The sequence below is a fragment of the Corynebacterium glucuronolyticum DSM 44120 genome, from assembly GCF_030440595.1.
Lineage (GTDB): Bacteria > Actinomycetota > Actinomycetes > Mycobacteriales > Mycobacteriaceae > Corynebacterium > Corynebacterium glucuronolyticum.
In genome coordinates this window covers 2,588,084-2,644,694 of the sequence record NZ_CP047452.1, presented here as the reverse complement: position 1 = coordinate 2,644,694, position 56,611 = coordinate 2,588,084, and the positions used below count along the sequence as shown (strand labels likewise).

53 protein-coding genes and 2 pseudogenes (2 of these 55 cut by a window edge) are annotated in these 56,611 nt (G+C 58.4%); 25 read left to right on the top strand and 30 right to left on the bottom strand.

All coding sequences use genetic code 11. From position 1 onward, the window contains the following. A protein-coding gene (locus tag CGLUCO_RS12050) for a hypothetical protein (RefSeq protein WP_084036455.1) crosses the window boundary here: on the bottom strand, positions 1–104 show its 5' end (the start). Its footprint begins 109 nt before the window's first position; only the first 104 of its 213 coding nucleotides appear in the window; the start codon lies at positions 102–104; its stop codon lies beyond the left edge, outside the window. Between the two features lie 319 nt (positions 105–423). Continuing rightward, positions 424–999 carry a TetR/AcrR family transcriptional regulator gene (locus CGLUCO_RS12045; RefSeq protein WP_084036454.1) on the bottom strand — a complete coding sequence of 192 codons (576 nt, stop codon included), beginning with the start codon at positions 997–999 and terminating at the stop codon, positions 424–426. A 71-nt stretch (positions 1,000–1,070) separates the two neighbouring features. Between CGLUCO_RS12045 and CGLUCO_RS12040 the strand changes: the two genes are divergently transcribed. Beyond that, complete coding sequence (locus tag CGLUCO_RS12040; RefSeq protein WP_084036453.1) at positions 1,071–2,543, top strand: MFS transporter; 1,473 nt, start codon at positions 1,071–1,073, stop codon at positions 2,541–2,543. A gap of 494 nt (positions 2,544–3,037) precedes the next feature. Continuing rightward, positions 3,038–3,265: a hypothetical protein gene (locus tag CGLUCO_RS12035; protein ID WP_084036452.1), complete on the top strand. Its 228-nt coding sequence runs from the start codon at positions 3,038–3,040 to the stop codon at positions 3,263–3,265. Positions 3,266–3,651: 386 nt separating this feature from the next. Here the strand turns inward: CGLUCO_RS12035 and CGLUCO_RS12030 are convergent, their stop codons facing one another. Further along, positions 3,652–3,846 carry a hypothetical protein gene (locus CGLUCO_RS12030; RefSeq protein ID WP_232621952.1) on the bottom strand — a complete coding sequence of 65 codons (195 nt, stop codon included), beginning with the start codon at positions 3,844–3,846 and terminating at the stop codon, positions 3,652–3,654. Positions 3,847–3,941: 95 nt separating this feature from the next. On the opposite strand from CGLUCO_RS12030, the gene CGLUCO_RS12025 reads away from it, so the two are divergent. Then, on the top strand, positions 3,942–4,361 hold the full coding sequence (locus tag CGLUCO_RS12025; RefSeq protein WP_232621953.1) for a hypothetical protein: 420 nt from the start codon (positions 3,942–3,944) through the stop codon (positions 4,359–4,361). Between the two features lie 14 nt (positions 4,362–4,375). Here CGLUCO_RS12025 and CGLUCO_RS12020 read toward each other — a convergent pair whose 3' ends face one another. Beyond that, on the bottom strand, positions 4,376–4,660 hold the full coding sequence (locus CGLUCO_RS12020; protein WP_005388321.1) for a type II toxin-antitoxin system RelB/DinJ family antitoxin: 285 nt from the start codon (positions 4,658–4,660) through the stop codon (positions 4,376–4,378). Positions 4,661–4,696: 36 nt separating this feature from the next. Between CGLUCO_RS12020 and CGLUCO_RS13135 the strand changes: the two genes are divergently transcribed. From CGLUCO_RS13135 to CGLUCO_RS11995, 5 genes and pseudogenes are all read left to right on the top strand, one after another. Continuing rightward, complete coding sequence (locus CGLUCO_RS13135) at positions 4,697–4,885, top strand: hypothetical protein (protein WP_168167232.1); 189 nt, start codon at positions 4,697–4,699, stop codon at positions 4,883–4,885. Between the two features lie 200 nt (positions 4,886–5,085). Further along, positions 5,086–5,754, top strand: coding sequence for a helix-turn-helix domain-containing protein (locus CGLUCO_RS12010; protein ID WP_084036450.1), 669 nt, complete (start codon positions 5,086–5,088; stop codon positions 5,752–5,754). Positions 5,755–5,794: 40 nt separating this feature from the next. Then, a pseudogene (locus CGLUCO_RS12005) lies at positions 5,795–6,986 on the top strand (IS3 family transposase). 42 nt (positions 6,987–7,028) lie between these two features. Then, entirely contained in the window at positions 7,029–7,895 is an 867-nt protein-coding gene (locus CGLUCO_RS12000; protein WP_084037172.1) for an integrase core domain-containing protein, read from the top strand. A gap of 292 nt (positions 7,896–8,187) precedes the next feature. Beyond that, a complete protein-coding gene (locus CGLUCO_RS11995) occupies positions 8,188–8,772 on the top strand; it encodes a hypothetical protein (RefSeq protein WP_232621954.1) in 585 nt (194 codons plus the stop codon). 405 nt (positions 8,773–9,177) lie between these two features. On the opposite strand, the gene CGLUCO_RS11990 is transcribed toward CGLUCO_RS11995, so the two are convergent. Beyond that, positions 9,178–9,900, bottom strand: coding sequence for a class I SAM-dependent methyltransferase (locus CGLUCO_RS11990; protein ID WP_198481464.1), 723 nt, complete (start codon positions 9,898–9,900; stop codon positions 9,178–9,180). Between the two features lie 375 nt (positions 9,901–10,275). Here CGLUCO_RS11990 and CGLUCO_RS11985 point away from each other — a divergent pair, with 375 nt between their 5' ends. Beyond that, on the top strand, positions 10,276–11,994 hold the full coding sequence (locus tag CGLUCO_RS11985; protein ID WP_084037168.1) for an ATP-binding protein: 1,719 nt from the start codon (positions 10,276–10,278) through the stop codon (positions 11,992–11,994). Between the two features lie 128 nt (positions 11,995–12,122). Here CGLUCO_RS11985 and CGLUCO_RS11980 read toward each other — a convergent pair whose 3' ends face one another. The 3 genes from CGLUCO_RS11980 to CGLUCO_RS11970 all read right to left on the bottom strand — a co-directional run bounded on the left by CGLUCO_RS11980 (position 12,123) and on the right by CGLUCO_RS11970 (position 14,793). After that, complete coding sequence (locus CGLUCO_RS11980; RefSeq protein ID WP_232621955.1) at positions 12,123–12,428, bottom strand: hypothetical protein; 306 nt, start codon at positions 12,426–12,428, stop codon at positions 12,123–12,125. A 119-nt stretch (positions 12,429–12,547) separates the two neighbouring features. Next, a complete protein-coding gene (locus CGLUCO_RS11975) occupies positions 12,548–13,303 on the bottom strand; it encodes a hypothetical protein (RefSeq protein WP_232621956.1) in 756 nt (251 codons plus the stop codon). Positions 13,304–13,491: 188 nt separating this feature from the next. Continuing rightward, positions 13,492–14,793 (bottom strand): ATP-binding protein, encoded by a 1,302-nt coding sequence (locus CGLUCO_RS11970; RefSeq protein ID WP_084037162.1) that lies wholly within the window; start codon positions 14,791–14,793, stop codon positions 13,492–13,494. Between the two features lie 254 nt (positions 14,794–15,047). On the opposite strand from CGLUCO_RS11970, the gene CGLUCO_RS11965 reads away from it, so the two are divergent. Continuing rightward, a complete protein-coding gene (locus CGLUCO_RS11965) occupies positions 15,048–16,121 on the top strand; it encodes a glycosyltransferase family 4 protein (protein ID WP_084037160.1) in 1,074 nt (357 codons plus the stop codon). Here CGLUCO_RS11965 and CGLUCO_RS11960 read toward each other — a convergent pair. From CGLUCO_RS11960 to CGLUCO_RS11950, 3 genes are read right to left on the bottom strand one after another with little or no spacing between them, the layout of a single operon-like run. Continuing rightward, on the bottom strand, positions 16,092–17,330 hold the full coding sequence (locus CGLUCO_RS11960; protein WP_084037158.1) for a hypothetical protein: 1,239 nt from the start codon (positions 17,328–17,330) through the stop codon (positions 16,092–16,094). The two genes, CGLUCO_RS11965 and CGLUCO_RS11960, sit on opposite strands and share 30 nt — an antisense overlap. A 27-nt stretch (positions 17,331–17,357) precedes the next feature. Continuing rightward, positions 17,358–18,290, bottom strand: coding sequence for a putative glycosyltransferase family protein (locus tag CGLUCO_RS11955; protein ID WP_232621957.1), 933 nt, complete (start codon positions 18,288–18,290; stop codon positions 17,358–17,360). A 44-nt stretch (positions 18,291–18,334) separates the two neighbouring features. Then, the gene (locus CGLUCO_RS11950) at positions 18,335–18,568 is read right to left on the bottom strand and encodes a hypothetical protein (RefSeq protein ID WP_232621958.1); all 234 of its coding nucleotides are present in this window, start codon (positions 18,566–18,568) and stop codon (positions 18,335–18,337) included. Positions 18,569–18,850: 282 nt separating this feature from the next. Here CGLUCO_RS11950 and CGLUCO_RS11945 point away from each other — a divergent pair. The 7 genes and pseudogenes from CGLUCO_RS11945 to CGLUCO_RS11915 form a co-directional block, all read left to right on the top strand. Continuing rightward, a pseudogene (locus CGLUCO_RS11945) lies at positions 18,851–19,525 on the top strand (ISL3 family transposase); the annotation flags it as partial. Positions 19,526–19,557: 32 nt separating this feature from the next. Then, positions 19,558–19,893 carry a glycosyltransferase family 4 protein gene (locus tag CGLUCO_RS11940; RefSeq protein WP_232621959.1) on the top strand — a complete coding sequence of 112 codons (336 nt, stop codon included), beginning with the start codon at positions 19,558–19,560 and terminating at the stop codon, positions 19,891–19,893. A gap of 323 nt (positions 19,894–20,216) precedes the next feature. Continuing rightward, entirely contained in the window at positions 20,217–21,260 is a 1,044-nt protein-coding gene (locus CGLUCO_RS11935; protein WP_084037154.1) for a ThiF family adenylyltransferase, read from the top strand. A gap of 1 nt (position 21,261) precedes the next feature. Further along, positions 21,262–22,503: an MFS transporter gene (locus CGLUCO_RS11930; protein WP_084037152.1), complete on the top strand. Its 1,242-nt coding sequence runs from the start codon at positions 21,262–21,264 to the stop codon at positions 22,501–22,503. Positions 22,504–22,554: 51 nt separating this feature from the next. Further along, positions 22,555–23,103 (top strand): glycosyltransferase family 4 protein, encoded by a 549-nt coding sequence (locus tag CGLUCO_RS11925; RefSeq protein ID WP_232621960.1) that lies wholly within the window; start codon positions 22,555–22,557, stop codon positions 23,101–23,103. Positions 23,104–23,384: 281 nt separating this feature from the next. After that, positions 23,385–24,152 (top strand): NYN domain-containing protein, encoded by a 768-nt coding sequence (locus CGLUCO_RS11920; RefSeq protein ID WP_084037150.1) that lies wholly within the window; start codon positions 23,385–23,387, stop codon positions 24,150–24,152. Positions 24,153–24,249: 97 nt separating this feature from the next. Continuing rightward, positions 24,250–24,522, top strand: coding sequence for a glycosyltransferase (locus tag CGLUCO_RS11915; protein ID WP_070740576.1), 273 nt, complete (start codon positions 24,250–24,252; stop codon positions 24,520–24,522). Between the two features lie 159 nt (positions 24,523–24,681). Here the strand turns inward: CGLUCO_RS11915 and CGLUCO_RS11910 are convergent, their stop codons facing one another. Both CGLUCO_RS11910 and CGLUCO_RS11905 read right to left on the bottom strand, forming a co-directional pair. Continuing rightward, complete coding sequence (locus CGLUCO_RS11910) at positions 24,682–25,947, bottom strand: MmpA family trehalose lipid delivery protein (RefSeq protein ID WP_084037148.1); 1,266 nt, start codon at positions 25,945–25,947, stop codon at positions 24,682–24,684. Further along, positions 25,926–26,567 carry a porin PorA family protein gene (locus CGLUCO_RS11905; RefSeq protein WP_084037146.1) on the bottom strand — a complete coding sequence of 214 codons (642 nt, stop codon included), beginning with the start codon at positions 26,565–26,567 and terminating at the stop codon, positions 25,926–25,928. The genes CGLUCO_RS11910 and CGLUCO_RS11905 overlap by 22 nt, the downstream gene beginning before the upstream one ends. 29 nt (positions 26,568–26,596) lie before the next feature. On the opposite strand from CGLUCO_RS11905, the gene CGLUCO_RS11900 reads away from it, so the two are divergent. After that, a complete protein-coding gene (locus tag CGLUCO_RS11900; RefSeq protein WP_084037144.1) occupies positions 26,597–27,622 on the top strand; it encodes an acyltransferase family protein in 1,026 nt (341 codons plus the stop codon). Positions 27,623–28,128: 506 nt separating this feature from the next. Here the strand turns inward: CGLUCO_RS11900 and CGLUCO_RS11895 are convergent. The 3 genes from CGLUCO_RS11895 to CGLUCO_RS11885 all read right to left on the bottom strand — a co-directional run bounded on the left by CGLUCO_RS11895 (position 28,129) and on the right by CGLUCO_RS11885 (position 32,950). After that, entirely contained in the window at positions 28,129–29,829 is a 1,701-nt protein-coding gene (locus tag CGLUCO_RS11895) for a DUF5635 domain-containing protein (RefSeq protein ID WP_084037142.1), read from the bottom strand. A gap of 225 nt (positions 29,830–30,054) precedes the next feature. After that, positions 30,055–32,784 carry an alpha-(1->3)-arabinofuranosyltransferase domain-containing protein gene (locus tag CGLUCO_RS11890; protein ID WP_084037140.1) on the bottom strand — a complete coding sequence of 910 codons (2,730 nt, stop codon included), beginning with the start codon at positions 32,782–32,784 and terminating at the stop codon, positions 30,055–30,057. Then, positions 32,753–32,950 carry a DUF2613 domain-containing protein gene (locus CGLUCO_RS11885; RefSeq protein ID WP_084037138.1) on the bottom strand — a complete coding sequence of 66 codons (198 nt, stop codon included), beginning with the start codon at positions 32,948–32,950 and terminating at the stop codon, positions 32,753–32,755. The genes CGLUCO_RS11890 and CGLUCO_RS11885 overlap by 32 nt, the downstream gene beginning before the upstream one ends. Positions 32,951–33,067: 117 nt before the next feature. On the opposite strand from CGLUCO_RS11885, the gene CGLUCO_RS11880 reads away from it, so the two are divergent. After that, positions 33,068–34,219: a glycoside hydrolase family 3 N-terminal domain-containing protein gene (locus CGLUCO_RS11880; protein WP_232621961.1), complete on the top strand. Its 1,152-nt coding sequence runs from the start codon at positions 33,068–33,070 to the stop codon at positions 34,217–34,219. Then, complete coding sequence (locus tag CGLUCO_RS11875; RefSeq protein ID WP_143336976.1) at positions 34,220–35,857, top strand: VanW family protein; 1,638 nt, start codon at positions 34,220–34,222, stop codon at positions 35,855–35,857. It abuts the gene before it with no gap. Here the strand turns inward: CGLUCO_RS11875 and CGLUCO_RS11870 are convergent. From CGLUCO_RS11870 to CGLUCO_RS11845, 6 genes are all read right to left on the bottom strand, one after another. Beyond that, positions 35,854–36,480 (bottom strand): helix-turn-helix transcriptional regulator, encoded by a 627-nt coding sequence (locus CGLUCO_RS11870; RefSeq protein ID WP_084037136.1) that lies wholly within the window; start codon positions 36,478–36,480, stop codon positions 35,854–35,856. The two genes, CGLUCO_RS11875 and CGLUCO_RS11870, sit on opposite strands and share 4 nt — an antisense overlap. Before the next feature lie 71 nt (positions 36,481–36,551). Beyond that, positions 36,552–37,337, bottom strand: coding sequence for a respiratory nitrate reductase subunit gamma (narI, locus tag CGLUCO_RS11865; RefSeq protein WP_084037134.1), 786 nt, complete (start codon positions 37,335–37,337; stop codon positions 36,552–36,554). Continuing rightward, positions 37,334–38,029 (bottom strand): nitrate reductase molybdenum cofactor assembly chaperone, encoded by a 696-nt coding sequence (gene narJ, locus CGLUCO_RS11860; protein WP_084037132.1) that lies wholly within the window; start codon positions 38,027–38,029, stop codon positions 37,334–37,336. Before narJ ends, narI begins: the two co-directional genes overlap by 4 nt. Then, on the bottom strand, positions 38,029–39,654 hold the full coding sequence (narH, locus tag CGLUCO_RS11855) for a nitrate reductase subunit beta (RefSeq protein WP_084037130.1): 1,626 nt from the start codon (positions 39,652–39,654) through the stop codon (positions 38,029–38,031). The genes narJ and narH overlap by 1 nt, the downstream gene beginning before the upstream one ends. Further along, complete coding sequence (locus CGLUCO_RS11850; protein ID WP_084037128.1) at positions 39,654–43,334, bottom strand: nitrate reductase subunit alpha; 3,681 nt, start codon at positions 43,332–43,334, stop codon at positions 39,654–39,656. The genes narH and CGLUCO_RS11850 overlap by 1 nt, the downstream gene beginning before the upstream one ends. A gap of 33 nt (positions 43,335–43,367) precedes the next feature. Next, positions 43,368–44,711 (bottom strand): nitrate/nitrite transporter, encoded by a 1,344-nt coding sequence (locus CGLUCO_RS11845; protein WP_084037126.1) that lies wholly within the window; start codon positions 44,709–44,711, stop codon positions 43,368–43,370. Between the two features lie 296 nt (positions 44,712–45,007). On the opposite strand from CGLUCO_RS11845, the gene CGLUCO_RS11840 reads away from it, so the two are divergent. Continuing rightward, complete coding sequence (locus tag CGLUCO_RS11840) at positions 45,008–45,499, top strand: MogA/MoaB family molybdenum cofactor biosynthesis protein (protein WP_084037184.1); 492 nt, start codon at positions 45,008–45,010, stop codon at positions 45,497–45,499. An 85-nt stretch (positions 45,500–45,584) separates the two neighbouring features. On the opposite strand, the gene CGLUCO_RS11835 is transcribed toward CGLUCO_RS11840, so the two are convergent. Further along, on the bottom strand, positions 45,585–45,785 hold the full coding sequence (locus tag CGLUCO_RS11835) for a hypothetical protein (RefSeq protein ID WP_084037124.1): 201 nt from the start codon (positions 45,783–45,785) through the stop codon (positions 45,585–45,587). Between the two features lie 115 nt (positions 45,786–45,900). On the opposite strand from CGLUCO_RS11835, the gene CGLUCO_RS11830 reads away from it, so the two are divergent. Then, on the top strand, positions 45,901–46,215 hold the full coding sequence (locus CGLUCO_RS11830; RefSeq protein WP_070740553.1) for a PadR family transcriptional regulator: 315 nt from the start codon (positions 45,901–45,903) through the stop codon (positions 46,213–46,215). A gap of 2 nt (positions 46,216–46,217) precedes the next feature. Then, positions 46,218–46,799 (top strand): DUF5808 domain-containing protein, encoded by a 582-nt coding sequence (locus CGLUCO_RS11825; protein ID WP_198481465.1) that lies wholly within the window; start codon positions 46,218–46,220, stop codon positions 46,797–46,799. A gap of 87 nt (positions 46,800–46,886) precedes the next feature. On the opposite strand, the gene CGLUCO_RS11820 is transcribed toward CGLUCO_RS11825, so the two are convergent. Beyond that, entirely contained in the window at positions 46,887–47,954 is a 1,068-nt protein-coding gene (locus CGLUCO_RS11820) for an ArsB/NhaD family transporter (RefSeq protein WP_005388382.1), read from the bottom strand. Next, a complete protein-coding gene (locus tag CGLUCO_RS11815; protein WP_232621962.1) occupies positions 47,954–49,804 on the bottom strand; it encodes a potassium transporter Kup in 1,851 nt (616 codons plus the stop codon). Before CGLUCO_RS11815 ends, CGLUCO_RS11820 begins: the two co-directional genes overlap by 1 nt. A gap of 170 nt (positions 49,805–49,974) precedes the next feature. Here CGLUCO_RS11815 and CGLUCO_RS11810 point away from each other — a divergent pair, with 170 nt between their 5' ends. Next, positions 49,975–51,225 (top strand): alpha/beta fold hydrolase, encoded by a 1,251-nt coding sequence (locus tag CGLUCO_RS11810; protein WP_005388386.1) that lies wholly within the window; start codon positions 49,975–49,977, stop codon positions 51,223–51,225. Then, the gene (locus CGLUCO_RS11805) at positions 51,226–52,317 is read left to right on the top strand and encodes a pyridoxal phosphate-dependent aminotransferase (RefSeq protein WP_084037120.1); all 1,092 of its coding nucleotides are present in this window, start codon (positions 51,226–51,228) and stop codon (positions 52,315–52,317) included. It abuts the gene before it with no gap. On the opposite strand, the gene CGLUCO_RS11800 is transcribed toward CGLUCO_RS11805, so the two are convergent. From CGLUCO_RS11800 to CGLUCO_RS11780, 5 genes are all read right to left on the bottom strand, one after another. After that, entirely contained in the window at positions 52,301–53,329 is a 1,029-nt protein-coding gene (locus CGLUCO_RS11800) for a hypothetical protein (protein ID WP_084037118.1), read from the bottom strand. The two genes, CGLUCO_RS11805 and CGLUCO_RS11800, sit on opposite strands and share 17 nt — an antisense overlap. Positions 53,330–53,933: 604 nt before the next feature. Then, positions 53,934–54,512: a hypothetical protein gene (locus tag CGLUCO_RS11795; RefSeq protein ID WP_084037116.1), complete on the bottom strand. Its 579-nt coding sequence runs from the start codon at positions 54,510–54,512 to the stop codon at positions 53,934–53,936. Beyond that, positions 54,513–55,076: a hypothetical protein gene (locus CGLUCO_RS11790; RefSeq protein WP_084037114.1), complete on the bottom strand. Its 564-nt coding sequence runs from the start codon at positions 55,074–55,076 to the stop codon at positions 54,513–54,515. It lies immediately after the preceding gene. A gap of 15 nt (positions 55,077–55,091) precedes the next feature. Continuing rightward, positions 55,092–56,342: a hypothetical protein gene (locus CGLUCO_RS11785; protein ID WP_084037112.1), complete on the bottom strand. Its 1,251-nt coding sequence runs from the start codon at positions 56,340–56,342 to the stop codon at positions 55,092–55,094. A 203-nt stretch (positions 56,343–56,545) separates the two neighbouring features. After that, positions 56,546–56,611 carry the 3' portion of a hypothetical protein gene (locus CGLUCO_RS11780; RefSeq protein ID WP_040428702.1) on the bottom strand. It continues 126 nt past the right edge of the window, so 66 of the gene's 192 nt are visible here — the last part of the coding sequence; its start codon lies off the right edge, out of view; its stop codon occupies positions 56,546–56,548.

The window sequence follows — 56,611 nt, the reverse complement described above, 5'->3', positions numbered from 1 at the left end:
TACACAGCGATTGCAGGTTGGGTATCGGTTACGCTCATGAATCCGGAACATACGACTCCGATGATACAAATGATCGCCAGGAGGATTGGAACGGTCTGTCTCATTTCGTCTCCTTAAAGCAAAATGCGCGCTGCACACGAACTAAAGCTCGGGTAGCGATTATTCGCGGGACCCACCCGGGCGTGGCCTAGCGCAATGGACAAATAGTTTTCCTTCGTAATTCCACGATAAGAAGACGCCGATGTTTTTTCCCATTAAATATCTAGATTGCTATGAAACTGTTAACGGTTTTGTTTATCGTAGAAAAAATGACCTTGCCTTATGGCAACAAAATGGGAACTACCTGGAAAGAGAAATTAGCCGACTGGGTAAGTGTGGAAAACGTATACGTACTTCTGCGTGCGCTTCGGCGACCGTGGAGTACTACGCGCCGAACGCCTCCACCATGGCCTCCACGCTGCCCCGGATGACGGCCTCCACCTCGGTAGCGGGGACGCCGCGCTCCAGCTGCGTGAATCCGTTGCTCACCAGGGCGATCGTCGCAGACGTCAACCCGTCAGCGTGCGAAGGGCACAGCGCCTCCCACTCTGTGCGCACCGTCCCCATGAGTTCCCCGTGCGCCTGGTCCACAGCATCGCTGGTGTGGGGAGTTACCGGCAAGTTCATAAGCCACCCGTGCCCGGTCGTTGCGGCCTGCTCGAGCGATGCGCTCACCCAGGCGAGCAGCCTCTCGCGGGGCGAGGAGTGTTCAGCCACCGCCGTCGTGATCGCCTCGTTCCACTGCGGCAGGTAGCGCCCGATGACCAGGCCGGGCAGTTCGTCCACGGAGGAGACGTACCGGTACAGCCCGTTGCGCGCGATCCCTGCGCGTTCGCACACCACCTTGGCGGTCAGTCCGGCAATTCCATCAGTGCGCAGCGTTTCCTCGGCGGCGGTGATGAGTTTGTCCAGAACGCCCGCCCGGTGTTCGGCGACGGTAGGTGCGTTGATCTTCGGCATACAGAACACTGTACCCCGCCCCCTTACGTGACAACTTGTCACGCATCGATAAACGCGCTATTTTGTAAGACATGATGTTACGTAAAAATGTGCGCGGGCAGAAGTGGATCGCCCTCGGCGTCCTCGCCGCCGGACTGAGCCTCATCGTCCTCGACGGCACCATCGTCGGCGTCGCCCTTCCCCGCATCATCGAATCCCTCGGCCTCACACTTACCGACGCCCAGTGGGTCACCAGCCTCTACTCCGTCGTCTTCGCCGCCTTCCTCCTCTCCTTCGGCAAGCTGGGCGATATCTACGGCCGCCGCCGCATCTTCCTCACCGGCGTCGCCATCTTCATCCTCGGCAGCCTGCTTGCAGCGTGTGCCGGAACGGCACGCCTCCTCATCGCCGCCCGCGCCGTCCAAGGCCTCGGCGGCTCGATGGTCCTGCCCACGACGCTGTCCATCGTCAACGCCACCTTCCGCGGGAAGGACCGCGCCATTGCCTTCGGTGTCTGGGGCGCGGTCATGGCGGGCATGGCCGCCGTCGGCCCGCTCCTCGGCGGCTGGCTGACCACCGCGTTTACGTGGCGCTACATCTTCCTCGTCAACATCCCCCTGGGGCTCATCATCATCGCCCTCGGTGTCCTCTTCGTTCCCACGTCAAAGGCCGGTGGCGACATGCCCCGTGACCTCCTCGGCTTCGTCCTCAGCGCCGCAGGTTCTGGCGCGGTCGTCTACGGGCTCATCGAGGATTCCGCGCGCCTTGCCGTCCTCGTCGGCGTCGTCCTCCTCGCCATCTTCGCCTGGTGGGAGTCCCGCCGCGCCGACACCGCGCTCCTCGACATGCGCCTTTTCCGCCTCCCCACCTTCGCCTGGGGAAACCTCACCGCCGGCGCCGTCGCCACCGGCGAGTTCGCGATGATCTTCATCCTCCCGCTCTACCTCGTCAACGTCCGGGAGCTCACGATCATGCAGGCAGGCTGGGTGCTCGCTGCCATGGCCATCGGTGCGCTCGTCGCCGGCGGTTCCGCCCGCCACCTCGCAGCCGCCCTCGGTGCCGCCCGCGCGGTCATCCTCGGCCTCTCTCTCGAAGTCGCAGGTGTCGCTGCCGCCGTCGTGGTCGTCCACGGCGAGCGCGCCACCGGCTGGCTCACCCTCGCGCTGGTGGTCTACGGCATCGGTCTCGGGATCGCTTCCGCCCAGCTCACCTCCCTCGTGCTTGCCGACGTCTCCCCCTCCCAATCCGGCATCGGTTCCGCAACCCAGTCCACCGTCCGCCAATTCGGCTCCGCCCTCGGGGCCGCCGTCGCCGGTGCGGTCCTCGCCGCCCGCCTGAACGCCACGCTTCCCCCGAGCATCGCCGGTCCCGTCGCCTCCTCCGCCGGGGGCGCGATCCACGCATTCCCGGGTGCCGATTCCATCGCCACTGCCTTCGCCCACGCCGCCTCCACGTCGATCCTCGTCGCCCTCGTCTTCCTCGTACTGGGGCTTATTGGATCCGTCCGGGTGTGGCAGGTCTCGAAGCGTCACCAACGTTCTCGAGAGAGTGTAGCGGTGGGGTAGTGGTGTCGAGCTCTTCGAATAGAAGTCTGAGCTGCTATTTGCTGAGTTCTTTTTGAATCGCCCTGATTCGGCGGAAAGCATTGATTGAGAGGGCTATAACGACGGTCACATACGAGAATTCGGAAGCAAGGTTGCCGCCCAAGGCGGCGCAAAGAAGAAGAAAGCTCGCAATCGATAAAAAGTAGTCTCTCCGTTGCTGTGAGTTCAATCCTGTTCACATGCCTTTCCCTGAAACTAGCACTCACTCGTTCATCGGTGGTTGCTTAGGTGGCATCGACTGATCCTTGCCACACTGTTCGGGCTAAGTAGAGACGAGGAAATTTCATTGCCGAAATAAAAATACTAATAAATAGATAAAGGAATCAGTAAAACGCTTGTTCCCTTCGGTCTAGTCTGCTTAAGGTAACTCTTGACCGTTGGCTTAAATGTGGTCAGGTTTGCTGCATACGTCCCGGCGGAAAAGTAAAGTCCATACGCCTCGACGGAGGAATCCCATGTCTGTAAAACGAGAAAGTAAAGATCAGCAGCCTAATGCTGCCAAACTGGGTATGTGGTACGCAATCATCGCGATGATCTTGATCGGCATCGGAGTCGTCCCGATGGTGGTTCGAGAGCCAACCGCTTCCCATTTTCTCTTCGGTGTCGCCCTAGAACTAATCGGTGGAGCCATCGTCTTTGGAGTCGCAGTGATCGCGGCCAGGCATCGAGAAAGAAAAGCCTAAAAATGATGGCTGCGCAAAAATTGTGATGAACGACAAACAGTAAGGGCGCGGGCGTATGTGGCGGGATCGTGGCAACAAGAAATGTAGCTGAGTCGATTTTACTTGTCGTGGCGCGAGATAGCGTCGGCTGAAAGGCGGCCTGCATAGGTGAGTTAGCGCCTTTCACTGGCAAGGGCAATCCACTGATTGGGAGAGTTCCCCAGCAGCGGATTGTTTTGGTCCGAGCTCCTGAGATTTAAATCGTGGCCACGGAGTCCCGCTCCACGAGTGGCATGGGCAGGCTGCGGGGGATGTCGGTTTTGCCGCCCAGCATGTCGAGGAGGAGAGTGGGGCTGGGAATCCGTCTGCCGACAGTGACTCCCCGCCTGTGATATGTGGACGCTGGACTAAACGGCACCCGATCTGCGATGCTCATTGCCAGCATCGCGGGAATCGTTGCGCTTTTCGCCCCACGGAGAGAAAAGAAGCACGAGGAAGATGACAAGTGCGACGATTCCCATCCACCGGGATTCCACGGTGATGTTCAGCGCAGTCATGCAAATGACAAAGATAGTCAAAATGATGCGTTTTGTGGTCGTCATCGACGTTTCCTTACGGCGTAGTTTAGGGTTTTGGGACTGGACCATCGACAGTACCATAAGCGACTGTATAGGAAAGATGCGAGGTGATGGTACCGATGTGGGGACAAAACGACGGCCGGGAAGACGGATCTGAGGTAGAGGACATTCTGGCACGTCTGTCGGTCGCGGAGAGAGAGATTCTGACCCGTGAGGGGGAGTCATTTCCCCGAGCAATGCTCGAAAAGGAGGTGGCGGCCGGTTCCGATGACACAGAAAAGATCGCGCGGATGACGGCCATCGTTGGGACGTGGTCGAACACTAATACCGGAAGTGTGTGGGAGGTTGGCCCGCTAGAAGATACGCCCTATTCCAGTAGGTTCGGGATAGGTGTTGCCCGTGAAAGTGATGGCTCATTCACTCCGCTGGTAACTGCCGTGGAGGACATCGTTTCCGCAGACGGGAATCGGAGCGATCTTCTGGATCGGTTACAGTCTTTCGCGGAATTCGACCGCAGACAATATCTCAAGCGGTCGTAACAGCAACGGACCGCTCAGTCTTCACCCTGCGACAGCGCGGCTTCGATCATTTCTCGGCCGCTTGTAAACGTCGAGCCGCTGCCAGCGGCAATCATTCGCTTCGTTTCGAGGAGAGCCGCTTCGCTTTCCGCGTTCGGCTGCCGGTAGTCCAGCGAGAGCGGAATCGAGTTGGTGTGCACCATCTCTGTGAAAAACGCGCGTACGACCGTGGATAGGTCTAGGCCGTACGATTCGGCTACTTCGGCTGCTTGGTCCTTGAGATCCTGGTTGAGTCGAATGGTAAGAGTGCTTGCAGGCATACGTACATTGTATGTCCAATGCACATACATTACTCAGTGAGTGTGTTTTTGAAGCACAATGACCAGGTTGCTGGTGAGGAACTCGCGGAGGAGCGGGATGCGGGTGGTCCACCAGGCCCATTGTGGGTGGTAGCGGGGGAAGAGGCCAAGGACGCTAGCATCGCGCACGGAACGTGCCCAGCGGATGCCTTCAGTAGAGGTAACTTCGAAAAACTGTTCGTATAGGAATATCCTGTTTTAGCAGTCGCCGGCGATTCGCGTCACCGAGGTAGTGCTGCTGCAAGTCGGTTGCTTGACCGCTGAAGGAGTGATGTCTCACTAGTTTTTGGACACGGAGTCCAATGACTTATTGGACATGGAGTCTAAGGGGTTTGTGGGCATTGTGTCTTAATAGTTTTTGGACACTTTTTGTGTGCAATGGCTAGATGAGTATTTCACTTTCTTTGCGTAAGCGGATCGCGTCTTTCGATCCGGTTCGCGATGGTAAAACTGTCCGCCAGTTTTGTCGGGAGGTTGGTTGTTCCCGGCAGACCTACTACAACATCAAGAAACGGGTGAAGGAGCGTGGGGAGGCTGGGATTATCACTGACTCCACGGCTCCTCACACTCCGCACACTACATTCGATGATGATGACCATAGGCTCATCCTTGAGACTCGTGAACGGTTGAAGAAGTTTGGGTCTGACTATGGTCCTTGGTCGATCTACTACGCGTTGGTGGATGAGAATAACAGGTTGGATGGGCCGTCGCGGTCTACGATTGCCCGGGTTTTGAGTGTGCATGGGGTGACAGAAGAAAACGCGAGGAAACGGCCACGTTCCTCGCTTAAAAGGTTTGCTCGGGGTGCGGCCAATGAGTTGTGGCAAATCGATGCGATGATCTACCGCCTGTTTGATTTGCACCATACACAAATAACGATCTACCAGGTTATTGATGATGCCACCAGGTTGGACGTGGGGACACAAGCCTTCGCCACCCATGAAAACGGCACAGATGCCAGAACAGTGCTGGACCAAGCGATGAAGAACTACGGCGTGCCGCAAGAGATCCTGAGTGATAATGGGGAGCTGACCCCGTTTGTGTGGACACCCTGATTCCCGGCTTGTTGGGTCGGGGGAAAGGTAGTCTACTGTCATGCCGCGTAGAAATTTTTCTTAAGGAGTTCAAGCGCGATGCGGTCGCGATGTATGAGAACGACCCCGATGTGTCGATGAACCAGGTCTCCAAGGATTTGGGGATCAATCGAGCCACACTGCGTTATTGGATCGACCAGTTTGGAACTGGTAAGAAAACAGCACCTGTAGCTGTGGAAAAGCCTTCTGATGACCGCAATCTAGAAGATGAAAACCGCCGTCTGAAAAAGGAAAACACCAGGCTTCGTGAGGAGCGGGATATTTTGGTCAAGGCCGCGAAATATTTCGCGGAAGAGACAAACTGGTGATCCGCTTGAAGGTTTGCCCGCGACCACTGCACCGAATACTCGGTCAAGCGGATGTGTGCCGTTTTGAAGATCCACCGCAGTAGCTACAACACCTGGCGTAGTAGACGCGACAGGCGGGATCACAAGGCTTTGTCAGATGCACTTCTTGGGGTGCGTATCACGGAGGTCTTCCGCCAAGAAAACGGCTGCTACGGTGCAAAACGCATCACGGCAGAACTTAATGATGATCCAGGTTCTACTCCTCTAAACCACAAGCGTGTGGCCAGGATCATGAAGAATGTGGGCCTTTACGGGTATACGAGGCGACGAAGAGTGAAAACCACCGTGCGGGCTAAGGGCCGACATGTGTTTGCTGACCTTGTACGCCACAGGTTTTACGCCGATAGACTCAACAAGCTTTATGTTGGTGACATTACCTACTTGCCTATTGCTGACGGGTCGAACATGTATCTGGCGACAGTATTGGATTGTTGTTCTCGCAGGCTTGTGGGCTTTGCTATCGCGGATCATATGAAAACCTCGCTTGTGATTGAGGCCGTGAACAATGCATGCGCCACCCGTAGAGGCCTTGCAGGATCGGTGTTTCATTCCGACCACGGCAGTGTGTATACCTCGGATGAGTTTAAGAAAACATGTACGGAACTGGGCGTCACCCAATCGATGGGGTCTGTGGGAACCAGTGCCGATAATGCGTTTGCGGAGTCGTTTGACTCCACGTTGAAAAGAGAGGTACTTCAGGATCGGAAAACCTTTGCAAACCAGCTTGAATGCCGCAGACAAGTGTTCCGGTGGTGTGCCCGCTACAACACATCCAGGCGCCACAGTTGGTGTGGCTGTCAAGCCCCGAACACTTTCGAGGAGAAACAGATGTACCGTGTCGCCTAACCGCGTCTGCTAAGATCAAACTCAATTAATTTTTCACCCCAGGTGTCCACATCCATGGGGTCGGGTCCTGGGGATGCGTTTGCAACCTACCACCGGGGATACCTCTCCCAGACGGAGGTGTGGCTGGCTTCATTGGGGGTTGTCTCCATTGCTGGTTTTGCACCAACCACCCAGGGCAAAGATGAACGCTCCCACAAGACGCTGACCGCGTTTTTGGATGCCCGACACCCCACCAGCCTTCAGGAAGTCACCAGATTCTTGGTGGACTACCGCCACCACTACAACACCAAACGGCGCCACCAAGGCCTTGTTAAGGGCCGTTTCCATCTGACACCCCAAGAAGCCTGGGAGGCTTTCCCGAAGGCTGAGCCACCGACCAGCCCCGTGAATCCGGATGTGTTGTGGAACAAGATCGCCACCTACTACAAGGACACCATCGCCGATAGTGCGGGACCGGCAGGAGCAGCCACTCCCACCGACCCCCACAGCACCACGCCAGCATCCCACCAGGACACTATAAGCACTGCACCTCCAAGTGTATCGCCCAGTCTTCCTACAATCCCCGGGCAAAACCCGTGGGGATTACCCGCAGAAACCACCATCGACAACAATGGGGTCGTATCTGTGTGTGGCACTCGCGTGTATGTGGGGATGAGGTTTAAAAACCGGCGCCTGGCAACCAACATTACCGAGGACACCATCGCCGAGTTCTACACCATTCACGACGGAGAGTTGCTCTTCTCCTTCCCGTTGCCGATCAGATGCTTGAAAAAGCCCACCAGTCAGATCAACATCAACTATATCCAAGGCATGTGGCACCGACAGCCACCCACAGTGATGAAGAACTTGGAAGGCCCCCGCCCGCCACGAGGTAAAAGTCGAAAGAAAGCCCGCAAATTCCACTGCTAGGGACCTGCCCAAAAAGTAGTGAGACTCCCAGTCCAAAAAGTCCCGAGACTCCGTGTCCAAAAAGTCTCGGGACTCCGTGTCCAACAACTACTGGGACATAACACTTGACCGCTGAAGGGGCGAAACTGATGGACTAGCTGAATGCTGGTGAGAGTATCGAGTTTGACTGTATACACCAGTTGCCGAAATGGTTTGCGACTGACAGTTGGGGAGAGTAGATTGTCGATTAAGCGGCGATTGTTTTCCTAGTCTCCATTTCCTAAAACCAATATCGAACGGAGTTAATATCCCTATGACCTTCCGATCGAAAATAAAAAGCACTACTGCAAGCATGTGTGCTCTAACCTTGTGCCTGTCGACAGTGGCACCAGTATCTGCTACAACCCGTGGAGGATCGGCCAAACAATCGCTTGCAGTTGTACGCGGGACAAGTGGATTCGCACCGTCGCTCTCGGAAGCTGAATTGCTGCCCATCTTCACTGCTATCGAAGAAATCCCGGATGAGGTTCTGGCCGCTGGAAATACGTCCACACACAGATGGCTTGAAGACAAGCTTCAAGGAGATTCGCGTCCGCCGGAGATGACAACATATGGTGTTGCAGGTTGCGTAAGCGCGATCGGAATTGCACTAGTAACCAGTCTTCCAGCATTTAAAGTTGCTAGAATACGCAAAGCTCTGAAACAAGCCGGAGGGGCAACAACGTTTGTGAAGACTTTCAAGAGGGTGTACGACGAGCAGAGAAGTCGAGGGGTGGATTTTGCAAACGCCGTGCAGGAGGGGGTTAATGCGGGCGCACACATGGCAGCTCCGGAAGCAAAGCAGGCTCTACTCGATTTGTTCAACCTTGGGAATCTCTACAGTGCGTGCTTCGAATAATGCTTCAAAAATGCGCCTCACACTTGACATACTCGCTTGCTTCCTCGGCTTCGTCGGCTTATTCCTCATTTTTGCCCCTGGGGTGAGCAATCCCTGCAACATTGGTGGAATGGCGTGTGGTGTCGCCGCTATTATCCTCTTTCTTACAACTACTTGGAATAATAAGGGGAAGAATGTAAAGGGGGATGAAAAATCCCAGCTGAGAGATATGTAATCAACAATAAGACACCGCTGACACCGATGGTAGCGTACTGCACTTATTGAGGTCCTGCTTCCTTTCTATAGGTGTCGAGTGACTTCTGTAAATCGAGGTAACGTGGGCTCACGCTGTGTGGCCTTGCTACATCGAAGTTCACACTTAACCCTATATGTTCCAGAAGGGCTACATCGCTTAGCCCTTTCTCCTTAACTGCTGAGCTTCTGCAGCACGATGACGAGGTTGCTGGTGAGGAACTCGCGGAGGAGCGGGATGCGGGTGACCCACCAGGCCCATTGTGGGTGGTAGCGGGGGAAGAGGCCAAGGACGCTGGCATCGCGCACGGAACGTGCCCAGCGGATACCGTCGGAGCAGGAGACGTCGAAAAGCGATTCGCCGAAGACGTTTTTTGGTGGGTGACCGTGGGTTTTGGTGTAGCGGTCGCGGGCGAAGGCGCCGCCGAGGTAGTGCTGCCAGAGGCCGGTTTCGTGGCCGCCGAAGGGGCCAAGCCAGATGGTGTAGCTGAGGATGATGAGGCCGCCGGGCTTGGTGACGCGCACCATTTCGTCGCCCATCTGCTGCCAGTTGGCCACGTGTTCTGCAGCGTTGGAGCTGATGGTGCAGTCAATCGAGTCGGTGGCAAACGGGAGGTTGCGGCCGTCGGCGTGGACGGCGGCGTCCTCGTAGGGGTCGACCGAGATGTAGGTGGTGGGACGGAAGGCCTCGCGGAAGTAGCCGGGGCCTGACCCGACGTCGACAAGCAAAGAGGGGGAGGAAAGCCCAGCATCGCGGTGGAGGGCGGCGACGAGGTCGGCGGTGTCCCGCGCGAGCGGGAGGTAGAAGTCCGCGGGGGAGGTCTGCTCGTTTTTGAAGGAGGCGAGCAGGCGCAGGGAGCGGCGGAGCGTGGCGCGGCGGCGGGTGTGGAGGAGCATGAGTGTAAGGGTAGTGGCCTTGCCTAGAATGTCCAAGTGTGAAATGCCTGGTGGAAGGGTGTTTGTGAATGTGGTTTAACAGTGTTTACATATGTTGCCATGGGTTTTGCCTGGGCCTTTCACTTTTGGAAAGGGCTCACATATGTAAACGTGTGTAAGTGTTTCCCAATGTGGCTTCACATTTGGGAAAAGTAGGGCTAATTGTGGTGAATTTGTGTGTGAATTCCGTCTTACGGTGTGTATACGTACTGCTTGGACGTACTCCTGATCTGGCATTATGGGGCGAGCTAGCCTCACATATGTAAACGTAAATTTCGCTTTCCAAATGTGGACTCACATATGGAAAACCACTGTTCAAAGTGGTGAATGTAGTTTATGATTGTGGGTGCGGAATGGAATGAAGGCAAGCTAAAGCGAGTTTTGGCTGAACTGCGCGCATTTGGAGACGACACGACGCTCGTCGAATGCAAAACTGCTGAGAGCGGGCTACCGGAAGACATCGGTAGAACACTTGCCGCTTTCGCAAACATGCCTCGAACGGGGACAATCCTGTTTGGTATTAGCCAGGCGCGAAACTTTTCCATCACCGGCGTGACCCATCCGGCTCAGCTGGAAAAAGCACTTGTTAGTGCTAACAGGAATTCCGTGGATCCTGCGCCCCAATTGGAAATCTGCCATGTTCGTACTGCATCGGGCACAGTAATGGTAGTGGAGATTCAACCCCTTCTACCAGGTGAGAAGCCAGCTCTGTACAGAGGTAAACCGTATCTGCGGCAGGCCGACGGAAACTACGTCATGAATAGCAATGACCTCAAAGTGTTTGCGTTGACTGCGTTATCTGAAGCGGAGAGGATTCAATCAGACTTCGAGATCCTACCCGGCACGAGCATTGAGATGCTTGAACAGCCAGCGGTGGAAGCATACCTCGAATCGATACGCGCTGGCAGATCACGGTTATCAGCAATTGAAGATAAGAACCGTATCCTGCAGATCACCAATGTGTGCGATGAGGGTGGCAATCTGCGCTTAGCAGGTCTTTATGCGCTTGGATTTTTGCCGCAGGCGACGGAGCCAGCGCTCGGAGCGACAGCGGCTGTGAGAACCCCCGGGCGGGAAGAACGGGGACGCCTGCAAAATCTCGTTGAACTCAAGGGGCCGATACCAGCCATGTTGGACGAGGGCGTGGATTGGATACTACGGAATACCAATACCGCGAGTGTATATGGCGAGGATGGGCATATGTCCGATTCGCCGGAGTTTCCTCCACGGGCGCTTCGAGAAATTATTGCGAATGCACTGGTGCATAGAGATTTGGGAGCATCGCTCGGTGTCGGGAAGAAAGTTGAAATCCGGATTACGCCCAAGATGGTCATCATCAAAAACCCAGGCGGACTCAAAGGTGTGACGGTGGAGCAGTTAGAAAGCTCGGTTCTGGCGAAAGCTGCTGTCAATCGTCGGTTGTATGAGATTGTTCGTAACCTGCGGACACGGGATGGGAAGCGGGTAATTGAGGGCGAAGGCGGTGGCATCGCAGAGGTAATTTCTGCACTGCGCGAAGCCCGTTGCGCGGCTCCAAGGTTTATTGATAACGGTGTTGAGTTCACCGTTTTTCTGCCTCGCGGTCCTCGTTTCAATGAGGAGGAGATGCAGTGGCTGCAAACCTTCTCGGAAAACCTTGCGCCATTGGAAGAAGACCTTCTTGTCATGCTGCGCGATTTCGGCGAACTGTCCGTCACTCAGGTTGAGCGAACCTACTCAGAACTTTCCCATGCCGCATGCAAGCGGATGCTTGGGCATTTAGAAGATATCGGCGCAATCAGAGTGGAAGGTGGAGTTATCTCGCTGGCTGAAACACTACCTGTCGACGCCCCTCCTGCATTGCCGACCGGGTTATTGGAGAGTCTCGGGCCTAATGCTCCTGCGGTGTACAAAAAGATTTCCGCGCAGGGAAGTGCCACAGTGAGAGACCTTTCTGCAGGCACAGGGCTATCAGACAACCAGGTGCGCTATGCGCTTCAATCGCTGCTAAAAGAGGGTCTCATCGTCATGAACGGCAGGCAGGGGGCTCGTTCGACTACGTATGAGACAGTGTGATAATACATCGTATGCCTCTTCTATAAGAGTCGCCACGGTGGGATATTTACTCCAGTGTGACCAAGACTGCATCGTTCGTGTTGAGAACTGTGTCCCAAACATCGCGCAAACCGAGCGACAACAATCAGTTAGTTATATAGGTCAAGCTTCTCTGTCTCTGAGGAGTCCAGCCTCCATGTGGTGCCGTTTCGCTCAAATCGCTGTGGCACATCGCGGAGTTTGCCCGCTGGCCGCAGGTTGGGTGCAGAGCACAGGTTAATCTTGGAGGTTGGGTACTTCTCCACTGTTTTCTCTGGTGTGACCAGTATGTTCTCCTTGCCTGTAGTGAATTTGGGAATATTCACCCCAAGCTTGTGGGACGCTATCTCTGCGAAAGCGGAGTCACAAACCACAACCGGTTGTTCAGGGGAGTTATACAGCTCTGTGAAATCCACCCATGCAAACGTATCCGATTGGGAGAGAGCCTGTTCTAACGTGTCACCGGTGCTACAAGATGTGCATCCAAAAGCAACTGCGGTGGCGCATACGAACAACCAAAACTTCTCTTTTCTCATTAATAAACTACTGTCTGACTCCACAGTGAATCCTCTTCCAAGATGTTCACTGAAAATTCTTCGTCGTCTAAAACGCTTCTTTTTAGGACACCAGGAGCTACCAACTCAACTCGCTTATCCCTGAGTGTAGCTGCATCAAACCGATTGGAGCTTGGCTCAAAAACTACAAGACTTATCTCTCTCATTCCGTCACTTACTCGAATCGGAATACCTTGAGATTTAAACCTTTCCACGCTGCCAGTAGTTGTGGCTACAATATCGGAGCCAACTACGCTAACCTTCACAATGTTCTGTGGTTCACGTGTATATTGAACCGCCCACGTACCGTCACTCCATAGCGATGAGCTTTCTTTTTTAGTTTCTGAAACCTCTGTATGTATCGATTGCATGCCACCGTTCGATGGGATCCCGTCGATCCAAGCGCGGACGCGCGCTTCTTGAGCGGAATAAGCGCAATCGTATGTGAAGCCCGCCCTTTCGTTGTTGAGTTTTGTCGTTGAGACTGAACACGTGTCCCCTCCTACCGTTGGGTAGTTACCTAAGTAACACGTCATTTTGGTAAAAGGATTGCTGTTTAAGCCACTCTCGGCGTTACTTGATGTGCGAAGGAAACCGGTGGAGCTTCCGCTTTCCCACCGAGTTGTACCTGGTGAGACCACATCTTTAAACCAGGTGTTCACTAAAGCATGTGCGCTAACCGGCAGAAGTAAGCTGGTGAGAATTGTGAGTGCGGGGATTGCAAAACTCTTTCTCATCGTCGTATCTCCTACGTAACTATGACGTGCCGTAAATAATATTCCCTAAAAAGGGGGGGGTGTCAAGATCTTAAAAAGAAAAATAGAGATAATCAAACTTCTGTTGCAAAGGGTAATTGGGGCTCTATTACCCTAAAACGTGTTTTTTGGCCTGTATATCGGTCAATGCAGTTCACAGTCTTTATTCATTACTGTGAAGGGAACGGGGTGGGTATACTCGCGTGCTCCCACAAGAGTCCCACTGGTAGAACATAGAGAGAACGCGATTCGTCGATGCAGTAGCCCTTTTTGCCCGTGTATAAAACGACGCTGGCGCGAACACGGGTGCCAAGTTTTTCACTGATGCGCCGCAAGGAGGTCCACGAATCGCGACGCACCTGGGAGGTAGATTTCACTTCGATCAGGATGACCGACCCGTCCTGCAGCTCAACCACGATGTCTACCTCATCGTTTCTCTGCCTATAGTGATAGAGCCGGTAAATGGTTTCTGACCAGGTCTGTTGCTTCTTGAGTTCGGAGGAAACGAAAGCCTCTAGCTGTGCGCCGAAGAATTCAAACCCGTCGGCCTGGTGTGAAGCCTCGGGCGTAAAGCCGGTGAGACTGCTTCCTAAACCGGTGTCCACAAGCGACAGTTTGGGGCGTCGGACAACGCGACCGCTGTAGCCCCGGCCCCATGAAGGCAGGGTTTCCGTCAGGAACATCGTGTCCAGCGTGTCAAGGTACATGCGCAGCGTAGAACCGACTATTCCAAGACGCTCAGCCAAGCGCGCAACTACTAATTCAGATTCTCCTTGAGAAGCGAGTAGTCGAATGAGCGGCTCGAAGGAGTGCAACATTTGACTGCTTTCGCCAGCAAGCTGCGGTACATCATGCCGAAGTAGCTGGTCAACGTAGTCTCTAAACCAGCGGCTACGTGCCCGGAAAGTTGACCGTTTGAGCGGCTCTGGGTAACCACCCGCAGTTACTCTCTCTCGTATGTCACTTGGGGAAGCGGAGCTATCTAGATTCCCCGCGCAGCCATTCGCAACCCATGAAATGAAGTCTTCCGGATCGCTCCTCTGGCTAATTTCGCCTTGGCTAAGCGGTCGCACGGTGAGCGAACTGGCTCGACCAGCGAGGGAGTCGCCCGTTCCTTTGAGTCTTAACAAATCGGCTGAACCTGTGATCGCGTACGCGCCGGGGATTCGCTGTTCATCTATGACAAGCTTGAGCGCGAGTGCTAAATCTGGGACACGTTGAGCCTCGTCGATGGCAAGAGTCTTTCCTGGTGCCTGTCGAAGAAACTGCACGGGATCTTCTTCCGCGAATCGACGTGTAGTCGGGTCGTCTAACGTCACAAAAACGGAATCATCTGGGCTAAGTACCTGACGAAGAAGCGTTGATTTGCCTACCTGGCGAGCTCCTTGCACAACAAGGAGTGGCGTGTCCGAAAGGATTTCACGCGCGAGACTGCGAGTATGCCGTGGGACTTCTCCGGAAAGTGATGACATATTTTCACCTTACTTTTTGAAGCCAAAAGAGTCTATTTCTTCTCAACGAATAAAAACTCTCTGACCAGCAAGTAATGTGGATTGCTCGAAGATTTGCCACCCTTCTCCTCGAAGATTTACCACCCGGTTGCTCGAAGATTTGCCACCCACCTGCTCGAAGATTTACCACCCTCCTTTCACCTCCCCGCAGGCCCCCAACTGCGGCACCGTTAGGATGGTTGTTTGGCAAGAAACCGACAAGAGAAACCGAGTGCATGAAGATCCTCCTGCTGTGCTGGCGCGACACCGACCACCCCCAAGGTGGCGGCTCCGAGCGCTACCTTGAGCACGTCGGCGCCTACCTGGCCGCGCGCGGGCATTCGGTGACGTACTTCTCCGCCCGCGCGAAGGGGATGCCCGCCCACTCCACCAAAAAGGGCGTGAAGCACATTCGTCACGGCGGGAAGATGACGGTCTACATCGCGGGTCTCCTCCACGCGGCGACGCACCACTACGATGCGGTGGTGGACACCCAAAACGGCATTCCGTTCTTCGCGCGTCTTACGCACCCGCGCTCGACGGTCCTCCTCACGCACCACTGTCACAGGGAACAGTGGCCAGTCGCGGGCCCGCTGCTCGGCAGGCTCGGGTGGTTCCTGGAATCCCGCGTGGCACCGCGCGTGTACCGGGGCGCGCCGTACGTGACGGTATCGGAATCCTCCAAGCGAGAGCTCGTGCGGCTGGGGGTACGGGAGAAGGACATCCGCGTCATCCACAACGGTGGGCCCGCACTAGCCCCTCGATCGAACAGGCATTCGGATCGTTTGGTCACCCTCTCCCGCCTCGTCCCGCACAAGCGCATCGAGCACGTTCTTGATTATCTTGCCGCGCGCCCCGACGCCCGCCTCGACGTCATCGGTTCCGGCTGGTGGGACCCAAAGCTCCGTTCCTACGCCCGTGAGCTGGGGGTGGAAAGCCAGGTCATCTTCCATGGCCAGGTCACAGAGGACCGCAAAGGGGAGCTTTTAGACCGGGCCGGCATCCACGTCATGCCGAGCGTCAAAGAGGGCTGGGGGCTCGCCGTCATCGAGGCAGGCCTGCACGGCGTCCCCACCGTCGGTTACACACGGGCCGGAGGGCTCACCGATTCTATTCGCAACGGTTCCACCGGTTTGCTTGTCGACGATAAATCGCACTTCTTTTCCGCCATCGACACCCTGCGCGCCAACCCCGACCTGCGGGCGGAACTCGGCGCTAACGCGCGGTCTTTTGCGGCCCAGTTTTCCTGGGATGCCACCGGTAAGAAGTGGGAAGGGTTGCTACTTGAACGTGGTGGGATCAATTCCTAACGAGATGAGCGTGGCATCGTCGTTGAGGAAAATGGAATCGATGGCTTGGAACGAGTAGTAGCCGGTTCCCTTCAGCAATTCTCTGGGGATCAACCAAGGGCCGACGTGCTTCGTCGGATCATCAATGTTTACGGAGGTGAGGTACTGTCCTGCCCCAACGTTGTCGTCCCGGTAGAACACGTAGTTAGCTATCGGGCCGTCAAACGTTACGGAAACGAGATCGCCGGGGATGAGATCGCTCACATCGTGGTAATCCATGTGTATTTCGGTGGTGTCTGTGGTGGGGAAGGGAAAGCTGACGATGCCGCGCTTCTTTGAGGTTATAAAGTAGATCTTTCCGTCTCTGGTGAAATAGTTTGTGACTACGCTGTAGGTAGAACTATCGTAATCCCACGTTGATTGGTCATTTGTCAGCGTCCAGCCACTAGCCTCAAGGCGGTAGAGGCTCCAGCCTTGCTCGCTATCGGTATTCCATTGGAGGAAGAGCTCCGGGGTACCACGGTGGAAGGAGACCATCGGAAAACTTGCCCGACGTTCGCCGGGCAGGTCAATGCAATCCTGGGATAGATCGTGAAGGTAAGAGAAAGAATTTGTACAAATTACTCGAGAGTCCTCGTCATTTGCCACAGAAATATCGAGCGCGTATCCATCGTTTGACACGGCGGGGCCGAATCCCGTGTGGGGAATATACTGCGATTTCAGCCGGGTTCCATCGGTCAAAGTGTAGCTAGTTCCCACCCCGCCCGAATAACTCACCAACAGGGCCTCGCTGCCGTCATCTGACGTAGCACCGTGCATCATTCCATTCGTATCAACTGTGCCGGAAAGTGTCGTGGTGGTGACCGTCTCTATGTCTCTTACGAGTAGCTCCTTGCCCCTCATTATTCCAAAGCGATTCCGGTCAAGACGGGTGAACACTGGGTTGTACACCGGGTCGGTGAGCTCGGTGCGAAACTGTCCATCACTGTTGGTCTGAAACCAAATATTGGACGCTGACGTGTCGCTGGCGGAAGAGGCAGATCCAAACACTGCAACGCTATCCGGAAGGAGTGGAATAGTAGCACTCGATTCGTTTCGCGTGGCGTAGTCATCTGTGGCATCGGTGAGAAACGCAAAACCGAGAATAACAAGCAACGGCACAAAAAAGATTGCCAAAACGATGTAGCCGATCTTGGTGTAGCTCATGAAAACCTCGCTCCAAAGAATCACTACCTGTGATTTTATCGCAATAACACGTCAGCGTGACGGCTTTCTGAGCGAAGCCACTGCCGTGCCGAGGCAGATCCACCAGCCGGTAAGTCCTAACCCTAGCCACCAGTCGGCCCGCGCGGGCGGTGGCGCGGGGGCGGCTTCCTCTGCCGTTTCTCCGCTAACCACGAGCTCACCGGACGGCGGGATGGACGAAGCCTTGAGGGCCGGGTTGAGCGCGGGGTGGCCGTCGATAAGCGTCATCGTGTCAACCGAGGCCGTGGCGGTGTACCAGGAGTGCTGCTCGGCCACGGGCTGAAGCGTCCCAACGTCGGCGGGGAGGCAGGGGACCTGCAGCACCGCAAACGCGATGGCGACGGCCGACCAGCGGACGCTTCCTGCCAGCTGGGTGAGCGCGGGGGAGGTAAGCAGCAGCCACTTTTGGCCGTCGCGGAGGAGTCCCAATCCAGGCACGGTGGCGTACAGCCCGCCGAGTGGGAGGAGGGACACCAGGGCGAGGGCGAACCCCACCGCTGCCAAGGCGAGGAGCTTTTTCTCGGCGCGGGCAGTGAGCAGGAAGGCAGCGAGGGCGATACCCGCGAGCGGAACGTAGATTCCGGGCGTGACCTCGCTGTTCCACATGCCACCAAGGCCCACGAGCTCGAGCACGGAACTCGGGCGGAACACGTCGGTGGCAGAACCCACAGGCCGGTGGATAAGCGACGGCACGAGCCACGGCAAGCTCATGCCTAAGGAAAATAGCGCCGTGAAGCGCCGGTTGGTGCTGGTGACAAGGCCCGTCGCGGCGGCGGCGATGGCGCCAGTGGGCGTGAGCGAGGCGGCCCACATGGCGATGGCCTGCGTGCCGGGTCGGCGGCCAAGGTAGGCCACGAGCGGGAGCAGCCAAAACGCCGCCACCACAGTCCAGTGCCCCTGGAGCAGCCGCTCAACCACAAACGGATTCCACACGAGAACCGCCATGGCGGCCACCTAGCCGGTGAGGCTTTTTGCATTCTTTGTAGCAGCTACGCAACCAGCGATCGCGGAGGCCACAAGGATGAACCGGGCGAGCCACGAGGCGGGGAAACGAGGCCCACCAGTGCGAGCACCCCGTCCTGCGGGGCGTTGCGGGCGGCGACCCCCGGCGCGGTGCCGAAGTTCCATGCCGAGAGCGCCGGATGATCCACCACCACCATGTCACGGTGGACGAGCACGCCGGGGAGAAAGAGGAACCACTGGGCGAAGTTTAAAATGCTCAACGCTCCATGGGTATAGGTGTTTTTCTAACGTAAGACATTACTGTTGCCTAAATCACTAACATCCTTTTGGATTTTGATGCTAGGATCAGGGCAGCTCATCAACCAGGTGTTGAAGGAGTATCTGGAGCCGTTCACCAAGTGGGCGGCTCTTGTTTTTGCCAAAACCCATCGTGTTCTTTCTTGAGCTTTCGTCGGCGGTGTTCATATTCGGCGTAGTAGGGTTAAGCGCCAAAACGTGTGTCTTTTCGGCGTGTCGTGTGGGTTGGCCATTTTGTGTGTCCGTTACAGTCCTGGTTAAACCAGCGTGACCACAGCTTCCGGGATCGCATTGAGGTTGTGTCCATGGATGGGTTTGCCGGCTACGCCAGTGCTGCTGAAGCTGCGGTACCGAAGGCAACTCGTGTCATGGATCCCTTCCATGTGGTGCGTTTGGCAAGCGACAAGGTGACAAAATGTCGCCAGAGGCTACAAATAGAAACCACCGGTAGACGAGGGCGTCGTGGGGATCCGTTGTATAAAAACCGTAAAACATTGTTGACCAGGGATAGCCTTTTAACTGATGGGCAAAATGCGCGTTTGGATGACCTGTGGGCATTCGATGAGGACTACCAGCCGCTATATCAGGCCTACCTGGTTTATCAGCGTGTTATCGACGCCTACGAGATGAAAAACCGACGGCAAGCCAAAAAGGCAATGAGCCACCTGATCGACCAACTGCGTGTCATGAAAGGCAAGGCGCATAAGGAGATAGCCCAACTAGGACGCAGCCTTCATAAGCGGCGCCGGGATGTCCTCCCGTTTTTCGACCGGGGTGTATCCAACGGGCCAGTCGAAGCAATCAACGGACGCCTCGAACACCTCCGCGGCATCGCCCTCGGATTTAAAAGCCTCAACCACTACATCTTGCGGTGCCTCATCCACTCCGGAGGCCTCACCAACAAAATCAACGCACTCTAAAACCGGAAGAGCCGGTTATCTTCCATGGTCAGGTGTCGGAAGCGCGTAAGAATGAGCTGCTTTCCCGCGCTGTCATCCACGTCCTCCCCTCCGTCAAGGAGGGGTGGGGCCTCGCGGTCATCGAAGCCGCCCTTCACTCCGTCCCAACAGTTGGCTACCGCACGTCGGGTGGGCTGACCGATTCGGTTCGTCACGGTCGTACCGGTGTGCTTGTCGAGGATAAAGCCCACCTGTTTAGCGCCCTCGATGAGCTTCGCGCGAACCAAGAAAAGCGCGCGGAGCTGGGGCGCAATGCACGAGAATTCGCCTCGCAGTTCTCCTGGGAAGCAACAGGTGAGGAGTGGGAAGAGTTACTGAAATCTTTGTAAGTAACAACCAAATGCTGTTCAGTTCTGGTTTCTTGTTGTTGTATTCCTTACGCCGTTCTGCTTGCGTGGGACATGTTTTCCACTTTGATTACTCTTTTTAATCAAGTCAAAACAGCTTGAGACATGAAACGCGTTTTAGAACAGTGAACAATAAAGACCTAAAACACAATGACAAAAAAAACTACCAAGAGTAGATTGCAACGTATAAAAATCGATTTGAGTAAAAAGAGGTAGTCATGTTCGGCGGACTTTCAAACTAAGAACGTAGAAGATACCTGTTGGCGGCGTTGTCCCCAACAGGGTTATGTGAAAGATCAATAAAAATGTGTTCTATTTCCGCTACGGGAAAAATTCTTGAAGCTTCAGATAAAATTTTTCTCGGAATCGGCAGCAGGCAGGTGATCGTACCAAACGATCGGAAAGATCTTTATTTAGCGATTCTGAAAGAAATGGCAGAACGCAGGGGTGTTCGAGTGCCGGAACATTCTTTCAGTGAAATACCTGAATTAAAGGGAGCGTATGAAGACCTGCTGCAATCAGGCGTAATTTCGGACGTGGACACGACGAATTTCAATTCACAAGACGTCACATATAAGACAAAATTGTATATCGAGTCTTTACCTTTGGATTCGAAAAAGGTGGAAGAAGCTGCACAGAGTACAACAGTGTTAATCCTTGGGTGCGGTGGTATTGGGAATCAGGTTGCGTATAGTCTCGCATCGTCACCGGTGAGCAACATAGTTCTCGTCGATGGTGACATAGTGGAGGAAAGCAATTTAAACCGGCAGTTCCTCTTTTCCAGGAAAGACCTCGGTTTTTCCAAAGCTAGTGTCCTCAAAGAGCGCCTGAACGAGCTACGCCCTGAGCTCAATATAACGTGCATCAGCGAATATGTAAGTCGCGAAAGTATTGAGCAAATTCTGGAACAAATCGGCGGGTCCGCTGTTGCAATTATTTCCGCTGATAGTCGGGGCATCTTAAAATCAATCTGTCCAAGTCTCATGAAGGCCGGTGTTCCATTCTTAAATGTGGGGTATCTCAACGATATCTCGATCATCGGACCATTTTGGACGTCGAAGAACGATGCCTGCCCGTTCTGTGGGAATCGATTAGGCATAGAGGCTGGCACTGCGCATGACAGTCTTAGTGCGTTCTTTGATGCCTACGAAGCGCCGTCGTGTATGGTAAATAATTCTTTTGCAGGGGCTATGGCGGTTTCCGATTTGTTTAATTTCTGGAGTGGCGATTTGAACCGCGTTGTTTCTCTAAATAAGCGAATTGGTTTGGTCAATCCGACTTTTAATCGCGTGGAAATCTCTTTGAATCGGGATCCTATGTGCGCAGTGTGTGGCTTTTTGGAGAGATAAAATGGCGAAGCTGCGCATCGGCGATCTTAAAGAACCCGCGAACCCTTATTTCCTTGCGCAAATTTTGACAGGGCTAGCCCTTTCAATTCCGCATGCGATCCTAACGCCAATTTTGTTCTCTAAAGGATTGACCTTATCCCAAATTTTGACAATGCAGGCTATTTATAGCCTGGCGGTACTTTCTTTCGAGCTGCCGAGCGGTGCATTGGCGGACATGATCAGTAGAAGGTATATTTACCTCTCTTCTCGCCTCCTGTTGGTCTTGTATTTCCTGCTGGTCGTGCATGGCTCTGGATTCCTAGTCCTTTCCATTGCATGGGGACTTTACGGAGTAGCAAGCGCATTAGATTCCGGCACGCTTGATGCTGCTTTGGTAAACAATGCAAAAGCGCAGGCATCGGATGGAAAACAAGATCTTGAAAAGCGCCTTTCGTGGTTGGTAAGGAGAGAAAAACAAAGCAACTTCTTAGGGATGATGATTGGCAGTAGTGTAGGCGCTTTTTCGTACCTACAGATCGGTGTAAATATATATTACATTTCGGTACTTTCGGCTTTAGTTGCTGTCTTTTCAATTATAGTATTCTTCAAGATCCCGGAGCAGTATAATACACAAGGCAAAGCCTCTGGAGGGCTAATTAGTCAGCTAAAGGAGCACGTAGGGGAGACACTTAGTGAATTGAAGGAGTCTCCGCAACTTAAGAATTATCTTTCCTTGGCGGTTCTGATTCAAGCCTTTATGCAGCTACACTTTCAGCTTTGGCAGGCGACGGCTTTGGAAAAGGGAGTACAAGAAAAGTATTTGCTTTTTCTATACTTGGTTTTTATTGCAATGTCTTTAATGGCATCTATGATACCTGTCGAATTTCTTTTTGTTCACCGGGCCCTTTTTTGGAGCCTTGCTGCTATCTTCTTTGCATGTTCCGGGCTGGTTATCGTACTTCCGAATTTATGGTATTTGCTGGCGTATTGTACGCTGGTGTTTGTATTAACCCTAGTGGGAAACTACTGTGTTGTCGGAATTCGCAAGTCGGCTTCAGTTGCAAGGATCGGAGCTGTCACTTCACTTGTCAGTCTCAGTAGTAGGGTCGGCGCAATTGTCGTGCTGTTGGTTTCGGCGATACCAATTCGGGTCTATTCCCCGTCTCAAGTTGTTGGCACAGGCTTTACCGTCCTTCTAATTCTGTCTTTGCTTTGGCTTTGGGTGCGTAGAGGAGTGAGGAGCTTAGCCACGAGTCAAAAGTAGCTAAGTATTCAGCAGGCGTCCAGGCAATATCGATTCGCCAACCTTTCGATGGTGTCGAACAATCATTCGGATCATTTGGTCACTCTGTCGCAGCTCGTTCCTCACATGCGCATCGAGCACGTTCTTGATTATCTTGCCGCGCGTCCCGACGCCCGCCTCGACGTCATCGGCTCCGGCTGGTGGGACGCGAATCTGCGCGCCTACGCCCGGGAGCTTGGCGTCGAGTCGCAGGTTATCTTCCATGGTCAGGTGTCGGAAGCGCGTAAGAATGAGCTGCTTTCCCGCGCTGTCATCCACGTCCTCCCCTCCGTCAAGGAGGGGTGGGGCCTCGCGGTCATCGAAGCCGCCCTTCACTCCGTCCCGACGGTTGGCTACCGCACGTCGGGCGGGCTGACCGATTCGGTCCGTCACGGTCGCACTGGTGTGCTTGTCGAGGATAAAGCCCACCTGTTTAGCGCCCTCGATGAGCTTCGCGCGAACCAAGAAAAGCGTGCGGATCTGGGGCGCAATGCACGAGAATTCGCCTCGCAATTCTCCTGGGAATCAACAGGTGAGAAGTGGGAAGAGCTACTGCGGCGGATCGGTCTCACGAGCAAATAAGGGAACCTCTTGAGTTCGCCTAGCACTTAAAAACTGGGTGAATGTACCTTCATGGATCTATGCCACAATTCCGGAGACCGGCCTGAGTCTACTTACTGTGGTATTTTTTGCTTAGTCGTAGTGAGAGCGAGGTCAGAATATAGCGTATGTATTCTGTCCCACTTTCTTCCTTGACTGATCCGTGACGGTTGGTTAGTATCTAATTCATCAACCCCAGCCGTTGACCCTCCGCTGATAGGGAGAGTGCCGATGACTGGGGTTACCTCTTTCCAGGAGGCGTAATGCGTAGCAAACATCGAAATAGCAGGCAACAGATTCCACTTCGGCAAATTACAACGGCAATCCTGGTCGATGGGGGATTCTATAGGAAGCGTGCCTCCGTTCTTTTCGGGCACAAATCTGCAGAGGACCGCGCAACTGAGCTTGTAAAGTATTGTCACCGGCATATTCGGGAATCGAAAGCGGGACTTTATCGGATTTTCTACTACGACTGTCCACCTTCGGACAAGGTTGTTTATCACCCCTTACTTCAGAGACAGATTAACCTGGGGCGGTCCGAGCAATTCAGCTGGACCAATTCCTTCTTTTCTGCTTTGGCAAAAAAGCGGAAGGTTGCGATACGGCGAGGTGAGCCCCTTGAATCTCAAGGTGGCTATGTTCTTAAAGATGCCCCGCTTAAAAAGCTTTGTCGAAAGAAGATCGGAATCGATGATCTAACCGAGGACGACTTTTATCTAGCCATATCTCAAAAAGGCGTAGATATGAGAATAGGTCTTGATATCGCAGCTCTGGCTGAACGAAAGTTAGTTAACCAGATAATTATGATATCAGGCGATAGTGATTTTGTTCCGGCTGCTAAGCATGCCAGACGCTCGGGAATCGATTTTATTTTGGATCCGATGTGGGCAAATATCACTGAGAGCTTGAGTGAGCATATCGATGGCATACGTGAGTGCGTGGCTGATAAGCCGAAGAATTTAGAGGATCCTCTGCATGCCACTAATTTTGGTAAGGCCAATTTGGCAGACGATGACGAGGAAGAGCTCTGATTCTTGTTCACTGGGGCGAACCTGCGCGCCTACGCCCGGGAACTCGGCGTCGAGTCGCAGGTTATCTTCCATGGTCAATTGTCAGAAGGGCGCAAGAATGAGCTGCTTTCCAGCGCCGGCATCCACGTCCTTCCCTCTGTCCCGGCGGTCGGCTACCGCACGTTCGGGGCTCACCGATTCGGTTCGTCACGGTCGCACCGGTGTGCTTGTCGATGATAAAGCCCATCTGTTTAGCGCCCTCGATGAGCTTCGCGCGAACAAAGAAAAGCGTGCGGAGCTGGGGCGCAATGCACGAGGATTCGCCTCGCAGTTCTCCTGGGAGGCGACGGGTAAAGCCTGGGAAGAGTTATTGCGGCGGATCGTTTCCTAGTGAGTGGGGTTACAAGCTTGATGCTCGCGAAAAGTTGCTTTCAAATTGGCATCCTGACAGTTTGTGGGTGTCTGTGAATGTAGCAAACCATGTACCCCAGGTGGTCACATCTGCTATGTAACAGATGCCCATAAAATGTCACGCCCTCCCCGAGAAGCATCAGTGCCCCGGGTCCGATGGTCGCCTGTAGAACGCCATAATTACCGCAGGTAAAGCCATCCACCACAGGGTGAGTCCTAGGCCGAGGGCCCAATCTGCCTGGCTGGGTGGTGGGGCGTCGGGGGCCTTCTCAACGGCGACTCCGTCGACGACGAGCTCCCCCGAGGGTGGGATGGGGGATGCTTTCAGTGCCGGATTGAGTGCCGGGTGGCCGTCGACAAGCGTCATGGTGGGGACGGGGGCGGTGGCCTCGTACCAGGAGGCGTCCTCGGGGACGGGGCGCAGTGCCGCGACATCCTGGGGAAGGGAGGGGACCTGGAGGATCGTGAGCGCGATGACAAGCGCTGGCCAGCGGACATTTCCGGCGAGCTGACACAGGGCGGGGGAGGCGAGGAGCAGCCACTTTTGGCCGTCGCGGAGGAGCCCCGCGCCGGGGATGGTGGCGTAGAGGTCGCCCAAGGGGAGGAGGGATGCGGTGGCGAGGGCGAAGCCCACTCCGGCGAGGACGAGGAGGGAGCGGTCGGCGCGAGGAAGCGCAGGAAGGAGGAAGGCGAGGAGGGCGATGCCTGCGAGCGGGAGGTAGATGTGTGGCGTGGCCTGCGCGTTCCAGATGCCGCCGAGCCCGACGAGTTCCCAGAGGGAGCTCGGCCGGAAGACGTCCGTGGCGGCGGCGACGGGGCGGTGGAGGAGGGAGGGGACGAGCCAGGGCACGCTCATGGCCACGGCGACGGGCACCATGATTTTCTTGCGCCCGGTGGCGATGCCCACAGCAGCACCCGCGATCGCGCCCGTCGGTGTGAGAGATGTCGCCCACATGGTGATTGCTTGAAACCCGGGCCGGTTTTTGAGAGACGCCACCAGCGGTAACAGCCAAAACGCGGCGACGACCGTCCAGTGCCCCTGGAGGAGTCGCTCCACCACGAAGGGGTTCCATAGGAGCACGGCCATGGCCGCCACCTCGTTTATGGCGCCTTGTGCGAAGCGACAAGACGCGATGCACCCGCCCACCGCTGACCCCACGAGGATGAGGCGTGCGACCCAACTCGCGGGGAGAAGGAGACCAGCAAGCGCGAGGAAACCATCCTGCGGGGCGTTGCGGGCGGCGTGGCCTGGCGCGGTGCCAAAATTCCAGGCGGACAGCGCAGGAGTATCCACGATGACCATGTCGCGGTGCACAAGCACACCGGGGAACACCAAAAACCACAATGCGCAGCCGATGAGGAACGTGGCCGCAGCGACGCGGATTACAACACGCGTTTTGTCCATAGCCACAGCCCAACGATGATGCACCCGCCGCCGGCGACGGTGAGCAGGAAGCGGGCAACCTCTAGGGAACGGTGCTGCCGGTAGGCGGCCTCAGCTCGCGCCAGCGCGTCAGTACGCGTCGCCTCGTCGAACGCGATCACCGTGCCGTCGACATCCTCCCGCGCGTCCACGACGATTCCCGAATGCGGCTCTATCGTCACCTCCCGCAGGCGGGGCGTGTTTTCCCTGAACACGTACAGCTTCATCCCGTCGCGCTGCTCCGGGTCCACGTAGTCCACGGTGTCGGCATCGCCGGTGAGCGGATCGTAGATGACGTAGGAGCGTTCCTCCGTCGGCATGGGGAAGTAGTAGGTCAGTCCCGTGTGCGTCGCCTTCTTGGCGGGGAAGCCGGACTTCGGGTCGATGAGATAGGTGCCGGAGACGTCGCGGTCCAGGTGTCCCGTGTACACGTCGGTGGCGGTGACGGTCTTGCCGTGGCGCACCACCGACACGGTTCGCGTCTGCCCATCGCCCACGAGTTGCGCCTGGTAGTTAGCCATGGTTGGGGTGATGAGGCTCTGCAGCAGCCACAGCAGAACGAGCAGCGCCGCGCCGACGCCGATGAACAGATTCCTAACCAAGACAGGCTCCCATATGATGTGGTGTAACTATGAATCGATCGTACATTCCCGCCCTCGACGCCCTGCGCGCCGTGTCGGCCCTCGGCATCATGACCACCCACGTCGCCTTCCAAACCGGCACCCCGGGTCTCGACCGATTCGACTATTTCGTCGCCGTCTTCTTCGCTCTCTCCGGCTTCCTCCTCTGGTGGCGCTACCCTAGCTTTTCGACGCCCTGGGGTACGTATGCTCGCAACCGTTTCGGTCGCATCGTCCCGGCGTATCTCGCCGTGGTGGTGATTAGCTTCGTCGCCTTCAACTCCGCCGGTGTAAACGCCCTGCTCGCAAATGTCTTCTTCGTGCAGCTCTACGTCCCCGGTGCCCTCATGACGGGGCTTACCCACCTGTGGACGATGTGCGTCGAAGTCGCCTTCTACATCATCTTTCCGTTCCTCCGCGAGATCCTCGGCCGTATTGCGAAACCCTGGCGCATCGCAATTATCATCCTCATCGCCCTCGCCTCCCTCGGCTGGGCCTACCTCCCCCTCAACTTCGAAGCCAATTCCCAGATTTTCCCGCCGGCCTACTGCTCCTGGTACGCCGTCGGCATCCTCCTCGCAGAGCTCCATTCCGCTGAACGGGTGCCTCGCTTCCCCTGGTGGATCTGGCCCCCGATCGCCATCGCCGCACTCGTTGCCGGCACCTGCCTCGGCCCAGCGGGACTTACCCACCCAACCCCCACCGAGTTCGCCATCCGCATTTTCTTCGGCGCTGTCTTCGCCCTCGCCCTCCTCTACCTGGTTGTCGACTGGCAGCCCCGCGTCCCCGACTGGCTCGCCTTCCTCGGCCGCATTAGCTACTCGATCTTCCTCTGGCACCTCCCCGTCCTCACCGCCGTCTATGCCCTCACCACCATCACGCTTTTTAGCGGTCACTTCCTCCTCGTCTGGCTCCTCACCTTCGCTTTCACCATCCCCGTCAGCTACGTCAGCTACGAGTGGACCGAGAAGCCCTTCCATACAAGCGTGGCGGCGCGGTCCCATGAACTTTACAGAGTAGATATCCGCCCAAGCTAAAGCGACAGTTACTTCATCGGTGTGATCGCCTTGCGTTACGAGGGCGTGTTCTCCGAGTTTAAGCGGTAGGTTGCTTGAGATCCTTGCATTGAGGCTTCAACGTGATAGAATGACTGCGGAGCCCCGGTGGAGCGCTATCTGGAAACAGGTATTCTCGCCGGGGCATGAGCATCTTTGGGGGCTGGGAGCCCCGATGGAAAACAGACTGAATGGGTTTAGCCTTTTCTACACCTGCAGGGTAGATGCGACTAGCGCCTGGGACGCTGAGCCTGATGCGGGCTGCCGTTGCCGCCAGAAAATGTCAAAGATTCCAGGGCTAGTCTGGCGTTTCTAAACCATGCACATGCAGGAGGATTCTCACTGCTAGCGACCGCTGGAAGGGGATGAGTCCCGCAGTGGTGCAACCTCACAACGTCCAACAGGAAAGGGGACCCGTATTCCAACGAGGTTTGTCGGAAAACCGGAAATGCCGTTAGATTAGGCACCCCTAATCTAACAATGGGCCTTTACGCTTTGCGGTAACGCGTCGACCTACCGCCACCGATGGCAGTTATGCTGCCCTCGCTGAGGAGGGAATCGATAAACGATTTGGCTGTCGAACGCGAAATGCCGCAGAGCGCTACTAGGTCTGCGGTGCGTAGATCGCCGATCTCCTCAAACCACAGATCCGCTACCCCGCGGAGTACCTCCGGTTCTGTGGTGAGGTACTCAGGCACCTTCTCCAAGATCGTGCGGGCCGATTCCCCCAAAAACCAGGTCGGGCCGTGCGGTGCGATGATCGGTTCACCGCCGACGGTCGTCTGGGTTGCCGCTTCGATGGCAATCTGTGCTGATTCTTCGCTCGTCTGCAGTTCCTGTGCCACCGTCTTTACAGTCACGAAAGGTCGGTTCAGCAGCAGGTACAAAATGATCGCGATGCGGTAGTCGCGTTGCCGAGGTTCTGGAACAATTGCAGAGACGAGCTGCATCACCGGAAGAACCGGCTTGCCACCTTTCAACGTGACGGAGATGAATGGCCCCTCAACTTCCTCAAATATCGGAGGCCTGTGTCCGAGCACAATCATGGACTGGTACATGCGATCCACACCTACACCCTGTTTATCCACAAAGCCGATCGCCCGATACAGATCCGCGAGAGCCGGGTAGCGGGCAGCCCGGTTGCTCAAGACGTTGTACGTCGTGATCGCCGGCATGAATCCGCCAGGGCTGCGAACCTCGAGTGTGGAATCCACAGCGTACCAGCGGACCTCGATAATCTCTGTGCGGTTCCAATCCCTGTGAATCATGGCGTTGAGCATGGATTCGCGCACCGCACTGTGTGGAACCTGCGGAACCGATCGGTGCGCTAACCCTTCGATCACGGTGTTGTTTCCGTTAACTACGCGCAGCGCACTTTCCATCTGCTCCAACTGCTCAAGTGCGGAGAACTCTGGTTCGCCCGAGACGCGGTTGACCACGTTTCCTCCTGGCACATCGAAAATGGTCAGCTCGATAAGTGTCCGCCCTGCTGAGGTGAACACGTTCCTGCCTGCCTCCGTGAGATGCCCCGTAGCGTTGATAGCACCGATACCGCGGAGGATCTCCTCGCCGCAGAGTTCCTGGAAGTAATCCTGTTGCTTGCGTGCGATGGCAAGCGCACCATGCCGAACGTCTTTAACCGTCAAGGTAGTTTCCTGCGCCATCGGATCGAAACCTGACTGTCGGCGCTGGTAGTCCCACCATTCGGCTCGGTCCACTGGGCGACACGAGTCGCCAACGCGCCAGCGAAGCGCACCGCTGGTGTTGGGAATGGGTTCGCGTGCCGCAGCAACGAGAATGACGAGAACCCTTTGCCCGGCAACCGTCCGCGCGGAAATATCCGGTGCAACATCGATCCGGGTGTAGATGTTTTGCCGGAGCCAATCGATGTCTAGCTCCGTGCCGATGATCGTCCCAGACTTACCCTCAATGCCAACAATAAGCGCACCACCGCCAGGCGTATTTGCCATGCATGCAACCTCGTCGGCAAGCTTGTTGGCAGCCTCAGTGTTCTGTTTCTTACCCGGCTCTATGTTGGGCCCGTTCCTACGACCGGCCTCTTCTTTGAAGTTGACATCCTGCGTCTCCGTGGTTTTCTGCACACGCCCCATGCTCGCGGAGTCCAGGATCTGGTCAACCTGTGTGAGTAGAACGTCCCGACGTTCCTGTAGGCCTTGGTTGCGTGTCATGGCGCGCTCCTTGTACGGATACGAGATTGTTAGATTAGCTACCCTCTATTCTGTTTATTTTAGCCAAAACTGCGAAAGATTGTTAGATTAGACCCCCTCTATTCTCACAATGAATTGCCGAAATCTCGAAAGTTCAACTGAATAGGCCTCCCTTAAGCTAACGACGCGAAATGTACGAGTCTCCAACAACGTCTCCTTTGGAGCACATCGTTGAGGGTTGCAGGCCTACTCCTTCCGTATCTGCAGGGAAGCACCCAGCGCCACCGCGATGAAGATCGTGACGGCGAGGCTACTCGCGGGGTAGTCGGGGGAGGGCCACGGGGCAAGCGCCAGCCACACGCCGGGGACGCCGAGGCCGAGGCCAATGAGGAGGCTGGGGGAGACGTAGCGGGTGAGACACCACCCGGCCACCGCAGACAGGAGCGCCCACGGCCCCAGTGCTAGGCCAACGAGGGCGAGGCCCACCCAGGGCAGTGCGCGAGCGGGCTGCGCGGGGAAGGTCCGGCGTCGCAAAGCAATGCACACGCCAACAGTGACAATGAGCAGCAAGAATCCGAGGATCAGCGACCACCGGTAGGCATCCTCCGCCACGAATTCGAGGGTGAGTGTCCCATCGACACCAGCGGGCACGATGAAGCCCTGCTGGCCAGCGCGGATGCGGATCGGCTGGAGCTCCGTGCCGTCGATAAAGCCCTGCACCCCGGGGTTGAAGCTGCGGGCCGTGGCGATGATACTGTCCCCGCTCGGCAGCTTAAACCCGGGAACGGTGAGCGTGATCTGCGGGCTCAGGGTGCTCACCTCGTGTCGCCCCGCGGTGAGGTGCACGGTGTCGCCCGCTTGCACCTCCTCGCCGTCGAGCGTCGCCTCCGCGTCCACGATGACATCCATGTCGCGCGGTGCGGTGAACGCGCGGGTCACGCGGCCCTCGCCCGCGAAGACGAATTGTTGCACGTCAGGGGAGGTGTCGGGCACTGTCACTACTCTGCGGATGGGGGCATCGCTCAACTCCACCTCTGCGATCCCCTCCGCTGGGCGCACGTGGACACTGTCCACGGGCTCCGGAAGCGTCACCGTCCCGCTTCCCATCGTCCACGTGCGGCCACCCGCAGTGACCTCCGCCTCACCCTCGGTGAGGACGAGCTTCAGCTCCTTCCCCGGCGTGTCCGGGTGGAGCTCCAGCCACGTGCCGTACCAGGCCGTGTCCTCAAACCCGTCGACGGCAGCGGTGATGGAATGCTCGGGCTCCGCGCCACCAAACCGTGTCGGATCGGCGACATCCGGGCCGTGCGTGACGTGCCCGCCGAGCTCCTCCACTGCGGTTTTGGGCCCGACGGACGCGTAGTCCTTCACCTTGTTCTTCACGCCTGTCGTCTCCCCGGGCGCGAGGATGCCCGACGTTGGATTCTCCAGCGTGCCGTAGTTGCGCTCCACGAGGGTGGGGGTGTCGGTGACGATCGTCGCGTCTTTGTCCACTAGCTGCCACATGGCGGCGCCGTGGATGGTGTCCAATAAAGCGATAGATTCGCCACCCCCAGCGACCTTCACTGGCGCGCCGCGGTTGAGGGTCCGGTCTACCTTTTCTACGTCTTGCCCATTTCTCACCACGTAGCCGAACCCGAAGCCCGCAAGAGCTTCCTCGCTCATGTTCGCCATGAGCCCGTCGAGGCCACGGATGTATTCGGGGTAGGCAATGGGGATCGCATCGCGGACGGTCCAGGGAACGCGCAGCAGCGGCTGCAAGGGATCGTCGCGGGTCCAGCCCCAGTCCTCCCGCGAGAAGGACCGTTCGGGCGCGATGAGGACGGCCTTGCCCTGGGCGTTTAAAAAGTCCGCAGTTTCCTGGTAGTACGAGGGAACCTCCCGGTAGGCGCCTTTGGGCGCGAGCTGCCCCGTCAGCGCCGGGGAGATCGCCACGCAGGTGACAAGTGCCAGGGCCACGAGGGATGTCCTATCTGCCCGGTCGCATAACCACGCAACGCCGATGACCAGGGGAATCGTGACCAGGGGAGTGAACTTGTGGAGGTTGCGAAACGCGGCCAACGAGCCGTCGAGAAGCGGAGACTGAAACGAGAGCACCGCAAGCCCGACAAGCAACATCATCACCCACGGCGATCCCGCGATGCCGCGCAGGCCGAGCGCCGCGACGGCGACCGTGGCGAGGACGAGGAGTGGCACGGTGACCAGGAGGAACCCGGCGGTGCGCTCATCATCGACGAAGGGCGACCAGCTCGTCGTGCCGCGCAGAATTTCCAGGGGATTGAGCCAGCGCGTGGTGACGTAGGCGGACTCGATGTAGTCGGTGAACGGCGGGGAGTATTTCCCCAGGATGAGGAGCGGCCCGATCCACCACGCGGAGACGGCGACGACACCGACACACCAGATGGCTAGCGCCTTCCACGCGCGCCGGGCGAGGAGGACGAGACCTGCGGGGACGAGGGCAGCGAGTGTCGCGGTGGCGTTGACTGCGCCCATGCAGGCGACGGCGAGGAGGCTTGCAAACGGTTTGTTTTTGAGGAGGGGAGCCACCGTCCACGGCACGAGCGCCACGACCCACGCCTCCGAGGAGATGGCGCCGATGGTGGTGAGGATGCGCGGGCAGAAGGCGTAGAGGAGCGCTGGTAAAAGTGTCTTTTTGTAGCCAAGGTTCCTGAGCAGAGCTGTTGTGCCCGTGTAGGCGATGGCGAGGAGGAGCCACCACCACAGGCGCTGCGCGACCCAGTCGGGGAGAAAATCGGTGAGGGCGAAGAAGAGGCCCTGGGGCCAGAGATAGCCGTAGGCCTGGTTTTGCAGGCCCCACGGGGCGAAAAGCTGGGTGGCACCGGCTAGGAAACCCCACGGGTTCGCGGCGAGGTCGTGCTTGGTATCGGCGGCGGTCAGGCCGGGGGACTGCAGGAAGCAGAGGATGCCCAGGAGGGCTATTACGCTACTCTCTCGAACCGTAATCCGGGTTGCCAAGGACGGCGTCGTCGGTACTAACCGTGTGCTCAACCGTGCTCCCATCCTCGGATGTCAGGGAGACCACACCGATGACGGCGGCGACACCGGCGACAAGCCCCACGACGGCGGAGGCCACGGCCGGGCCCGCGGTGCGGCGCGTCAGCGAATGATACGTAAATGGCACGTAAATCCCCTTAACATCTCTAATGTGGGTACAATCCTATACCGCGTTGAGCCGTTGGTCGAACCACCGCGTATTCTGGTTGACGTTTCCAGGTATCACGAAAGGGCCGATTTTCTCATGGCAGGACGAGCATCCGCAGCGCTGGCGTGCGTCGCTTTGGGGTGTGCAGGTGTCCTTTCTGCCTGTTCTTTCACCCCGGAGCCGGAGACGGTAACATCCATCGCCACGAGCACAGAGGTCACCACTCAAACGGAAACCCACACCGAGCCGATGCCCGTCCCTGTCCCTGCTGATCAGCGGGCGCAGGTTGCCTCCCTCATGACGGTGGGCGTGAAAGATTACGACGATGCGCTGTTCGCCCTGCACCAGGGCGTGGGTGGCATTTTCATCGCTAGCTGGACGGATCCGGCGCTGCTCACGGATCCGGAGCGGAACATCGCCACGCTGCGCCGGGAGATCGGTCGGCCGTTCGCCGTCACTATCGATGCCGAGGGCGGCCGCGTCGTCCGCCAGCCCGCCCTCCTCGGCGATATCCCCTCCCCGCGCGTCATGGCGGAGACGATGTCCACCCAGCAGGTGGAGCAGGTGGCCTACGACCTCGGCCAAAAACTCACTGACCTTGGTATCACGGTCGATTTCGCCCCGGTCCTGGACACGGACGCGGGCCCGGCGGACGGTGCCATCGGAGACCGTTCGTTCTCAGCGGAGGCGGGCCGCGCGACGGAGTACGCCATCGCCTTCGCCCGGGGGCTCAGCAACGCGGGCGTAACCCCCGTGTTCAAGCATTTCCCTGGCCACGGCCGCGCGACGGGGGACACGCACACGGGTTCCGTGCAGACACCGCCGCTGGAGGAGCTGGAGAGGCTGGATCTCCTCCCGTACGGCCCGGCGTTGACGGAGTTTCCCGCAGCGGGGCTGATGGTCGGTCACGTGACGGTGCCGGGGATGGGCGACGCGCCGGCGTCGCTGAACCCCGAGGTCTACGAACTCATCCGCTCCGGCGCGTACACGCGCGGAACCCCCTTCGACGGTGTCATTTACACCGATGACCTCTCCAGCATGAAGGCGGTCTCGGCGGAGCATTCCGTTCCGGAGGCCGTTCTTGCCGCACTTCAGGCGGGGGCTGATAACGCTTTGTGGGTTTCCACCGATACATTGGTGGAGACGATTGATACGGTCAATGCGGCCGTCGATTCGGGCGCGTACCGTCGTGAGCGCATGTATGACTCGGCGGTGCGGGTCGCCCAGCTCAACCACGAAGGGATGTAGATGAAACGCATCGGACTTGCCGTAGGCCTGTTTGTGTTGCTCCTCTTGGGCCTGTATGGCGTGGATACGGTCCTCACGCAGGGCACCGTTCCCCGTGGCACCACTGTGGGTGGGGTCGCAATCGGTGGGATGAACCCCGCCGATGCTAAAAATAAATTAACTTCCACCTTCACCTACCGCCCCGTCGAGGTTTCGGCGAACGACATGCGCACCACCATCGATCCGCAGGCCGCGGGGCTGGCCCCCGACTGGGACGCGACCATCGAATCCGCGGGCACGCCGTCGCTCAACCCGATCACCAAGCTCACCTCCTTCTTCACCACCACCGAGGTCCCGATCCAGTCCCACGTTAGTGATGCATTTTCACCTGCCATGCGGGCGGTCGCCACGGAGCTCACCCGCGAGCCCGTCGACGGTGGTCTTTCGCTTGTCGACGGTTCCGTGAACCGCATTCCTCCCGTCATCGGTCAGACTGCTACCGAGGAGTCCGTTTCCGATGCTGTCCTCCACAATTGGCTCAACCCCGACGGCGTCATCGTCGAGGTGACCGAGGTTCCGCCCGCCATCGGCGACGAGGAGATCGACGCCGCAGAGAAGGGACCCGCCAAGAAGGCCCTGGCCGCCGACATTGTCGCCCACGGCAACGACAAGGTTGATGGCATCATCCCCCGCACCCGGATGGGTGAGATTCTTACTTTCGCGCCGGAGAACGGAGTTCTCCGGCCAGAGGTCAACGTTGACCGCGCCCGCGAGATCCTGAACGAGAACTTGCAGACCACCGACGTCGCCCACAAGAACGCCACCCTCACCCTGACCGGCGGCGGCCGCTCCGTCACCCCGCACGTCGACGGCACCGTCATCGATTGGGAGAAAACCCTCGAAGGCTTCCCCGAGCGCGTTCTAGGCGACGAGAAGGAATTCGACGTCACCTACAAACCCGACCCCGCCACCTTCACCACGGAGCAGGCTAACGCCGCCACCTTTAACGACGTCGTGGGCTCCTTCACCACCGGCGGCTTCTCCGGCCCGTCGGGTACGAATATTGCCCTGGTAGCGAAGACTGTCAACGGTGCCATCGTCGCCCCCGGCGAGACCTTCTCGTTGAATGGATATACAGGCCCCCGCGGCACCGCCCAGGGTTATGTCTCGTCCGGCGTGATTCTTAACGGCCACGCCGACACCGCCGTCGGTGGTGGTATTTCGCAATTTGCGACAACCCTCTACAACGCCTCGTACTTCTCGGCAATGACCGACATCGCCCACACCCCGCACAGCTACTACATCTCCCGCTACCCCGCGGGCCGCGAGGCCACCGTTTACGAGGGTGCCATCGACCTCGTCTTCCGCAACGACACCCCGAACCCCGTCCTCATCGAGGCGGGCGTGAGCGGCAACGAGGTCACCGTCACTTTCAAGGGCGTAAAGACGACGAACGTCCAGTCCATCCCCGGCGGCAAGTGGAGCTACACCCAGCCCCAGCCGATGAGCGTCAGCGGGTCGAGTTGTTCGCCCTCAAACGGTGCCCCCGGCTTCACCACATCGGATACACGGGTAGTGACTGACCTCGCCGGAAATGAGTTGTCGCGGACCTCCACCACCACGGTCTACGACCCGGTCCCCATCGTCCGCTGCTCCTAGTCCTGGATCACCCGGAGGGTACAGTACCCATCGCCACCCAGCGGGGTGACGTCAATGCTTTCGTCTGCCATACGCAGTGAGGTGCGGATGAAGCCTTCATGAATGGCGCAGATTGCGATTCCCGGCATGTGGCCATCGTGAACGAAGGGGCACGAGTTCAGGTGGATGGTCTCGCCACGTCGCTGTGGAGTGAACCCTAGCCGGTGCAGCAGGGCAATGAGGTTGTCCTCGTCTGTGCTCCCCGCAAGACCCAGGCGTTTTGCCCACGAGCGCCCGAGCTCCAGGCCATCCTCGTAGGACATGTTGTGGGTGAGCTCTTCGATGAGAGCCACGTGTTGCGCATTGAGGTCATCGGAGTTGGGTACGCGGGACCTAAACAAAAGAGAGGGGCGGCCACGGCCGGAGGCCGCAGCCGTGATCGTTTCCACGGCACGGCTTTCGACGAGCTCGTCGAGGTGCCCTCTGACCGTGTTGATGTGGACACCCAGGAGCTCCGCGATATCACTTGCGCGAGCGCCGTCGGGAAAATCCTGCAGAACATCGAGGACGATCTTCTGCTTCGGACTCAGCGCGAAGTGATCGGCGGTCATCTCAGCGGATGACCGGGGTGGCTTGTTGGGCATGTAGAACCTCGTCCTGTTTTCGCGTAAATGGGGGTACTAAGTCTACCGAACCGGATACCAGCCCAAATCGCCTATGCACCCCGTGACGTTGCCTCAGTCTTGTTCTTCTTCACCATCCGCGCTTCCCTGCTCACAGGAGCCCATCCGCGACGTGCGTGTTCCGACGTAGTGGCCTCGCGGGAGCGGTAGACCACATAGGGGCGTGTGGTGTAGCCCAGCGGCACGGATACGACGTGCACCAACTTCGTGAATGGCCACACGAGGAGGAGAATGAGACCGGCGATAATGTGGAGTTTGAATTCCACCGGAACGTTGGTCATGAGCTCGGGCTGCGGATTGAAGGTGAACACCCCGCGGATCCAGGGAGAGATGGTCTCACGGTAGTCGTAGCCGTCGCTTCCCCGAAGGATCTGCGTTGACAGTGTCGCCCAGCCACCGAGGAAGATGGCTGCGGTGAGGAGGACGTACATGAGGATATCGTTTCCCGATGTCGCCAGCCGCACCGATTTCACCACGAAGCGGCGATAGAGCAGGCCTAGCAGACCGAGGATTGCGGCGAGACCGAAGATCGATCCAAGTACCACCGCCATGAGATGATACGTGTGCTCTGGGATCCCCAACGCCTCAGTGGCCGACTTGGGCACGAGCAACCCAGCGGCGTGCCCGACGATCACACCGAGCATGCCGTAGTGAAACAGCGGGGACGAGAGCCGGAGAATCCTTGATTCGTAGATTTGCGAGGACTGTGTAGTCCAGCCGTACTGGTCGTAGCGCCACCGCCAGATCAGTCCGGCGACAAAAACAACGGCGCTGATCCAGGGAAGTACTGTCCAGAAGAAGAGTGAAAACGTACTCATGAGTGTGTCACCTCAGCTAGGGGGAGAGTGGTATCTGCGATGCCCACGAGCTCTGCGGGTGGGCCTTGGCGCACCAGGGAAAGGAAGCGGTGCGTTGTTTCGTCATCCATGAGCGGAAGCATCTGAGTGATGGCTGCGATCACGTGATGGTAGGGGGAATCGAAGCTTTCCAGCGACGCGCGGAGGACCTCGATGCCGTCGCGGTGTGCGCGCAAGAGGTCGACGAGGGTCGACGGATCGTCCACGCTCGCAATCGCTTCGAGGACAACACAGAGATGATCCGGTAGCTCCCGCCGAGCCAGCTCGCAGCCAGACGCGCGGAGCGCATCCCCGAACGCGAGGATCGCTGTGCCGCGCTGTCGGGTATCTCCCACGGCGTAGTAGCTGAGATAAAGCGAGCAGCGGCGTTTGTGATCGAAGATGTCGACGTAGTGCTGCGCTAATCTGCGCGCGCCCCGTGCCCGTGCGGCATCGAGGAAGGCTCGCAGGTCGTCCGCGATCGTCTCTGGAAGGCTGGCTAAGGCATCCTCGATGGCAGTAAGTCGCGTGTTCCATTCGTCCTCAGCGCAGACCTCCGGGTAATCCAAGAGGAGGGATGCAGCCATGGCAACAATGGCTTGTTGCTCCGCCGTGACATCGACAGGTGGAGTAAGCGTCTCCACCGCCGGGCCGTTAAACGTAGCTTTCTTCATTAGGAATCGGACCGGCCTTCCCTCGTCACCGTGGTGGTACGGCTCGGTCGTGGCGGGAACATGTCGTGGGGGGTCGTGCCCGTGGGCCACGATTTCAGGCTCACGGAGGTGGCTCCGCCGAATTCCGCACCGGTGGCATTCGTCGACCGCGCAGAGATCGCGCATTCCATGTCCTGCGCAACATCCTCCCGCGTCAACCCCAGCTGCGACATGCCACGGGGGATCTCGGAAGAGGTGGTCGGGATGACGTACCGGTCGTCGTATTTGGCAATCGACAGCAGTCGGTGCATCGCCACCATATCCTTCCCCGTCATCCCGACGGCCGCCGCGATGTCCTCCTGTGGGTCGTTGCCGAGCGACAGGTCCCGCATGTAGGAACGCATGGCTGCGAGTCGCCGTAGGGACTTTTCGACGGGCACGGTGTCGCCCGCAGTAAAGAGGCCAGCGAGATACTCCAGCGGAATCCGCATGCGGGAAATCGCCGTGAACAAAATCTTGTGGTCCTCACCATCGTTACCGGATGCGGTCACCTCATCGACGATGGGGGACAGTGGCGGGATGTACCAGACCATCGGGAGGGTGCGGTACTCGGGGTGCAACGGGAGCGCTACCTCATAGCGGGAGATGAGCTCCCAGATCGGTGACTCCTGCGCGGCCTTGATCCAGGTGCGGGGGACACCGTCCCTCTTGGCCTGCTCAACCACAGACGGGTCGTGCGGATCGAGGAGCACGGACCGCTGCGCGTCGTAAAGCTCGTGCTCATCCTTGACGGCTGCAGCTTCCGGAACCCGGTCCGCGTCGTAAAGCACAACACCGAGGTAACGGAGGCGACCCACACACGTCTCCGAGCACACGGTCGGCTGCCCGACCTCCAAACGCGGGTAGCAGAGAGTACACTTCTCCGCCTTGCCCGACGCATGGTTGAAGTACACCTTCTTGTACGGGCACCCAGATACACACATGCGCCAACCACGGCACTGATCCTGATCGACGAGCACGATCCCATCCTCGGAGCGCTTATACATCGCGCCGGAGGGACAGCTTGCCACACACGCAGGATTGAGGCAGTGCTCGCAGATACGAGGGAGGTAGAACATGAAGGAATCCTCGATCTCCGTGCGCACCTTGAGGTTCATCTGCTGGAGAATCGGATCCTCGTGCAGGGTCTCCTTCGAACCACCGAGGTCATCGTCCCACGCAGAAGACCACTCAATCTTGTCCAGCGGCCTACCGTCGAGCTGCGACACCGGCCGGGCCGTGGGGAGTGTCTTTTGATCCTTGGGAGCAGACAGGAGCTTCTCATACTCGTAGGTCCAGGGCTCGTAGTAATCCGAAATCTCCGGGAGATCCGGATTAGCAAAGATGCTGGCGAGCTTCTTCAACCGCCCGCCGGACCGGAGCTTGAGCTTGCCGGAGCTGGATCGCTGCCAGCCACCCTTCCATTTGCTCTGATCCTCCCAGTGGCGTGGATAGCCGATGCCGGGTTTGGTCTCCACGTTGTTGAACCACACATATTCGGTGCCTTCGCGGTTCGTCCACGCTTGCTTACACGTGACCGAACAGGTGTGACACCCGATGCACTTGTCCAGGTTCATCACCATGGCGATCTGTGCCATAACCTTCATTAGTATTCAACCTCCTGCGAGCGGCGACGAATGGTGGTGACTTCATCGCGGTTGTTGCCGGTTGGCCCGATGTAGTTAAACGAATAGGTGAACTGGCCGTACCCACCAATGAGGTGGGTCGGCTTGATCATGATGCGGGTCAGCGAGTTGTGCGTTCCACCGCGCCGACCCGTCTTTTCATTCAGCGGTGTGCCTACCGTACGCTCTGAGGCGTGGTGCATGAACACGGTTCCCTCCGGGATACGGTGGGATACCACCGCGCGAGCTGAGACGATGCCGTTGCGGTTCCGCGCCTCGATCCAATCGTTGTCGCGAACACCGATCTTCTCCGCGTCCTTATCACTCATCCACACCACCTGGCCACCGCGGGCCAGCGAGAGGACGTGGAGGTTATCAAAGTACTGGGAGTGAATCGCCCACTTGTTGTGGGGCGTCAGGTAGCGGACGGTGACCTCCGCGCGCGAACCTTCGGCAACCGTTCCCGGCGCGGTTTCGCCGTAGAGGGCGTGCACGTCAACCGGTGGCTTGAATGTCGGCATCGCTTCGCCGTACTTGATCATCCAGTCGTGATCCAGGTAGTAGTGCATGCGTCCGGACAGGGTATGCCAGGGCTTGTCGTGCTCGATGTTGATGGCAAACGCTGTGTAGCGGCGGCCACCATGCTCCGACCCGGACCACTCCGGTGACGTGATCACGCCAACGGGTTTCTCGGAGACGTCCTTCCACGTGATCCGCTTGCCCTCTTCCTCGATGGAAAGGTCAGCGGTAGGTTTATCGGAACCGACCCGCTTGTCCAGCTCACGGAAGCCTTGCGTAGCGAGGCGGCCGTTGGAGGTGCCGGACAGGCGCAGAACCGCTTCGCACGCCTTCTTGTCGGTGGCCAACGACGGTCGGGGGCCGATCGCTGTGTCCAGCGTTCCGTTGATCTGGGCGAGTTCTTCCACCTCTCGGTCGGGCCTGTAGGGGATGCCCTTCGTGTTCATCCCAGCCTGTGCGGAGAGGGGCCCGAGGGCATTGAACTTCTCGTAAATCTTGGTGTAGTCGCGCTCGACGGTCACCATGTTTGGCAGGGGTGCTTCATCGAGCGGGCCAACGATGCCCTTTGGCGATCCCAATTCGGCCGGTGAATCGTGACCGCCGGGGACGGTGATGACATCGGTCTGCGTGCCCAACCACTTCTCGGCGAACTCGGAGAACTTTTCGGAGAGATCCTGGAACAGCTCGAAATCGGTGCGCGCCTCCCACGGGGGCGTGATCGCCGCGTTGAACGAGTGCAGGAACGGGTGCATATCCGTGGACGAGAGATCGTGCTTTTCGTACCACGTGGCAGCCGGGAAAATCAGGTCACTTACCAGCGTGGTCGAGGTGTTACGGAAGTCCGAGGTGAGCATCAGATCCAGCTTGCCCTGCGGGGCCTCATCGTGCCATGTGATAGACCGTGGACGTTGCCCGGGCTTCAGCTCTTCCGCCGTCGCATCGGAATCGACGCCGAGCATGTGCCGGAGGAAGAACTCGGTTCCCTTTGCCGAGGATCCCATGAGGTTCGTGCGCCAGTTGAGGAGGATCTTCGGGCTTGCCTCCCGGGCATCCGGATCCTCGCACGCAAACTTCACATCGCCACTGCGAAGCTGCTCGGCAATGTAGTCCGCGGGTGCTACTCCGCGTTCCTTCGCTTCCTCAGAAAGCACCAGCGTATTGCGAGTGAACTGCGGGTAGCTGGGCATCCAGCCACGCTTCATCGATTCGACGAGGGTGTCACTCGTCAGCTCGTCGCCGTCGACATCCGTCGCGAGCGGCGACGTGAAGCGGTTCGTTTTTGCAGAGTCGTAGCGCCACTGGTCGGTTGTCAGATACCAGAAGCCCGTGGAGATCATCTGGCGCGCCGGGCGTTGCCAGTCGAGGGCGAATGCGTACTGCGCCCAGCCGGTTTGTGGTCGGAGCTTTTCTTGCCCCACATAGTGCGCCCAGCCGCCACCGTTGACACCCTGCGTGCCGCACATCGTGGTGAGGGCGAGGAACGTGCGGTAAATCTCGTCGGAGTGGAAGTAGTGGTTGGTGCCCGCACCCATAACGATCATCGAGCGACCATGGGATTCCTCCGCATTTCGCGCGAATTCGCGAGCCACGCGGATGGCACCTTCCATCGGGACACCGGTTAATTCCTCCTGCCACGCCGGCGTTCCATAGCACGTGAGATCGTCGTAACCGGTGGGCCACTCGCCGGGGAGATTGAGTTCCGGGCGAGGGACGGAATAATTGGCCAGGAGGAGGTCGAACACCGTGGTGTAGGTACGACCTTCGATATTCACAGTCGGTACTCCGCGGTGGATAACACCAGCACCAATGGGGCCGTCCGCATTCCCCTGATAGGGGAGGTCGAAGCGGGGCAGGAGAACCTCGGCGGTTCCATAGCCATCAATGTCTGCCGCAGACATGACCGGATCTACGCCGTCCAGGCTAAGGTTCCATTTGCCTTCGCCTTCAGCGCCCCAGCGGTCGGCAACGGTGCCACCCGGATCCACAACGCGTCCGTGTGCGTCCAGGACAAGGAGCCTGTGGTTAGCATTAGGGGAGTGGGCCAGATCCGGATCCGACAGATCCGCTGCGGTGAGGAACTTACCGGGAACGAACCCGCCCTCGGCATGTGGATCCAATTCAACCAGGAACGGCGAATCCGTGAATCGCCTCATGTAATCGAGGAAGTACGGTGTCTTCTCACCGACGTGGAATTCCTTGAGGATGACGTGTCCCATCGCAAGGGCAAGGGCACCATCCGTTCCCGGGTTGGCGCGAAGCCACTCGTCGGCAAACTTGGTGTTGTCAGCGAAATCGGGCGAGACAACGACGACCTTCTGGCCGGAGTATCGTGCCTCGACCATGAAGTGTGCGTCGGGCGTGCGGGTGAGCGGAATGTTGGAACCCCACATGATGAGGTATGTGGAGTTGTACCAGTCACCCGATTCCGGAACGTCGGTTTGGTCCCCGTACACCTGAGGTGAGGCCGGGGGCAGGTCAGCGTACCAGTCGTAGAAGGACAGGCTGACGCCACCGATCATCTGCAGGAAGCGCGTGCCGGCACCGTAGGAAATCATGCTCATCGCGGGGAGCACGGAGAAGCCAGCGACTCGGTCGGGACCGTACTGCCGAACGGTGTATACGTGCGCGGCTGCGGCGATCTCGATGGCTTCCTCGTAGTCGATGCGGATCATTCCGCCCTTGCCACGCGCCGATTTGTACTCCTTGGATTTGAGCGGGTCCTCGACGATGTCACGCCAGGCGAGGACTGGATCCCCCAGCCGCTTCTTGCTTTCCCTGTACATTTCCACGAGCACGGCGCGGACATACGGATAGCGAATTCGCGTAGGAGAATAGGTGTACCAGCTGAACGCCGCGCCACGGGGACAACCCCGTGGTTCGTATTCCGGCATATTCGGACCTGTGGTGGGGTAATCGGTCTGCTGCGATTCCCACGTGATGACGCCGTCTTTCACGTACACCTTCCACGAGCAGGAGCCCGTGCAGTTGACGCCGTGCGTCGAGCGCACGACTTTGTCGTATGCCCAGCGATCGCGGTAAAACACGTCTGCCTCTCGGCCGCCGGTGAGGTGCAGTTCATGGCCCGTAGAGTCGGTGGTTCCGCCACGGACAAACGACCCGAAGCGGAGGAGGGGGTTACTCATGACTTGTCCTTTTTCATTTCAAATTGTGGTCATTTAGCCCGGGTATGGGGCACCTGGGCGCGCGTAGAAGATCCAGGTCAACGTGGTTGCGATGGCAAAGAACACGACGCAGCCCCAGAAGAACGTCGCCGGGTGCATCATGGTCAGCAACACACCGACGATGAACGGACTGAACGACGCGATGGCAGAGGTCCACCCGATAACGCCACCGGACTGGCGCTTAGGCAGAACCATCGGCATTTGTTTGAACGTGCCAGCATTGCCGAGGCCGGTGAAGAAGAACATGGTCAGCATCGCAATGAGGAACGGCCAGAAGTCGCTCGGTGAATCCGGCTTGAGGAAGATGGCTGCCACCGCCGTCGAGATCGTCATGCCTACGCCGCCGATGAATGTCCAGATCGCACCGCCGAACTTGTCGCATAGTGGACCCCACAGTGCACGGACACCAGCGCCGATGAGTGGTGCGAGGAAGGCGAAGCTTGCACCCTTCGGGAGGGTTGCCGGATCCACGCTCGATGCGAATTCACTCTGCGGGCCGAAGGTGTTGTTCACCAGCAGCCCGAACTGTGCGGCAAATCCGGCAAACGCACCGAAGGTCATGATGTATACAACGGTCAGCACCCACGTGTTGATGTTGCCAAAGATATCCATCTGCTGCTTGATGTTTGCCTGTACGGGAACATCCTTGAGGTAGATAAAGGCGACAATGGCGATGACGATTGTCCACGGAACGAAGAAGATTCCAACGTTGTGCACCCACAGCAGTTCCCCGGTAGCGGTGCGTTGGGGAGCAATCATCCCGAGTCCGAAGAGGCCGAATCCCATGATCCATGGGCCGAGGAACTGAATGAGGGAGACACCGAAGTTGCCCAGTCCTGCCTGCAAGCCAAGGGCTGTACCGGATTTTGCCTTGGGGAAGAAGTATCCAGTAGACGGCATGTAGCCGGAGAAGCATCCGCCACCGATGCCCGTCATGAGGGCAAGGACGATGAGCCACCAATACGGTGTGGTTGGATCCTGCACTGCGAAGAACCAGCCAAGCATAGGAATGAGGAAGAGTAAAGAGGTGAATCCCACCATCTTCCGCGTTCCGATGATCGGTGGGAGGAACATATAAATGAGGCGCACAACGCCGCCGGATAGTCCGGGAACTGCTGCGAGCCAGTAGAGCTGAGTGGCTGACAGATCAAATCCGATTTCGTTGAGCTTCGGTGCGATGGCCGAGACGAGGTACCACACGCAGAAGCCGATAGTTAAAGAAATCGTGGAGATGATGAGAGTTCGCCAGGCTATCTTGGAATCCCATGTGGCTGGGTCTTCCGGATCCCATCCATGTAGTACTCGCTGGGATGTATCCAGTGAGTTAGTTTCGGCCATTTTTCCTCCCGGAGCGATGTGATTGTGCTTACATTATTTAGTACGGAATTACCTAGATTAACTCCTCGCGGTATCATTGTTTCACATAACATAATGAAATTTGGAATCGCCGTTTGCCGAGGTCAAATAACCCAAGCTCAAGGTGGTTTAAGGGGGAAACTAATTAGGGTTACCTTCCAAGAATTTCACGTTCACAGAGAAAAGTTGGTAGGGCGGATGCGGGTGGGTATCCACCAACGTTGTCTTTCGGGCAATGGTTGCGGAGCGCAATGCCGATGCTGATTGGAGATGAAGGTATGGGAATCACCGGAGTTGTAATCACCGTGTCAGATCGGACCTCGCGCGGTGAGCGAAAAGATAAGTCGGGACCCCTTGCTGTAGAGCTGCTGCGAAAATATGGCGTGGAATGTGATGCGCCGATTGTGGTCAAGGATGGGATTGACACTGTGGGGTCTGCCATCAGTGAAGCCCTCGACGCGGGGCACCGCCTCATATTCACCACGGGCGGAACAGGTGTGAGTGCTCGTGACCTGACGCCGGAAGCTACTCAGCCGTTCATCGAGAAAGAACTAAGAGGGGTTGAGGTGCAGATTCTTCTTGCCGGGTTGGAAAAGACTCCGCAGGCGAGCTTGTCCCGCGGGTTGGTGGGCACCAGTGGAAACGCCCTGATCGTCAACGCACCTGGTTCCCGTGGTGGGGTGAAGGACACGGTCGGTGTCATTGGGGATCTGATTCCCCATATCATTGAGCAGCTCGACGGCTATGACGGGGCATCCCATAAAAAGTAGCCCCCTCGGTTTTCGCTATGCGCTGCTTCTTGAGCTGCGCGTGGGGTTCAATGCCCCGGCGTTGACGTTCCCGCCGTAACCGAAACTATCGCCGCGGCTCTTCCTCATCCTCCCAGTTTCCGGGGTAGTCACCGCGAAAGATGTGCCAGCCGACGACGAAGCATAAGGTGCCGACGAAGAAGACGATTCTGGCGGTGAGGGTGCTTTCTGCGGCTTTGCTGGCACCCATGAAGATCATGGCGGCGAGGAGGAGGGGGATGGCCCAGCCCCATTTGATGGTGTGCATTGCGTGCTCCTTTGCTGGCGGTGCAAGAAGCACTGTATAGCGTCGCGCGGACCCCCGCACTTGCAGTACATCGCTAACCGAGGTACCATGTAAAGCAAGCTACTGAAAGGACTGTATGGATTCCCAACTGCGCAAGGGGGTGCTAGAGATGGTCGTTCTCACTCTCCTCGCCAAACAGCCCTCCTACGGCGGCGAGCTTCTCGAGCGTCTCGCTGCAAAAGATCTCGATGTTAGCGAGGGCACGCTCTACCCGCTGCTTTCCCGCGTGAAAAAGGCCGGCTACGTCGATACTTCCTGGGAGCCGTCACCCTCCGGCCCCCCGCGGAAGATTTACACCGTCACTACCTCCGGCAAAAACCACCTCACCGACCTCACCTCCCAATGGCAACGCTTCAGCGCCAGCGTATCCGCGCTGGTAGGAAAGGATTAATCATGACCCGCTTCTCCGCCTTCGACCCAGAAAACCCGAACTGGCTCGTCCCGCGCCGCGTCGGCGTCGGCTGGGATTTGAACCTCGGTAAGCTCGCCGTCAAGGCAGGCCTTATCCGCCCCGACGATTCCCTCCCGGACCTGCAAGAACACATCCCAGCCCCCGTCTCCAAGGCACTAACCTACGCACCCCTTGCCGGAGCCGGCCTCATCGCCGTCGTCGGCCACTTCGTCGGCATGCGCGACGGAAAACTCCCCACGCATTGGGGCTTCGACCTGCGACCGGATCGTCTGACAGCCGCGCGCCCCGCCGCCGCCGTGCCCGTCCTTGTCACCCTCGGCTTCACCGCCTTCACGCTTGTCGAGGCCTACCGCCACAAGTCCATCGATGCCTCCCTGTCTGCTCAGACCCTGGGCCTCCAGGCGTTCTCCCTGGCCACCCTTGCCGAGCTTGCCCGCTACACCGAGGGCGACGATTCCCCGGCCTGGGGCATCGGCCTTGGTATCCTCGCCATGCCCGTCACCGCCCTCGGCGTGCTCGTCGGCACGGTGAACTCCGCCCTCAACAACATCGAGTTCGAGTAGCGCTTCACTTTTTGCAGCAGATTCGTCCCAAACCCCTGAAATTAATGGGGTTTCCGTGAAATCTGCTGCAAAAAGTAAAGGGAACGGTTAACCCAGCACTTGAAGCCCTAAACACCCCGCAACAATAACCAGCGGGACGAGCACGAGACCTGATGCGATAAACAAGCGGAGTGGAATCCGCACGCCCTTCGCGGCGGCGAGCGTCATCCACAGCAGGTTGGCAAGGGATGCCCACGGCGTGATGAGCGGACCCGCGTTCACGCCAATGAGCAGGGGGACGGTCGGCGCCATGGTCTCTAGCGCCAGGTAGGCGGGGAGATTATTGGTCAGGTTTGCGAGCCCCGCACCCGCCGCCGCAAACGCCACCTGTTGTGTAAACGGCGGCAGTTCGATCAGTGGGGCGAGGACATCCATGGATATCCCGTCCATGAGGATGAACAGCGCCAGCGCAAACAACGCCATCGTCCAGGGGAGCGCCCTCACAAACGGCACGGGGCGGATTGCCAAGAGAATCGCTAATAACCCAGCAGCCGCGATCCACGGGGCCACGCCGAGAAGGATCGCCACGGTGAACGCGCCGATGGCCAGCGCATACGGTGTGAACCGCACGGGTGGGGCCGTAAATGCACTAACCGGAACAACCTGTTTTCTGAAAAACAGCACGAACACGAGCGCCACCACAACCAGCACGAACAGTTGGGGGAGCGCCATCACGGCCATGAACTCTATCGCCGTGAGGCCCGCCTCCTGCTGCGCCAATAGGTTGGTCAGATTCGACACGGGCAAGAGCAGGCTGCCGGTGTTGGCCACCCACACGGTGATGAAGAGGTACGGCAGTGCGGACACCCGCCCGCGTTTCGCAAGCGTCAGCGCCACGGGCGTGAGCAGCACGATTGTGGTGTCCAGGCTCAATATCGTTGTGACAACAAAGCACAAGAATCCGAAGGCGAGAGCTGGTCGACCGTCGGTCCGGCGCACGAGCCACGCGGCCACACCGTCGAACACGCCGTGCTGGTCAAGCACCGCGGATACGGCCGTCATAATGAGCAAAAACAACAACACCGGCCACGTCCGCATGAACACACTAACTGGTGACAGGGTGCCCATGAGCGCCACACAGAGCAAGACCAATACGGCCGTGACCTTTTTCAGCATTACAAAATGAGCCTCGAGGTGTAGTTGACGGTGCGCGTGGCGGGGAGCCGAAAATAGCTTACCGGCTGCGCCTGCGTGCGGTACAGGAACGCGAATACCTTCTTCCGCAACCGCGTCATTTCCGTGTTCGGCCCGTTCACCAGCATCATCCGCCCGGTGAAGTAGAACGGCTTGTCATCCACGGCCACACCCGCGCGCCGCAGCAAGGGCAGGGCCTCCGGCACGTCGGGGGTTTCGAAGAAACCGTAGGTGAGCGTGACAAACGTGATGTGCCCGTCGCCTATCACCTTATCCACGGTGACCCGCTGCGAGCGAAGCACCCGCGGCCAGCTGGAGGTGACCACGCGCACGATGATGTTGTGTTCATGCAGGCAGTGGTTGAACCGCACATTGGTTTCCAGGGCGCTCGGCGGGGTGTCGTGGTTGAGGTGCAGGTAGATGGCGGTGCCGGGTACGGTGACGGGCGCGTGCACGTCCCCCCACCCGATCGTGATTTCCTTGCGTCGGGCGATGAGCATCCGCATGCCGTGCCGCCACGTCAGCATGGTGAAGATGATGGTGACACCGATGGTGAGTGGGATCCACCCGCCGAGGAACAGCTTGACAGCGTTGGCGCTGAACAGGGCAATCTCGATCACGCCGAAGCCTGTGGCAAAGGCCACCACGCGCCACGGTTTCCAGTGCCTCACCGTCGCCGCGTACCAGGTAAACAGTGAGGTTGTCATGAGGAAGGTCCCTGTCACGGCCAGGCCGTAGGCTGTCGCTAGCCTTGCCGACGATTGGAACACGACGAGCAGAACCATCACCCCAGCGAAGAGCAACCAGTTCACTGCCGGAATGTAGATCTGGCCACGTTCTTTGTTGGACGTCTGCCGGATCGCCAGGCGCGGCAGGAGTCCCACCGATTGTGCCTGCTTGGACACTGAAAACGCGCCGGTGATGACGGCCTGGGCGGCGATCACTGTGGCCAGGGTGGCCACGCAGACGAGGGGCACCGTCGCCCAGCTGGGAACCATGAGGAAGAAGGGGTTGGTTATGCGCTCCGGGTGGTCGACGAGCATGCCGGCCTGCCCCAGGTAGTTCAGGACGAGGGCGGGGAGCACAAGGTACACCCACGCGCGCCTAATCGGGGTTCGCCCAAAGTGGCCGATATCCGCGTAGAGCGCCTCGGCGCCGGTGACCGCCAGCACGATCGAGCCGAAGGCCAAAAACGCGAGGCCCGGCGCGCCGACGATGAACCCCACCGCGTACGTGGGGGATAGCGCCCGCAGCACCCCGGGATGCGCGGCGATCTGCACGATGCCCAAAAACGCGAGCAGCCCAAACCACACGACCATGACCGGCCCGAAGGCCTTCGCCACCACGGCAGTCCCGTAGCGTTGGGCCACAAACAGGACGATGAGGATCGCCGCGCCGACCGGCACGACGAGGCGGGAGAGCTGCGGATCGACGATCCCGATGCCCTCAACCGCGCTCATGACGGAGACTGCGGGCGTGATGACGGAATCGCCGTAGAACAGGCTCGCGCCGACGATCCCGAGCGCGAGCGCCCACGGTTTGTGCTGGGAGACGGAGCGGTAGACGAGCTCTGTCAGGGCAAGGATGCCACCCTCACCGCCGTTGTCTGCGCTCATGACGAAGCGCACGTATTTGACGGTGACGATGATGATGAGCGCCCACACGATGGTGGACACGATGCCATAAATGTTTGCTTGTGTTGGTGCGATGGCACCATCTTCTAGGGAAAATACGGATTGCAGTGTGTACAGGGGGCTTGTGCCAATGTCGCCAAAGACGACACCGAGCGCAGCTACCATAGCCGCGCCGGAGGCGAAACCATACTTGCGCATGGTGCGGAATCCTACGCCTGCGCGAAGAATTGCAAAACTGATGCCGATCCCCGCTGGTAGCACCTAGAAAAGCAAGTGTCAATACGTTATAACTGCAGTTCAGAGAGGGGGAGATAGGTGGTGACCGTAACCCCCGGCTACCCCCGTCGACAAGCGTAGGCTAGGTAACTATGACGACAACACGCTACATCGCGGACCTCCGCATCGACGACCACACCCTGAACGTGCCGCTGAACTGGGACGATCCCGACGATAAACGGACGATCGACATCTTCGCCTCCGTCGTCACGCGCCCCGGCGGCGAGGACCTGCCCTACCTCACGTTCCTGCAGGGTGGGCCCGGTTCCGAGGCCCCGCGCGTGACCCATTCGCCGACGAACCCGGACTGGCTCGACGTGGCGCTTGAGCACTACCGCGTCGTCATGCTTGACCAGCGTGGAACCGGAAAGTCCACGCCCATCGGCGATAAAGACCTCCCCAAAGGTGCCGACTACCTGGCGGAATACTGCACCCACCTGCGCGCCGATTCCATCGTCAAGGATGCCGAGGCTTTCCGCGAGCACCTCGGCGCAAAAACGTGGAATACCCTCGGCCAATCCTTCGGCGGCTTCACCACGCTTGCGTATTTGTCTGTATTCCCAGACAGCATCGACAACGCGTACTTCACTGGCGGACTCTCCGCCGTCGGCCACCACCCCGACGACGTCTACGCGCTGTGCTACGAGAAGGTCCGCGCCTACACCGAGGCCTACTACCGCCGCTTCCCCGCGCACCGCGACAAGGTCCGGGACCTGGTAAAACGCGCCGAGGACCAAGAGATAAAACTCCCCACTGGCGAGGTCGTCTCCCCGTCGCGCATCCGCTCCCTCGGCCACCTCCTGGGCGCGGACAACGGCTGGATTGTCCTCCATGACCTGCTGGAACTCGATCCGGAAACCAACGCGTTCGCCTACGATCTCGCGCACGCCCTGCCGTTCGGCGGCCGCAACCCGCTGTATTACATCATCCACGAGTCGAGCTACTCCGACGGCTTCGTCACCAACTGGTCCGCCGAGCGCACCCTGCCGGACGCGTGGAAGGACGACCCCACGCTCCTCACCGGCGAGCACGTGCGCCGCGAGTGGGCGGACACTGTCCCGGCGTTTAAGCCCTGGAAGGAGGTCGTGGACAAGGTCGCCCAGGTCGAGTGGCCGTCAATCTACGACGCCGAGGCGCTGCGCAATTCCGGTGCCACCGGTGCCGCCGCCGTCTACGTCAACGATTGCTACGTGCCCCTCGAGTTCTCGCTGGAAACCGCGAAGCTCCTGCCCGGCGTCAAGACGTACGTGACCAGCGAGCACGAGCACAGTGGCCTGCGTTCCTCGGGTGGCGATGTCCTTCGTCACCTCATCGATCTCGCTCACGGGAGGCGAGTGCGCTAAGTGCGTTTCTCCCGCCGCCTCTCCGCGCAAGAACCCAACCGCATCACCAGCGCAGCCCGGGAAAACCACCCGCTAGACGCCTCCGACTCGAACCCCACCCACCACGGGCTCGCGCCGCGCGTCTACACCGCTGACCCCCGGGGCGACAGCCGCGCCCGCGAACTCCTCGCGGAATTCGTCTCCGCGCGCGATAATCGTCCCGTCGACCCCGACCGCCTCTACCTGGTCAGTTCGTCGTCGCAGGCGTACGCGTGGCTCACCAAGCTGCTGTGCGACCCGGGCGACGCGCTCCTGGCCCCCCGCCCCGGCTACCCTCTCGTGGAGTCGCTGGCGGCGCTCGAGTCGGTCGCCATGCTTCCGTACCGTCTCGAGTGGGCTGGCTCGTGGCTTGTCGACGCCTCCTCGATCGCCCCCACGCCACGTACGCGAGCGATCGTGCTCATCAACCCGAACAACCCGACAGGCTCTTACCTCACCAGCGACGAAATAAGCCACTTCACCTCCCTCGGCTTGCCGCTTATCGCCGACGAGGTGTTCTTCGACTTCCCGCTCACCGACACTCCCCGCCACCGCATCGCCGGCGAGGACCGCGCCCTCACCTTCGCCCTCGACGGGATGTCCAAGAATCTCGCCGCTCCGTATGCCAAGTTCAGCTGGATCGAGGTCTCCGGCCCCGCAGACGATGTCCGGGAGGCCCAGCGACGCCTCGACATCATCGCGGACTCCTACCTCCCCATGAGTGACCTCATCCTCGATCACCTGCCCCAGATGCTCGAGGCGATCCCCGCCCAGCAAGCACGCGTCCGTGCCCGCACGGCCACCAACCTCGCCACTATGCAGCGCCTGTCCACCGGCGTCACCACCGTCTACCCGCCGGAAGGTGGCTGGAACGTGCTCCTGCGCTTTCCCGATGTCATCGACGAGGAGGAGCTCGTCCTCACCCTCATCCGCGATGCGGGCATCACCGTCCAGCCCGGCTACTTCTTCGACATGCGTGTACCCGGTTTTGTGAGCCTGTCGCTACTGCTGGAACCCGAAGCCTTTGAAAAAGCAGCGCGTGCGATCCTCACCACTATCAACGAACTCTGCTAAACAACCTGGTGCACGCGCTCTGGAAAAGCGTCGCCTCTGATGGGGGCTGTGCCATTGGCGCGGTCCCTCCTCCGGTGCCAAGAGGATGACTGGACCAGATTCCATCTGGTTTGTGAATCTTCGACTCCGGCCCGAGCAGATCCACGATGTCTTTCACCGCCGTTTCCACTCGCGTGATGCTGAAATCATCCAGCCAGTTCTTGCCCTCTTTCTCCAGTTGTCGGAGGTAAGGCTCCAGATATTCCTTCCCGTTTCCTTTGACACCCACGTGTTTATCGACGAGGTATGCAACGGTTTCGGCCTCAATTTCGCACACCCCGTTTGGTATGCTCGCGCGATCACGAGCCTGCTTGTCCCATTGATTTCGTGGCTTCCTATCGCTGAGTGGCCCCAGGTGTCCAAGAAGAACGTGGGCGTACTCGTGGACGAGCGTGTGAAACATGGATGCCGGCTGCGCATTCCTGTCATACCTGACCAGAAAGTTGAGTTTGAAATGCCACTCGCTCCTTTGCCTTTGCACAATCCGGGTGCCCCGATCCAGTCTTCTTGTATCGCCACCAAGGTTTGTCCCCATATCCACGCCATTCACGTCGATACTCACGTAGTGGGCATGGGAAAGAAGTGCCGCGATGTGTCGACTGGGATCCTCCGTCGCGGTAACAAAGTCGAAGCTTGGCGTGACATCCAAAACTTCTCCTTCGTAATCCTCGATGGGCTCGGTATCGCTGTATTCGTACACAGGCATGACCGGGCCAAAGGCCTTGAGTACAAGCAGAGGCGGGCTGAAGGGGACCTTCCGACGCCCGTGCTTTGCCCACTCCGACTCCGTCATAGCGAAAGAGGAACCGGGTCTCATAATTTCCACCATGAGCGCGTTGAACGGAGATAGAAACTGCGCGCGGATAATGGCGTTATCGATGAGGTCAAAAAACGGCTTGATCTTGTTGTAACCAGCAGCAATCTCATTAATATGAGCGGCAAAGTAGCCATCGACGGTTTCGGGTTCGAACATGGGTTAAGGCTAACAGGGCGGGAAAGCATAACTGTCGCAGTAGTAGAACAAATATTCTAAATGCTGCTTGAAAATCTCGGATAAAACGTCCTGAAAATCTCGGATGGTGGTGTTGAACAGGAGAAATGATGGCCAAATGAGTCGCGCAGCCGGTGGTATCTTTCAGGTGCTTTTCGCACGGGTGGAGGCTGTCCCTGATGGAAGAAGAGAGGGGTGAAAACTGAAACCGCCTGACCATTGGGCGTCAGGAACCAGCATTATACCGTGGATGTTGAAGGAGTGACCTAATCAATGAAAAGTAAAAGGCCCACAGGCGCGTCTCGTCCTATAGACCTTCTTGTTCTCATGGCTAACGCTTCACTTTCGTGAGAGCCTCACCGTCTTTGTTCATTACAGTACTAGTTCGCTCGACATGGGGGAGAGTCTGCCCATAGGATTCGCCCTCGACAGCCCCAGTAGGCCACAGTGTGGCCCATCCGGGAAGATAGAGCGAGGGCCCATCCGAAGATGGGCCACAAAACTATTCGAACTGACCAGCTTCTGAAACTCAGGCCTGCCAAGGCCTAGGCACACAAGGCTTCCCTATGCCTAGTCGCCCGAGCCCCTAATCCACCTCGAAATCGGGCTCGTCGATCCGCAGTTCCGAGTACTTGGCCTCGGGGAACGAGGCGGTGTACGGCGCACCAACGGCGTGCCAGGTTTGATCCTCGCCGCAGGTGACGTCCTGGTTGTCGGTGTCGAGCATGCTGAAGCCCCACACCAGTCGGCCCTGCGTCTGCGGGGGCAGCATGTACGGGCCGACAACCTGCTTGAACTTCCAGTAGATCTGGTTGACGTAGGTGAAGCCGAACGCGTTGGACACGAACTTCGCAAGTTCACCCTTGTCCTTGGCGGAGGCGGAGACCTCGGTCGTCTGCGTCCGCTTCTGCGTCACGGTGTGCGTGACGGGGATGGGTTCGTCGTTGAAGTTGGCCACGCTGGCGGCGTCGGTCTGCTTGAACCAGTGGCGAGTGGCCTCCACGTAGGTGCCGTTCGCGCCGGGTGTCGCGCAGTGCGAGCCGGGGGTGTAGTCGGTGTTCCACCTGCTGGGGAGCTCAAACTCGAGCGTATCAGCCGCCCCAGCCACGCCGGTGCCCGACAATCCCACCGCCACCACGGCAGCAGCAATCGCTAGGCGGCGCATTTAGAACTCCTGCTTGCCGTTGTCGCGCGTGGAGATCTGCACGTGGCGCTCCTTGGGCAGGGTGGCGTGGAAGGTGTCGCCCTCGCCGTGCCAGGTGTGGTCGGAGCCGCAGACGGTGTGCTGGCCGGTGAAGTCGGAGACGACCCAGCCGGCGCGCAGGACGGCGGTCTTGCCGGGCTGGACGTTGTACGGTCCGATCTGCTCGCCGACGGTGTAGCTTTGCGAGTCGGTGTAGCTGGAGGAGAAGGTGAAGTGGATGAGGTCGAGGATCGGGAAGTCGATGCCGGCGGAGACGTTCCACGTCTTGGTCTTGGTCTCTTCGACGGTGCGGGTGACGGGCAGGGGCTCGTCGTTGAAGTTAGAGATGGTCCAGCTGCCGGCGGAGCCGTCGAAGTAGGTGCGGGTGATGTTGACGGTTTGGCCCCGGTCGCCGGGGTTGGAGCAGGCCTCACCGATGGTGGTGGGGTTGGCCACGCCGAAGTCGCGGGAGGGCAGTGCCTGGGCGGCGGGGGCGAGGGCGAGGGTGGCGGCAGTGGCGAGCGCTGCGATGGTGCGGATGGACATTGTTTTCTCCTTGTTCTAATTGTTGGTCTGGGTCGGCACGGGCAGTGTCGCGTAGGTATCGGGTGTGATATCTTCCACGCGTGTGCTTCCGTCGGGGGAGGTGACGGTCGCCTCTGCCCAAAATCCGCTGGGTGCGGATGTCTGCGGGTAGTTCGACACAAGGGAGTAGGTGCCGTCTTTGCCGCAGTGCATCTCGCGGTAGTTGATCCTGGTCATCGTGGTTCCGTATTCCACGCGCACACGCTCACCGGGGCGCAGTTCCACGGGCTTGAGCTTGGTTCCGACGGGCATGTATGCCCGCTGAACGGCGCCGACGGAGTGGAGCCAGCCGTCGGGCACGTGGTTGTTGTTGCCCAGCCAGTTCGTGTACGGGTTGTGCTCAGCGCCGACGACGTTATCGGTGATGGGGTGGTATTCGTAGTCACCCTTGGACCAGTTGAGGAAGTCTTGGCTGTACCCGGGCTTCCTAAACGTCGGCGCGACGGCGGTGATATCGAGTGGGTACCACGCCTTGTCGCCCTCGCATTTTTCGCTTGTCGACGGCCAGTCGTCACCCTTCTGCAACGGTTCCGCAGGCTCAACGATATGGTCCTGCTTCGGGTCTGCTACCTTCTCCAGGCTCGGCCCCGACACGCTGGTGTAGGTGTCACCCACCGGCCTGCTGTTCGCGCCGGGGGAGCGCGACGGGATCTCCAACGCCAGATCGGAAATGGAACCGTCGGCACGCACGACGTAGGCAAAGGCGTAGCGCTCAGCGGGGCCGGTGCCACGGATGACGTTGGCCCCCGGCGCGTTGCGGACGATGCCGTTGTCGCAGGTGACGAACATGGAGATGAAGTCCTTCTCCACGGTGCCGTACTCCACGCGCAGGGATTCGCCCGGCTTGAGGTCGATCGGCCCCACGGTCTCACCCTCGACCCAGCCGTTATTCATCTTCAGGCCGATATCGGACTTCGCCGTCGTCTTCCACCCGTTGGGCAGCTTGGCGGCGGAGTTCGCGGAGATCTCGTGGTTCGTGCCGGTCTCCACCGTCGCCGTGTAGGGGACGGTTTGGTTAGTCCGGTTCGTGAACTGGAGCGTGCCATCGTTAAGGTAGCGACGCGCCGTTTCCCCGTAGTGCCACTCGGGGTCCTTGGCCTGCGTACACGTGGTGTACAGGTTGCTAATCGGGTAGCCCTGCGGCATCGCTGGCACAGCACCAGCCGGTGCGATCGCACCGATGGTGAGCGCTGCTGCTGCTACTGTCGTCGCTACTTTTGTGAACATACGCATTAAGTTACGACCGGGTAGGGAACTCCTCAACGCCAAAACGGGGTCATTCGTTCACACTTTGTGACACTTTCGTACCTCGCAAGGAACGAAAGGTCCAGACCTAGTTCTTTAGACCTACGCGTATCGTCCAGAGAAAACCCAATGAAGCACGCCCGTATTATCAACGCACGCGACCTGTTTCTCCTCGTCGTGCCGCTCTAAGTCCCGCGCTTCCGCGAATCCCTCATCCCCCTCGCGGCCTCGAGCACGATGACAACCACGCC

What these genes read in the sequence shown, in the direction of transcription:
- CGLUCO_RS11920 (WP_084037150.1), top strand. Translation starts at nt 23,385, where the DNA reads ATGCGTAGCAAACATCGAAATAGCAGGCAACAGATTCCACTTCGGCAA.
- CGLUCO_RS11975 (WP_232621956.1), bottom strand. Translation starts at nt 13,303, where the DNA reads ATGAGAAAGAGTTTTGCAATCCCCGCACTCACAATTCTCACCAGCTTA.
- narJ (WP_084037132.1), bottom strand. Translation starts at nt 38,029, where the DNA reads ATGAAGAAAGCTACGTTTAACGGCCCGGCGGTGGAGACGCTTACTCCA.
- CGLUCO_RS11850 (WP_084037128.1), bottom strand. Translation starts at nt 43,334, where the DNA reads ATGAGTAACCCCCTCCTCCGCTTCGGGTCGTTTGTCCGTGGCGGAACC.
- CGLUCO_RS12045 (WP_084036454.1), bottom strand. Translation starts at nt 999, where the DNA reads ATGCCGAAGATCAACGCACCTACCGTCGCCGAACACCGGGCGGGCGTT.
- CGLUCO_RS11930 (WP_084037152.1), top strand. Translation starts at nt 21,262, where the DNA reads ATGGCGAAGCTGCGCATCGGCGATCTTAAAGAACCCGCGAACCCTTAT.
- CGLUCO_RS11900 (WP_084037144.1), top strand. Translation starts at nt 26,597, where the DNA reads ATGAATCGATCGTACATTCCCGCCCTCGACGCCCTGCGCGCCGTGTCG.
- CGLUCO_RS11795 (WP_084037116.1), bottom strand. Translation starts at nt 54,512, where the DNA reads ATGCGCCGCCTAGCGATTGCTGCTGCCGTGGTGGCGGTGGGATTGTCG.
- CGLUCO_RS12030 (WP_232621952.1), bottom strand. Translation starts at nt 3,846, where the DNA reads ATGACGACCACAAAACGCATCATTTTGACTATCTTTGTCATTTGCATG.
- CGLUCO_RS12025 (WP_232621953.1), top strand. Translation starts at nt 3,942, where the DNA reads ATGTGGGGACAAAACGACGGCCGGGAAGACGGATCTGAGGTAGAGGAC.
- CGLUCO_RS11990 (WP_198481464.1), bottom strand. Translation starts at nt 9,900, where the DNA reads ATGCTCCTCCACACCCGCCGCCGCGCCACGCTCCGCCGCTCCCTGCGC.
- CGLUCO_RS11895 (WP_084037142.1), bottom strand. Translation starts at nt 29,829, where the DNA reads ATGACACGCAACCAAGGCCTACAGGAACGTCGGGACGTTCTACTCACA.
- CGLUCO_RS12035 (WP_084036452.1), top strand. Translation starts at nt 3,038, where the DNA reads ATGTCTGTAAAACGAGAAAGTAAAGATCAGCAGCCTAATGCTGCCAAA.
- CGLUCO_RS11915 (WP_070740576.1), top strand. Translation starts at nt 24,250, where the DNA reads ATGAGCTGCTTTCCAGCGCCGGCATCCACGTCCTTCCCTCTGTCCCGG.
- CGLUCO_RS11825 (WP_198481465.1), top strand. Translation starts at nt 46,218, where the DNA reads ATGACCCGCTTCTCCGCCTTCGACCCAGAAAACCCGAACTGGCTCGTC.
- CGLUCO_RS11785 (WP_084037112.1), bottom strand. Translation starts at nt 56,342, where the DNA reads ATGTTCACAAAAGTAGCGACGACAGTAGCAGCAGCAGCGCTCACCATC.
- CGLUCO_RS11970 (WP_084037162.1), bottom strand. Translation starts at nt 14,793, where the DNA reads ATGTCATCACTTTCCGGAGAAGTCCCACGGCATACTCGCAGTCTCGCG.
- CGLUCO_RS11870 (WP_084037136.1), bottom strand. Translation starts at nt 36,480, where the DNA reads ATGCCCAACAAGCCACCCCGGTCATCCGCTGAGATGACCGCCGATCAC.
- CGLUCO_RS11840 (WP_084037184.1), top strand. Translation starts at nt 45,008, where the DNA reads ATGGGAATCACCGGAGTTGTAATCACCGTGTCAGATCGGACCTCGCGC.
- CGLUCO_RS11820 (WP_005388382.1), bottom strand. Translation starts at nt 47,954, where the DNA reads ATGCTGAAAAAGGTCACGGCCGTATTGGTCTTGCTCTGTGTGGCGCTC.
- narI (WP_084037134.1), bottom strand. Translation starts at nt 37,337, where the DNA reads ATGAGTACGTTTTCACTCTTCTTCTGGACAGTACTTCCCTGGATCAGC.
- CGLUCO_RS11880 (WP_232621961.1), top strand. Translation starts at nt 33,068, where the DNA reads ATGGCAGGACGAGCATCCGCAGCGCTGGCGTGCGTCGCTTTGGGGTGT.
- CGLUCO_RS11845 (WP_084037126.1), bottom strand. Translation starts at nt 44,711, where the DNA reads ATGGCCGAAACTAACTCACTGGATACATCCCAGCGAGTACTACATGGA.
- CGLUCO_RS11935 (WP_084037154.1), top strand. Translation starts at nt 20,217, where the DNA reads ATGTGTTCTATTTCCGCTACGGGAAAAATTCTTGAAGCTTCAGATAAA.
- CGLUCO_RS11835 (WP_084037124.1), bottom strand. Translation starts at nt 45,785, where the DNA reads ATGCACACCATCAAATGGGGCTGGGCCATCCCCCTCCTCCTCGCCGCC.
- CGLUCO_RS11985 (WP_084037168.1), top strand. Translation starts at nt 10,276, where the DNA reads ATGATTGTGGGTGCGGAATGGAATGAAGGCAAGCTAAAGCGAGTTTTG.
- narH (WP_084037130.1), bottom strand. Translation starts at nt 39,654, where the DNA reads ATGAAGGTTATGGCACAGATCGCCATGGTGATGAACCTGGACAAGTGC.
- CGLUCO_RS11800 (WP_084037118.1), bottom strand. Translation starts at nt 53,329, where the DNA reads ATGTTCGAACCCGAAACCGTCGATGGCTACTTTGCCGCTCATATTAAT.
- CGLUCO_RS11875 (WP_143336976.1), top strand. Translation starts at nt 34,220, where the DNA reads ATGAAACGCATCGGACTTGCCGTAGGCCTGTTTGTGTTGCTCCTCTTG.
- CGLUCO_RS12040 (WP_084036453.1), top strand. Translation starts at nt 1,071, where the DNA reads ATGATGTTACGTAAAAATGTGCGCGGGCAGAAGTGGATCGCCCTCGGC.
- CGLUCO_RS11830 (WP_070740553.1), top strand. Translation starts at nt 45,901, where the DNA reads ATGGATTCCCAACTGCGCAAGGGGGTGCTAGAGATGGTCGTTCTCACT.
- CGLUCO_RS11965 (WP_084037160.1), top strand. Translation starts at nt 15,048, where the DNA reads ATGAAGATCCTCCTGCTGTGCTGGCGCGACACCGACCACCCCCAAGGT.
- CGLUCO_RS11790 (WP_084037114.1), bottom strand. Translation starts at nt 55,076, where the DNA reads ATGTCCATCCGCACCATCGCAGCGCTCGCCACTGCCGCCACCCTCGCC.
- CGLUCO_RS12010 (WP_084036450.1), top strand. Translation starts at nt 5,086, where the DNA reads ATGAGTATTTCACTTTCTTTGCGTAAGCGGATCGCGTCTTTCGATCCG.
- CGLUCO_RS11995 (WP_232621954.1), top strand. Translation starts at nt 8,188, where the DNA reads ATGACCTTCCGATCGAAAATAAAAAGCACTACTGCAAGCATGTGTGCT.
- CGLUCO_RS11810 (WP_005388386.1), top strand. Translation starts at nt 49,975, where the DNA reads ATGACGACAACACGCTACATCGCGGACCTCCGCATCGACGACCACACC.
- CGLUCO_RS11910 (WP_084037148.1), bottom strand. Translation starts at nt 25,947, where the DNA reads ATGGACAAAACGCGTGTTGTAATCCGCGTCGCTGCGGCCACGTTCCTC.
- CGLUCO_RS11955 (WP_232621957.1), bottom strand. Translation starts at nt 18,290, where the DNA reads ATGGCGGTTCTCGTGTGGAATCCGTTTGTGGTTGAGCGGCTGCTCCAG.
- CGLUCO_RS11815 (WP_232621962.1), bottom strand. Translation starts at nt 49,804, where the DNA reads ATGCGCAAGTATGGTTTCGCCTCCGGCGCGGCTATGGTAGCTGCGCTC.
- CGLUCO_RS12020 (WP_005388321.1), bottom strand. Translation starts at nt 4,660, where the DNA reads ATGCCTGCAAGCACTCTTACCATTCGACTCAACCAGGATCTCAAGGAC.